This window comes from Janthinobacterium sp. 17J80-10, from assembly GCF_004114795.1.
Taxonomy (GTDB): domain Bacteria; phylum Pseudomonadota; class Gammaproteobacteria; order Burkholderiales; family Burkholderiaceae_D; genus Paucimonas.
Genome location: NZ_CP035311.1, coordinates 458,852 through 515,346 on the forward strand (window position 1 = coordinate 458,852; position 56,495 = coordinate 515,346).

Here is a 56,495-nt window from a genome sequence, read left to right on the forward strand (position 1 = left end):
AACTACCTGAAAGCAGTGACTGCAGCAGGGACCGATGATGCCGACAAGGTGATGGCGGAACTGAAGAAAATGAAACTGAACGATTTTTATGCCAAGGGCTATATCCGCGGCGATGGGCGCTACATCCATGACATGTACCTGATGCAGGTGAAAACCCCGGCCGAGTCGAAAAAGCCCTGGGATTACATGAAGGTTGTCACCACCATTCCGGGCGAAGAGGCATTTACCAAAATCGCGGATTCGAAGTGCTCGTTACTGAAGAAATAATCGCGAATCTGTTTCAACGGTTTTCTGAGTAAGTTCAGTCCTGCGCCAACTTCTTCACGAAATCAGACTTTGCCCGCTCCCCTGAGCGGGCATTTTCATATCAGGGCTTCAGCGAGCCGACATGGGAAAGCACGGCTTCTTCCCGGCCTTCATTCACCAGCTCCGCTGGCGTCTTGCCCTCAAACGCCGGCAAGGCTGCATTCATCCAGGCATTGGCAGCATCGTCGCTGCCGGCGATTGCCCGGACTTGATGCATGATCGTGTAATAGGCCTGGGCTTTGCGCGACTGTTCCTGAAAACGTGCGCGGAGTGCTTCAAGCCCTTCGGGTGAAAGATTGCCGTCTTTAGACATGGTGACCTCGAAATTTGTGCATCTATTTTATGCCTTCATCTTATCCGTTTCCTGATGTTTACGTGGGCCCATACGCCGCGCGCCGATCTCAGGGAAGCCGGATATTTTTCCGCATAAAGTCAAACAACATTTTTACCCGTTGCAAGTGACGTGCATCCGGATGTGCCAGCGCCCATAAATCCGTGTCGAGTTCCTCAAGTGGCCCCGCGACTATCTGAACTTGCGGATTATCTTTCAGTAAAACAAGCGGAACAACGCCGATGCCCAATCCATTGACGATGGCACCGGCGGTAGACAGCACACTATTGACGCGATAACGGGGTTTAAGCTTGGGATAATGCTGCCGGCGCCACTTTTGGGAGGGATGGTCGGGTAGGGATTCGTCAAGCGCTACCCATGCCATCTCCTCCGGTAACGTTGCTTCGCCAAGACTGCGCAAATAGTCTTTGCTCCCATAAACTGCGGCACGCAGTGTGCCGAGTTTGACCCCCACCAAATGCTCCGGCGGCTTGCGCGTTGCGCGCACAGCGATATCGGCATCGCGTTGACTCAAGTTTGCGAGTGCATTCGACGCAATCAATTCAAGATCGATTTTTGGGTAAGCCTTCGAAAAATCCGCCAGTACTGGTAACAGCACACTATGCAGAACCGTGTCGGTAGTCGTGATGCGCAGCACACCTGAGGGTTCCGTCCCCTTTTTATGGGCGACTTCCCGCGCTTCATGCAATTGCGATTCGATGCGTTCGGCGTAGGCGGCTAGCGCCTGAGCCAGTTCTGTCGGCATATAGCCTTGCCGTCCACGATCAAACAATACCTCGCCCAGGTCCTTTTCGAGCCGTTTGATCGACCTGAAAACCGTCGAAGAATCGACCCTCATCCTTTCTGCCGCACCAAGGAGCGTGCGCCCGCGAATCAGGGCAAGCAGCAGCTCCAGGTCAGCCAGGCTCAGTGAGCTTTGCATATTTGCATAGGATGTTTTCATGATTGCCTATTTTAATTGCTCCATTGCATAGATAGAGTATCACCACCTTCACTTCATTTCAAAGGACTCTCACCATGATTGAGCAACGTTATGCCCCCTATGTCGACCTCCTGAGGCCATCATGAAACTCACGCTCATTAGCCATGCCTTATGCCCGTACGTACAACGGGCAGCTATCGCATTGAAAGAAAAAAATATTCCTTTTGAACGCATCGATATCGACTTGCGCAAAAAGCCCACATGGTTTCTGGCAATGTCACCGCTTGGCAAGACGCCTGTGCTGAAAGTCGATGACCAGCCAATCTTCGAATCCGCCGTGATCTGCGAATATCTAGAGGATACCGCCGGTCCTGCGCTGCATCCGGAAGATCCGCTGACTCGCGCCAGACATCGCGCCTGGATCGAATTTGCATCGGCCACACTCAACAATATCTGGACTTTTTATGTGGCTAAAGATGCAGGTGCCTACAGTGATGCGGCGAATGCGCTGATACAGCGCTTCGTTCAGATCGAAGGAGTGCTGCAGGATGGGCCTTACTTCGGCGGAAAACATTTTTCGCTGGTTGATGCGGCGTTTGCTCCGGTGTTCCGGTATTTCGATGTCTTTGATGAAGCAAGCGGCATCACATTCTTTGCGAATACGCCAAAGGTGCGTGCATGGCGGCGTGCTTTGTCAGAACGCCCGTCCGTAAGAGGCGCTGTGAGCACTGACTATCCCGCTCTTCTGCGTCAGTTCGTGACGGATCAACACGGCGAGCTTGCCAGGCGATTTGCAGTAACAGCCTGAAATTCGCAAGCCGCTTCAGAAAAATGTTTCAACAAATTTCTGGATATGACGTCCGGGATTTCCACCATCGGCCAATGGCCGCACTGTGGAAAGTGTTTCACCTTCTGGGCGCCAAAACGCTCCGCGTAGCGGCTGTCAATATAAGTATCACGATCGCCCCACATGACCAGGGATGGCACATTAGCGGCAAGCGCGCGCAATTGGGCATCCCAGGTCTGAAAGATTTCCGGATCGAGTCCGCGGTACACACGGAGCACCATCTTGCGCACTGAACCGGAAAAGCCGCGGTAAGTGGCGCTGATATGTTCGCGGCTGGGCTTGATTGCTCCGGAATTGGCATGCATGGAGCGTGCGAGCCCGGACTGCGGCATGAAAAGATGGAGCAACTCGCCGAGAATCGGCATGCGGCAAATCCGTCCATAGCGGTGCCACCGGTACTCGGACTGAAAAACCGTATTCATGATGGTGACGCTGCTTACTTTTTCCGGATGGCGCACGGCCCACGCCAGACCGAATGGACCACCGATGTCATGCACAACCAGGTTTACGGGCTCGCTGATACCGACCGCTCCCAGGAAAGCGTCGATGAATTCAGCCATCCCCTCAAGGGTGACCTGAAAGCCTGCCGGCACTGCCGACTGCCCGAATCCTGGAAGATCGGGAACAATGCATCGGTATGAGGCGCTCACGACGCGCGTCACGTCTTCCCACACCGTACCGGAGTCAGGTATGCCATGCAAAAAGAGTGTTGGCACCCCGTGGCCTGCATCCGAATAATGGATTTTTGCTCCTTGAACATTCACAAACATGGTCGTCACTTTTAAGTAAGGCGCGCAACAGAACTGCACGCGTGAATGAATACCGAAGGAAGCCTGGCTTCCTTCGGGCTTGTGTGATTCTGCCCATCAGGCATATTGGGCTTCGCCATTGCCCAAAGACCAGTTTTCCTTTTTTACCTCGACCAGGTTGATGAACACATCTTCGCGGCGCATTCCCAGTCGCTCGTGCAAACCATCCGCCAAAGCCTTGTAGTACGCCTTCTTCAGCTCCAGCGTCGCGCGGCCCTCGTTCAGCGTGACCTGGATGATGATGGCGTCCTCGCTTCGGTGAATGCCGTAGTAGCCTGGGTCCATCAGCAAGTGCGTGCTCGCATGCTCGGTGATCACGTGGAACCGGTTGTCTTTGGGGACATTCAGCACGTTGATCGTTGTGTCGTAAATGACATCGCTGATGGTGCGACGATATTCAGCGGACTTGCCTTGTGGAACATCGATGCGAACGAGTGGCATGAGAAATCTCCTTGCGAGCGGCGAAAAATGCCTGGTTTAGGTTCGGAAGCGGCGTCAGGTGCAGGCCATGAATGAACGATGACCATGCAGGCATTGTGACCACACGGCTGGCACCGGACAACTGACTTTTTTCCAGACATGGAATAGAATAACTATCTTATGAAAGATCTCCCACCTCTTCGCTCCCTGGTCGCTTTCGAGGCGGCGGCAAGGCACATGAGCTTTGCAAAAGCGGCTGAAGAGCTGTATGTGACGCCCGGAGCGGTGGGGCAGTTGATCCATAAGCTGGAAGACTGGCTCGGCGTAAAACTATTTCATCGGGAAGTGCGAAAGGTAACCTTGACGGAAGCTGGCGCCGCTTATTTCGGGCGTATCAGTAACGCCCTGGGCCAGATTTCGCATGCCAGCGGTGCGCTCAAGCAGCGGCGGCGCAACCAGATACGAATTTCGATGCCGCCCAGCTTTGCGAGGAAGTGGTTTGTGCCACGCATGGCGCGGTTCATGGATCTTCATCCTGAAATCAGCGTGCAGATCGATGCAAGTGCGGCCCTGGCGGATTTTGACAACGATGCGATTGATGTCGCGGTCAGGCATTTCAAGGCGCAGGAGAGCAACAAGCTGGATGTCGAATTGCTTTTTCTTGACGAGCTGCGTGTCTATTGCAGTCCGAGCTATTGCGAAAAACTGGCATTGAAACAGCCAGAAAACCTGGCAAAAGCGACGCTTCTGGCAACCAGAATTCACCCCTACTGGGAGCGCTGGCTCCTGCAATTTACCAGGCTGTCACGGCAAGAAATTGCCGCGATCCCCACCATCCACTTCGATGCCTCCCATCTGGCGATTGATACTGCCAAGCGCGATCAGGGGGTTGTGCTGACCAGTACGTCGCTCGTGGAGGCTGAAATTGCAAGTGGCGAGTTGATCGAACCGGTTGACGCCCGGCTTGCCGTCGATGAAGGCTACTATCTCGTTGGCCCCAAAGGCTCTTTCGCGCAGGGGGGCGCGGTTGAGGCGTTGAGGCTTTGGTTAAGACAAGTGTGTCGCACAAGTTCGTAAACCTGATAGTTCGCCGAAATCGGTTGAAGCGAATCGCTATAACGAAGCAATGAGCGCAATGATTGAACTCGGGCTCAAGATCATGAAGCACAAGAGCGCGTTGGATGCAGCACGCCTTCTGACTGTCGCGGGCGTACCCGTGCGGGTTATCTCCCGGGACCTGAAGCGCCGGCATTATGCATAAAGGTCAATCAGTTATAAATAGTGCTCGAAAAGCTCGACAGTCTCCCATTTAGTCGGCCAGCGTCCTTTGCAAGAAATCGCTGAAATAGCGTGCTGAATTAATAAAGCCGTTCTGCAATATCCTCGCGATCGAGCACTGCCCGTATTGTATTGTTGCCTGCCTTGCCCGCGAATTTGCATTCCGTTTCGAGATTTTCCTCGGTGCCGCCGCTCAACAGGGGGCAATTTCCAAACAGTTCGGCGATCCAGTCGACAAACGCACGTACCTTGGGCGACAGATGCCGGTTGTGGAGATAGACAACCGAGATTGCCATAGGCGACGAACTCAGCTGGGGCATGATTTCAACCAGCTCCCCGGTCTGCAGGTGCGGCAATACCATGTAGCGCGCTGCCTGAATCAGGCCGAATCCCTGCAGAGCGCAGGCAATGTAGGCATCCGCATCGTTGACGGAGACGGCGTCCTCGAGTTTCACCTCGGTGGCGACGTCGTCGATAATGAAATCCCAGTCGATGTTGCGGCCGGTACGGCTGGAAAAATAATTGACTGCTTTGTGGTCCTTCAGGTCTTCGATCGATTGCGGGGTGCCATGGCGTTCCAGATAGCCTGGCGCCGCGCAGGTCACCGGATGAAACGTGCCGATGCGCCGCGCAACCATGGTGGAATCCTGCAGTTCTCCGATGCGGATGACGCAGTCGACCGCTTCCTGCACCATGTCGACCGTACGGTCGCCCATGCCGATCATCAGTTCGATGTCGGGATAACGCTCGTAGAACTCGCATAGCTGCGGAATCAATATCAGTCTGCCGATGGAAGACGGTACGTCGACGCGTAAGCGCCCCTTGGGGCCGCGCGCGACATTGCGGAACGAGGTCTCGGCTTCTTCCACATCGGCCAGTATGCGGATACAGCGCTCGTAGTACGACGCACCGTCCGGCGTCAGGCTGAGCCGGCGTGTGGTGCGGTTCAGCAATCTTACTTGCAGCGCGGCTTCCAAAGTCTGGATCGTGGTAGTCACGGTGGTCCGCGGCAATCCCAGGCTCTCCGCCGCGCGGGTAAAGCTGTTTGCGTCCACCACGCGGGTAAATACCTGCATCGCTTGAAAACGGTCCATTTTTCTCTTTCATCCGAACGGCCGTCCCTCACTGGCCTTTCGCCAAATAATATCCCATCTAAGCGTTCATTGTTCGGCTGGGCGGAATAGTGTTGCTGAGCCAGACATGTTTATCCGGCGGGCCGAAACCCTCAATATACGAACCGTTGCCTCGTCCCTTACCAGAAAAGACGTAAAAACCCCGTTATGAACGTATCGCTTTTAGCCGTTGCCAAATCGTATTCCGATATCTCGGCAGTGGTGGAAGGCCACGCATTGCCTGTGCTGAATTTCGCAATTCCCGGGGGGCGCGTTTAACGGTGTCACGCATGTCGCCCTTCCCACGTATCCCCCGGTACTCGACGAGATTGCCGGGTTTCTTCGCCACCGTCTGGCGGCAAATCCCGAATAAGCCAAAAAAACCTCTCAAGGATCCATCATGACTATCTCCCGCACACGCTACGCCCTTTTGGCGACTACCGTCGCAATCATTGCTGTCTTTGGCAGTTTCGCCGCTCTCGGCGTTTATGCCAGCGCCGGAGAGGGCAAGCCGGCAGCGCCACCCGCTGCAACGGTGGATGTGGCCGAAGTCGTCAGCCGTGCGGTGACCGATTGGCAAAGCTACTCCGGCCGGCTAGAGGCGGTCGACCGGGTTGAAATTCGTCCGCTGGTATCGGGCACACTGGCAGCAGTGCATTTCAAGGATGGCAATCTGGTCAGGAAAGGCGACGTGCTGTTTACCATCGATCCGCGCCCGTACGCAGCCGAGGTGGCGCGTGCCCAGGCCCATCTGGCGGGCGCGGAAGCACGCGCCGCGTACACGGCTTCGGATCTGGCACGGGGACAGCGGCTGCTGGCAGACAATGCTATTGCCCGCCGCGATTTTGAAGAAAAGCAGAATACATCCCGCGAAGCTGCCGCCAACCTGCAGATGGCGCGCGCGGCATTGCAATTGGCACGGTTGAACCTGGAACATGCGCGAATCGTCGCGCCGGTCGCGGGCCGTATTTCACGCGCCGAGGTGACGCCCGGAAATGTGGTCGCAGCCGGATCAGCGTCGGCACCGCTCACGACACTGGTGTCGGTATCGCGCGTGTATGCCTCGTTTGACGTCGATGAGCAAAACTTCCTGAAGTACGTCAATCCGGGCAGAGCGCCCGGTGGCGCCCAGGTTCCTGTCTTTCTCGGCCTGGCCAACGAAGACGGCTACCCGCGCCAGGGCAAGGTGAGTTCAGTTGACAACCGCGTCGATACGTCGTCCGGCACGGTGCGGGTGCGCGCTGTCTTCGAGAATGCCGACGGCGTCCTGTTGCCCGGCCTGTATGCGCGAATCCGTCTCGGCAGTGGCGGGCAGCGCACGGCGATGCTGATCGATGAGAAGGCAATCGGCACCGACCAGGACAAGCGCTTCGTACTGGTGGTCGACAAAGACAACCGCACGTCCTATCGGGAAGTACGCACCGGCGCGAACCAGGACGGCTTGCGCGTCGTGAGCAGCGGTCTGAATGCCGGCGAACGCATTGTCGTCAACGGCTTGCAACGCGTACGGCCTGGCGATCTGGTCAGCCCGCATCCCGTTGCCATGGCAACGGCGAACGGTGCCGTCTCCCTGAACGTCCCGGCCAAGCCTGCGGCTGCCGCGACCAAATCCGGCCCGGCCGATAAAACCTGAGCGGTGAATCAAGGAACATCATGAATATCTCCAAATTTTTCATCGACCGGCCCATTTTCGCGGGCGTACTGTCGATCATCATCTTGCTGGCGGGTATGCTTGCCATGTTCCAGTTGCCGATTTCCGAATATCCGGAAGTCGTGCCGCCCTCGGTGGTCGTGCGCGCCCAATATCCCGGCGCCAACCCGAAAGTGATTGCTGAAACGGTCTCCTCGCCGCTCGAGGAAGCGATCAACGGCGTGGAAAACATGCTTTACATGCAGTCGCAAGCCAATAGCGACGGCAACCTGACGGTCACCGTCAATTTCAAGCTGGGCGTGGACCCCGACAAGGCGCAGCAACTGGTGCAAAACCGCGTGGCGCAGGCGCTGCCGCGGTTACCGCCGGACGTGCAGCGGCTGGGCGTCACCACAATCAAAAGTTCGCCTACGCTGACCATGGTGGTGCACCTGATTTCGCCGGACGACCGTTACGACATGACCTATCTGCGCAACTACGCCGTGTTGAATGTGAAAGACCGGCTGGCGCGGATTCAGGGCGTGGGCGAAGTCGGATTGTTTGGCTCCGGAAATTATGCGATGCGGGTCTGGCTCAATCCGCAAAAAGTAGCCCAGCGCGGGCTCACCGCAGCCGATGTCGTGCATGCAATCCGCGAGCAGAACGTGCAGGTCGCCGCCGGCGTCATCGGCGCCTCGCCGAGCGCAGCCGACGTGCCGCTGCAATTGTCGGTGAACGCCCAGGGCCGCCTGCAAAGCGAAGCCGAGTTCGCCGACATCATTCTCAAAACATCGCCCGATGGCGCGGTAACACGCCTGGCTGACGTGGCGCGCATCGAGCTGGCGGCGTCCGAATACGGCTTGCGTTCATTGCTCGACAACAAACCGGCGGTCGCCATTCCCATTTTCCAGGCGCCCGGCGCGAATGCACTGAATGTTTCTTCGCAGGTGCGCGACGCGATGCAGGAATTGTCGCGGGATTTTCCGGCATCGGTTGAATATCGCATCGTCTACGATCCGACGCAATTCGTCAGAGCCAGCATCAAAGCGGTCGTCATCACGCTGCTCGAGGCGATTGCGCTGGTGGTCCTGGTCGTCATTGTGTTCCTGCAGAGCTGGCGCGCATCAATCATTCCGTTGCTGGCAGTGCCGGTGTCGATCGTCGGTACGTTTGCCCTGATGCTGGGTTTCGGGTACTCGATCAATGCGCTGTCGCTGTTCGGCATGGTGCTGGCAATCGGCATCGTGGTGGACGACGCGATCGTGGTCGTGGAAAACGTCGAACGTAATATCGCCGGTGGCCTGTCGCCGCGCGAAGCCACCTATCGCGCCATGCGCGAAGTCAGCGGGCCCATCATCGCCATTGCCTTGACTCTGGTGGCCGTGTTCGTTCCGCTCGCCTTCATGACGGGCTTGACTGGCCAGTTTTACAAGCAGTTTGCCATGACGATCGCGATCTCGACCGTGATCTCTGCATTCAATTCGCTGACGCTGTCGCCGGCGCTCGCTGCCCTGCTGCTCAAAGGACACGATGCCGCGCCGGACCGGCTGACCCGTATCATGAATCGCGCCTTCGGCGGATTTTTCGCGCGTTTCAATCGTTTCTTCGGACGTGCTTCGGAAAGTTATGGCAGAGGCGTCACCGGCGTCATTTCGCGCAAGGCGTCCGCCATGGGGGTCTACGCGGTTCTGCTGGCGTTGACGGTCGGCATTTCATACCTGGTGCCGGGCGGGTTCGTTCCGGCGCAGGACAAGCAATACCTGATCAGCTTCGCCCAGCTGCCCAGCGGTGCCTCGCTCGATCGCACCGAAGCCGTGATCCGCCGCATGGGTGACATCGCCTTGAAGCAGCCGGGAGTGGAAAGCGCGGTCGCCTTCCCGGGCCTGTCGATCAACGGCTTCACCAACAGCTCCAGCGCCGGCATCGTGTTCGTCACGCTCAAGCCGTTTGAAGAACGCCGCGGCAAGGCGCTTTCAGCGGCGGGAATTGCCGATTCGCTCAATCAGCAGTATGGCGCCATCCAGGACGCATTCATCGCCGTATTTCCGCCGCCGCCGGTGATGGGACTGGGCACCGTCGGCGGTTTCAAGATGCAGCTTGAAGACCGGGGCGCCCTCGGCTATGCCGAGCTGAACAACGCCGCAAATGCATTCATGGCAGCAGCAAAATCGGCGCCCGAACTCGGGCCGATGTTTTCCAGCTATCAGATCAATGTGCCGCAACTCGATGTGGATCTGGACCGGGTGAAAGCCAAACAGCAAGGCGTGCCGGTGACCGATGTGTTCGACACCATGCAGATTTATCTCGGATCGCTGTACGTGAATGATTTCAATCGCTTCGGACGCGTGTTCCAGGTGCGGGCGCAGGCGGATGCCCCGTTCCGTGCCCGCCCCGAAGATATTTTGCAACTGAAGACCCGTAACGCCGCAGGCGATATGGTGCCGTTGTCATCGCTGGTGAAAGTCAGTTCCACCTACGGCCCGGAGATGGTGGTGCGTTACAACGGCTATACGGCGGCCGATATCAATGGCGGGCCGGCGCCGGGCTATTCGTCAACGCAAGCCGAGGCGGCGGCAGAAAGGATCGCGGCAAAGACCCTGCCGCGCGGCGTCAAGTTCGAATGGACCGATTTGACTTACCAGAAAATCCTGGCGGGCAATGCCGGTATCTGGGTGTTCCCTATCAGTTTGCTGCTGGTATTCCTGGTGCTGGCTGCGCAGTACGAGAGTCTGACGCTGCCGCTGGCTGTCATCCTGATCGTGCCGATGAGTATCCTGGCTGCACTGACCGGTGTTTGGCTGACCGGCGGCGACAATAATATTTTCACCCAGATTGGTTTGATGGTGCTCGTCGGATTGGCGTGCAAGAACGCAATCCTGATCGTCGAATTTGCGCGAGAGCTGGAAATCCAGGGAAGCACGGCGCTGCAAGCAGCGATTGACGCCAGCCGCCTGCGCCTGCGCCCGATCTTGATGACCTCGATTGCTTTCATCATGGGCGTGGTGCCGCTGGTGATCTCCAGCGGCGCCGGCTCGGAAATGCGGCATGCGATGGGAATCGCCGTGTTTTTCGGCATGCTGGGCGTGACGCTGTTCGGCCTGTTTCTGACGCCTGTGTTTTATGTGTTGCTTCGCACGTTCGGCAAGCGCCATCCATTGCATTCGGCCGCCACGCACGAAGCACCGCTTCCATTGGCCGCGGCCGCCGTTGCCGGGTCCCAGGCAGGCAATCAAACATAATCAGGCAGGCAGGAGCATTCAAATGACGCATTTCAAAAACATTCCCATCGCAGCGTCGTCTGCACTATTGAGCGCATTGCTGATTCTCGCGGGTTGTTCGGTAGCGCCGGTGTACCAGCGTCCCGCCGCCGGGATTCCGGCGGCATTCAAGGAAGCTGCGGCGCCGGTTGCCGATACGGCGGCGCAATGGAAAGCCGCGCAACCTGCGGAGGAAGCCGCCCGCGGCCAGTGGTGGAAAGTTTTCGGCGACGATGCACTCAATGCGCTGGAAGACCAGGCATTGCTGGCCAATCAGGATTTGAAGGCCGGCGCGGCGCGGCTGGGCCAGGCGCGCGCGCTGGAGCAAAGTGCGCGGGCCGGCCTGTTTCCGCAGGTCGGCGTGGGCATCGGGCCGACCCGGCAGCGCCCCTCCGCGGCATCGCAGGGCCTGGCGCCCGGCACGGAGACGGCGGCAACCACCCTGTGGCGCGCGCAGGCCGGCTTCTCGTACGAGGCGGATTTGTTCGGACGGGTGAATTCGGTCGTGGACGCCGCCGGCGCCGATGCGCAAAGGAACACGGCATTGTTCCAGTCGCTGCTGCTGGCGATCCAGGCCGATGTGGCGCAAGCGTATTTCCTGGTGCGCGAACTCGACGCGGAGCAGTCGATCTACACAAGTACCGTTGCGCTGCGAGGGCAGACGCTCAAGCTGCTGCAGCGCCGCTTTGAGGAAGGCGACATCGGCGAGGTTGATGTTGCGCGCGCCCGGGCCGAACTGGCGGCGGCGCAGTCGGAGTCTTTCGGCGTTGTCCGGCGCCGCGCCATCGCCGAACATGCGCTGGCAATCCTGCTTGGCAAGACGCCTGCCGATTTCAGCTCGCCGCAACGTCCCTTGACCCGCATCGCGATCACTGTCCCGGCCGGACTGCCGTCCGCATTGCTGGAGCGGCGGCCGGACATTGCAGCCGCCGAACGTGCCATGGCGGCCGCCAATGCCCGCATCGGTTCCGCAAATGCCGCGTTCTTCCCGCGCCTGAGCATCACCGGCGCACTCGGCTTCGAGTCGCGTGAACTGGGAGATCTGTTCAATTGGTCGAGCCGCACATTTTTGCTCGGGCCATTGCTTGGCACCATATTGTCTTTGCCGGTCTTCGATGGCGGCGCACGCCAGGCCGAAGTGGACCGTGCAGGCGCGAGTTACGACGAGGATGTCGCCAAGTACCGACAGGCGATCTTGAAAGCATTCGGCGAAGTGGAAGACAATCTGGCAACTTTGCGCATCCTTGGCGATCAAACCCTGGCGCAGGACGAAGCCGTCAATGCGTCGGCGCGCGCTGCGAAGTTGTCGCATCTGCAGTACCGTGAAGGTTCGGTCAGTTATTTGAACGTGATCGATGCCGACCGCAGCGTGCTGCAACAGCAACGCGTCGCGGTGCAACTGGATGGAGAGCGTGCGCGTTCGACAGTTAACCTGATACGCGCAATCGGCGGAGGGTGGGGTGAGCCGGAACGACTTTCTCAGGCGCCAAACGAGCCGCGCCCTATGCCGAGTGCAACGGCAGCCTGGAAATTCTGACGCGCTATGGGGCTAAGGAGTTCGGTCCGCCAAAATCCAGAGTTTGAAGCCAAGTTTGCCGGCCAGACTGCTCTCGGAAAAATCGGTTAGGCTGACGACCTAGGTAGGGTGATCGCCAGTTTTTTGTCGGAAGACAATGGCTGGGTTAATGCGCAGACGATTGCAGTCGGCGGCGGCTACAACATTTAAAATAAGCGGAGAACAGCGATGCTGGACCACGTCTTCATCTCAGTAACTGACATCAATCGATCCATTGCTTTTTATAGCGCGGTATTCAAGCCGCTTGGGATCATGAATCGCGTCGACTACGACGGCAAAGATGGGCCGCCGGGGCATCCTGATCTCAAAGGATTCGGTGCCGACGGCCGGATATTTTTCTGGCTTCGGGAAGGAACGGTTGAAGGACGCGCCGCACATATCGGCTTTGTTGCAAGGAACGCCGCCGAGGTCGACGCCGCATACAACGCAGCTATCGCCGCTGGCGCCACTGACAATGGCGCGCCGGGTGCTCGCCTCTACTATGACCCTCGCTACTATGCTGCCAATTTCTTGGACCCCGACGGTTACAGCATCGAGATTGTCTATAAAAGCTGGCAGCATCCGCAGACTTAGGTCCGCGGCCGGTATTTTCATTCATTTGACCTGCGTTGCCGCCGGGTGTTTGGTGTCCAGTCGGGCCCATGACTGGGGTCGCCGAAAAAACGCAAGCTTGCCGGATGAATACAGTACGCCGGTGATCACCAGGCCTGCGCCGCATACCTGCGCAATCGAAATCGACTGCCCGAGCACAACGCCGATCAATGCCGTGAAGATCGGCACCAGGTTCAAAAACACCGCAACCGAGGTCGCGCCCATGTGTTGCACTGCCTGATTCCACCACAGGTAAGCGACTGCCGAACCGAACAGTCCCATGAAGGCAATTCCCGCCGCAATCGGCAACGGTGGTGGTGTCAGGAAGTCAGGCGCCGCCATCATCGCGAACGCAGCCATCAAGGCAGCCCCGCCGGCAATCGAGGCGCCAGTCGTTTGCAATGCCGACATGCCATGCACGAAGCGTTTCGGGATAATCGGGTAAATCGCAAAGCACAGGCTGCCAACCATGACCAGCAAATCGCCGGTTGACAGCGACATAGCCGCAAGGGCGTGCCATGAACCTTTGCTGACCACCACAACCACGCCGGCAATACCCAGCGCCATGCCGACCACCTGTTGTCGCGACAGGGATTCGCGGTTGACGAGGGTCGACAGTACGGCTGTCAGCGCAGGCGTGAATCCCATGATGAGCGCGCCATTGACCGCGGAGGTCATGCGTAATCCATAGAACAGCGAAACATTGAAGCCGAACACGCCGATGGCCGACATCACCAGCAATCCGAAGGCGCTGCGGCGTAGCGCGGAAAGCGACCATCCTTCGCGCATTGCAATGATTGGCACCAGGACTGCGGCGGCAATCATGAAGCGCCAGGAAGCGGCGAATAATGGCGATACCACTTCGACGGCATACTTCCCGATCTGGAAGACCGATGCCCAAAACAGGGCGACCAATACCAGCCTTACATAGATTCCCGATGCGCTCATGATGATTGCTCCCAGTTGGATACAGGGGTAGTATAGTTTTCTAAATATAAAAATCTTGCTATGAATTTAGAAATTCATTTTCCATAAATGAAAAACCTGAGCTTTGACTGGAATGATCTGAAATTCTTCCTGGCGACCGCCCGTCATGGCGGCTTGACGGGCGCGGCGGCGGCATTGCATACGAGCCCGTCCACCGTCTCCCGCCATGTGACGGCGCTCGAGGAGCGGATGCAGGCAACGCTATTCCTGCGCCAGCAGAGCGGTTATCAACTCACCGATGACGGCGACGCGTTATTCAGGCATGTCGAGCAGGTTGAAGAGTCCATGATGGCGGCGGAAAGGAGTGGCCATGCGTCAGTGCAGCGGGAAATCACCGGGCAGGTTCGCCTTGCCACGTCGGAGACATTGGCATTTCACCTTATCGTGCCAAACCTGCATTTGTTCCGCGCGCAGTACCCGAAGCTCAGCGTCGAAATGAACATTTCACTTGCGCGCGCCAATCTGTCCAAGCGCGAGGCAGACCTGGCCTTGCGGATATCGGACCCCGCCATCCGCGATGGCGGCGGCGACTATATCGCCAGCCGCGCGGGCACGCTGGACTTCGCCGCCTACTGCCGTGCCGGCTCGACGGCAGCAAAGCTGGCCAGGAAGGGGCCGGATGCATGGCAGCAGCTCGATTACGTTTCATGGGACGAAGCCTGGGCCGACTTGCCCATGGCAAAGTGGCTCAAGGCGACTTTTTCGGAAAAACCCCCCGCACTGGCATGCAATAGCATTCAAGCCCAGCACGTTGCCATCCGGGCCGGACTCGGCATCGGTGTGCTGCCGTGCTTTGTCGGCGATCGCGATGCGTCGCTTGAGCGGTTCGGCGCAAGCCAGCCAATCTTTTCGCGTGACCTATGGCTGGTCTATCACCGCGATCTCAAGGCCAGCCAGCGCATGATTGCGCTGCGCGACTTCATCCAGGGCCTGGTCAAAAGCCATCTCAATTGAAATGCGCAAGCCATCCTGCCTCAAGCAGGCTGGCGCTTGATACCGCTACGCCCGTAGATGGGTATTGAAAAAATCGATGGTGCGTCGCCACGCCAGCTTGGCAGCCGCTTCGTCGTAGCGGGGCGTGGTGTCATTGTTGAAGCCATGCTGCGTGCCGGGATAGATGTAGGCTTCATACTTGACGCCGGCAGCCTTGAGCGCGGCTTCATATGCCGGCCAGCCCGCATTGATGCGCTCATCTTTTTCGGCATATTGAATCAGCAGCGGCGCCTTGATTTTGGGAACCTCTTCCGTCGGCGCCTGACTGCCGTAGAAGGGCACCGCAGCGCCGAGGTCGGGAAGTCGCGTCGCCAGGAAATTGGCGATGCCGCCGCCATAACAGAAGCCGACCACGCCAACGCGGCCAGTACCTTGCGGCAGATGTTTCAGGTAGTCGGCCGCTTTCAGAAAATCCGCGCGCGTCTTGTTCTGGTCGAGCTTGGCGAACAGTTCGCGCGCCTTGTCTTCGTCGCCCGGGTAGCCCCCCAGGGGGAAAAGGGCATCGGGCGCGAATGCAATGAAATTGTCCAGCGCCACACGGCGCGCAATATCTTCAATATGCGGATTCAGGCCGCGGTTTTCGTGCACGACCAATACGGCGGGCAGCTTGCCCTTGGCCGACGCCGGCTGGACTAGATAGCCGCGAAGCGTGCCGCTGCCTTCCGGCGAAGGAATTTCAACATAGCCCGCCACAATGCGCGGGTCGCTGCCGGACACTTGCTGGGCCTGGGCGAAACGTGGTTGCAGGGCCTGCAGCAAACCTTCGGCGGTCACGGCACCGACGGCGAATCGGCTTGCAGACGAAAGGAAGTCACGGCGCGTGATAGCGCCATGGACGTATTGGTCGAAGAGTTTAAAGACTTCAGGATCGAAGTCTTGCGTGGTGTCGTTTGTACTCTGGGACATGTTCGCCTCACGGATAAATAAGTTGGCATTACGGATTGCAAAATTCAAGCCATGTATCAAGGAGCATTTGGCCTGCATTGTTGTTCGATGCAAGTTATTTTCAAGCGGAATGCAGCGTTGCCCTGCACGAAATGCAGCAAATTCCGCGGCACATGTTGAAATTCGAACAGTCTGCTTGCTTGAAGCGGTCCAGCATGTATTTTCCGAGTATGGATGTACGAATTTATTCGTTTTTCCGTATTGCCAAATTCGCTATAGTGAAACGGGGCACTTTCAGCTTCGAACAGGATCGCGATTTTTTGCTTCTTATTCATTGGACCGCATCAGTACGGATATGCCTTATCTACTCTGGGATTTCGACAATACCTTAGCATATCGTCCTGGCCTGTGGTCCCAGTGCCTGGCTGATCTGGCAAATGCTGAATTGCCAGGGCTCAATCTGAAGCGGGAGCATCTGGTTCCCCATCTATCGAGTGGTTTTCCATGGCATACGCCCGATCTCGAACATCACCATCTTTCCACCTCGGATGCCTGGTGGCGCAACCTGCATCCAGTACTGGCGGCGTCGCTGGTCGCCGGTGCAGGCATCGACGCTTCCCTCGCGTTTGAACTCGCTGAACGTGTCCGCGCTGAGTACGTCAATCCCGGGCAGTGGGTGGTATTTGCCGATACTGAGCCGACACTGACGGCGCTTTCGAGTAGCGGCTGGCAGCACATCGTGCTCTCCAACCATGTTCCGGAGTTACCGCAACTAATCGCCGCCTTGGGTCTAGAGCGCCACTTTGCCCGCATTCTTACGTCCGCCGCACTGGGCTACGAAAAGCCGCATCCGTTAGCATTCAAGGCAGCGGTGTCAGGCATTCCGCATCGGGAGCAGGTCATCATGGTTGGGGACAGTTTTGTTGCTGACTATCAGGGCGCCCGTGCCGCAGGCCTCGATGCAGTCCTTGTGCGCAACGCGCATCCAGACTGCAAGACTGCACTGCCAGACCTTCATGCACTCGTGCGCCACTTGCAATAAGGGGGCAACTTGTCAATCGGCGCGAGTACCTTAAGTCATAGACTGGGCCGTTCTGGACCGCCGCAAACTACGATACATCATCGAGTGACCATTGGAAGAAGCGAATTTTGTAAATGCCAATCGACGATATTTCGAGGAAGCGTTGCTTTGAAGGCTAGCCTCTCGTATGGCCAGATTGTTCCTCATCGCGGTTGCTTGCCCCTGAACGTGTTCGATTATTGTCGTTGCACAATAGGACTTGAAAGGGTATGTAAAAACGCGATGACGTCCCGCACTTCCTGCTCCGACAGATTGATCGGTTTGAGCTCGCTGTGACCTGCGGCAGATGCTGGCGCATTCGCGTAGTGCCGCACCACGTCCTCGAGTGAGGCCAATTGCCCCGCATGCATGTACGGTGGCCTTGAGGCGACGTTACGCAGGCCCGGTGTCTTGAACGCTGCCTTCGTCGTGTGATCGGCAGCCGCGATGAAGTTCAGCTCCTCGCAGAGTTCAGGCTTGGCATCGCTATAGCGCCCGAGGCAATTGAATTCATCGTTCATCACCTTGTCGATTGCGGCATAACGACCCATATCCGGCGTTTTTTCGTGGCGCTGGGGAACACCCGTGTTATGAAAATGCTGATCCGTCAGCAATGGGCCGTTATGGCAAGTGATGCAATTGCCCTTGCCGATAAAGATGCGCAGGCCGTGCTTTTCCTCTGGGCTGAGTATCTGCAGCGACGGTTGATCCCCGCTGACGACGCCCTCGACATAGCGGTCCAGGCGCGATTCTCCATGCTGCAAGGTCTTCTGATACGCGGCAAGGGCCTTGCCCATGTTGGCAAATATCCGCGATACGTCATGGCGCGCCGACTCCGGCATGGTGTTCCAGGTGGTCTTGTGCAATGGCGTGCCGGCTGGGCTGGCATGTTTCGGAAAATGCCGAAGATCCGGCATCGCGCCGAAAATCGCTTCGTAATCCTTGCGGTAATGCGCCTGCATCAGATGCGCATAGGCCAGGCGGTTGCCACCATGCTCTGCCGGGTCTTCCAGTGGCCCCAGCGCCTGCGACCAGAGGCTGTCCTTGCGTCCATCCCAGAACAGGAAGGGACTATGGTCGGCCGCAACCACCGGCATGGTCCTGCGGCTGCCGGTGCCGACGCCCAGTCCGAGCGGCGCGCCATCCTGAAAATGCTTGTCCGGCTGGTGACAGCTGGCACAGGACACGGCGCCATTGCTGCTGAATCTGCGGTCGGCAAAGATGCGCTCACCGAGATGCACGGCGGCCGGCAACGCTTCATAGGCGTTGGAGGGATCTTTCGGCGCCGGCGGCAACTGCTTCAGGCTTAACGAAGCCAAGATGGCCATCTCTTCCCGTGTCCAGCCGTCGATGTAGTCCGGCATGCCGGCCAGTGCAGCGCCGGCAATCAGCGCCGCACTGCCAGCTGCCAGCAAGGCCCCTGTAAGTTTATGCATGGTTTCGGTAAAGCTCAAAAATGACGTTCCGCGGACGTGCCACCTTCCGCCAGGATCGCAGGCTGGATAATGACCGTATTGAAGGTGACCTTGTCCGTGCCGTAGGTCGAATCAATCGTCAGCTTGATTTCCCACCAGCCCGGCATGCTGAATTTCATGCCTTCGAGCAGGTAACGTCCGCCGCCAAGCTCTTTTGTGACCCTGGGCTGCGTCGGGAAACCATGGCCATGCTGCGGCATGCCACCGTCGACGGTAATCCGGGCGTGCTGCACAGGTTCACCCGATTGCGACTGCAACCGGATTTCCCAGGCGTGCATCTTGTTGATGACAATCGGTTCCGCCAATGCATGCACTTTGGCGACATACTTGGATTGTGCTGTCGGCCGCTCCAGCGACAGGTTCAGGTCGGCCGGCATTGACATGCAGCCGGACGTGCCGGCCACGGCCAGGAATGCCAGGGTCGAATAAATTTTTTGAAGCTGCATCATTGCTCCTGCGAATAAAAGAGGGGAGGTTTGGCGTGACCGGTCCGGATCGCAAGGAGCGAACCGGTCACGTGCGCTGCAGGCTAGCTTTTTGCACAGGCGCATTGGTCGCCGCAACGGCATTGCGGTCCGCACGCGCAAGTCTTTTGCCCGGCAGGTTGCTGGCAGCCGCATTTGCAGCCGGCGCCAACGCAGGGGGTGCATTTGCAGGGGGTATTTGCAGGGGTGTTCATGTGAATCTCCTATCGGTTGACATTGAAATGCCAGTCTAGGAGAGCACGTTGAGGCCGGCTTGAACGAAACGGCTATTCTTGCTGGATGCTTGCCGCCGCGACACCAAACATACGCCGGAAGGTGCGCGAAAAATGCGCGGAATCGGCAAAGCCGCCGGCATAGGCGGCTTCGGTCAGGCTGTTGCCTGCTGCATAGTACGGCCGTACGTTGTAGATGGGTTTTGAAATGACGCTTTGAGTTCGACTTGACTAATATTAACGATGTCCTACACTGGAAGTGCCGACAAACTCCCATAGGATGGCATATAGAGCACCATAAATTGAATTCATCCATTTGCTGGAACTGTTCGTACGGGTGGTGCGCTTAGTAAGATGCGATTTCTTACTTCTGGTTTTAGTCGGTACATTGGAAATGGAGGCGCAACACCTCTGTTTTTAGGAGCTGGCCCCGTAGGGCCAGTTTTCATTTTCCCGGACCGTGAACGACCACGCCTAGCTGGAATCCGCCGCGTTTCGTTCAGGTTGGCCAGCTTGAACAAACAGCTATTCGCGCTGGATGCTTGCCGCAGGGACACCGAACATGCGCCTAAATGTTCGTGAGAAATGCGCGGAATCGGCAAAGCCGCCGGCATATGCGGCTTCGGTCAGGCTATTGCCGGCTGCATAGGATGCAATGGCAAGTTCCAGGCGTAACCAGAGGACATAGGGCCGGAAGCGGATACCGGTTTCCTGCAGAAAGAGATGACGAAACCGTTCGGGCGAAAGATGCACCGCATTGGCGATATCGGTAAGTGTAACCGTTGATTCAACACGATCACGCAGTACTTCAATGGCACGTGCAATGCGGTTGTCCAGGGAGCTTGCCGGTAAGGTAGGGCTTGAAGATAAAGTCGCAATCACCGCTCGTGCACGCGCAATGACTTCCTTGTCGGGGGCCTTTTCACGGTAGGCGGCTACAAGGGCGGCGATTTCGCAGTCGAGTAAGCCTTCCGGCAGGGGCGACAGTCCCGCACCGTAGCGTTCCTGGATCGTTATGCCCTCGCATGATTCGGGCTCGACAAAAATCAGGGCAACCAGCTCGCCGCGGGCCTCGAATGCGTGCGGCTGGTGTGCCGGAACGATTACTGCAGTAAAGGCCTGCCAGCCTTCGTCTGGTTGACGGAATCGCAGCGCGCCCTTGGCAAGCGCAAGCGTAATCTGGATCGCATGGTGGGAATGAAAATCCGTAGCTTCCTGGGCGCTGCCAATCCAGATACTGCCCCCGCGCCAAAGCAGGATGCGCCCGATCCCGGTTGCCTTGATACCCCCGCGTTGCCCGGAAATCATAGTATCGCCGTAAGTTGTGGATGATTTTTGGAGTGATGCGGCTTCGAACTTGTCCGAATAACTGTATCAGCAAGAATGAACCCATTCCACGAAAAAACTGGTGAGTTCCTGCCTTACTTTAACGTAGTGGCCGCCAACGGCTCAGATTTGAACAAAATAAGTAATAATCGAGGGTCGCCATATTTTTTCTGATATCCAAGGCATTCCCGATGACCACCTTCAAAAAAGCCATCCTCTATACCGATTCCGACGGCCGCGCCAAATTCCGTGAAGACGAGGTCGCCCTCACCGAAGGCACGCCGCAAGCCATGCTCTCGCCGCTGTTTCCCTCCGCCGGTTACCAGTTGCGCCAGAGCCCCGTGGGTTTTCGCAGCCAGTTCCATTGCACCACGGCCTCGCAATGGCTGTTCGTCCTGAGTGGCCAGATGGAAATCGGCCTGCAGGATGGCACGTCGCGCATCTTTGGTCCCGGCGAGCATTTTTACTCAGATGATACCTTGCCCGCAGGCGCAACTTTCGACCCTGCCGTGCACGGCCACTGGAGCCGGCAAGTCGGCGACACGCCGCTGGTCACCCTGTTCGTCCGCACCTAGCGGCTCGGTTTCTGCCGCCGGCGCAAGGCGGTGTTCTGCGCCTGCAGCATCGCATCCACCCGCTCCGATGCCTGGCGCGCCAGTTCATGCGCCAGCTCGCCATCCGGAAAATGCTCGGGAATGCGAAAACTCAGCCAGGCGTACGCTGAATACCTGCGGCAGGTATCCTCCACTTCCTGCAGGTTTTGTCGTGACATCTCGTACGGATCGCGCTGCAGCGTGCAGGATTTGCGCTTGGCCAGGCTGCGCGCCCATCCTTCCCAGACCTGGTGCAGCGACGGAATGCGCGATGAAATCGGCACCAGCGACAGCGTGAATTTTTCCGCCACCGACAGCGCCAGAGTATCGAGCCACATTGCCCGCTCCATTTGTTCGTCGGTGATGCGCGGATAGAAAAAGCCGTCGGGCACGTCGATATTGTGCACGAAGCGTTTGAACAGGCGCGCCAGCGCTTGCTCGCCCGTGACCGAAGAAATCCGGTGCAAATGCTCGATCGACGGCGCCACGGCGAAGCCGCTAGCGGGAATCGGCGGAATTTTTTCCTTCAGCAGGGAGCGCATGACCTGATGGGTGTCGTCGTCATAGCCGGCAACGAAGCCTTCCTCATGCACGCCGAATCGTCCGGCACGGCCGGCAATTTGCCGTGCCAGCGCCACCGGCACTTCTTCCTCTTCGACGCCGTTGAATTTCACGTACGTGGTCATGACGATGCGCTCGATCGGCAGGTTCAGGCCCATGGCAATCGCATCGGTGCCGATGACGATCTCGGCGCTGCCGTCGCGAAAGCGCGCCGCCTGCGCCTGGCGCACCTCCGGCGAGAGGTTTCCGTAAATGGTGGCGACAGAATGTCCCTGTTCCGCAATCATGTCGCGCCACATCAGCACGTCGCGCCGCGAAAAGGCAATCACGGCGTCGCCCGGCCGCAGGTTGCGCAATTTCTTGACCGGCCCGGCTTCCATGGTGAGCGGCGCCTTGCGCTTCAGGACATGCACTTCGAGCGGACATTCCAGGCGCTCGGCCAGCGCCTCGATGGCGCGCCGCGCTTCCAGCGCGCCGACCAGGTATACCACGCCGGCCGGTGCGCCGCAGACCGCCGCCGTCCAGGCCGCGCCGCGGTCGCGGTCGGCCAGCATCTGGATTTCATCGATGACCGCGACATCCACGCGCGTCCTCGGGTCGAGCATTTCCACGGTGCTGGCCACATGGGTGGCGCCTTCGGTGATCCGGCGCTCTTCGCCGGTGATGAGGTTGACCTTGAGTTCCTTGCCGTGCGGCCTGGCTTCGCGCAGGCGCTCGTAGTTTTCCAGTGCCAGCAGGCGCAAGGGTGCCAGGTACAGGCCGGTCTTTGCCTTGATCAAGGCTTCCATCGCCTGGTGTGTCTTGCCGGAATTGGTTGGTCCCAGGAGCGCAATGAAGCGGCGCGGCAGGCGGCGCGCCATTTCGAAGGACGCCGGATATTCCGCCAGGTTGATGCTTTCGCGGGTGAGCGCGGCATGCCGCTCTTCCTGCTGCCGCTCGACGGCGTGTTCCAGGCGCTGTTCGATGCGCTCGAAGACCTGGGGCGCCGGCATTGAAGCCGGCGCGTCGGCCAGCGTGTTTAACAAGGCCAGCGGATCGATGCCGGCATCCTCGGCCTCTGCCAGGATTTTTCCGGCAAAGGCGACGACGCTGCGGCGCAATTCTTCGAAGGCTTCGGGATGGACGCGCTCCCTGACCAGTTCGAGTTGGCCCTCGGGACCCAGCTTGCGCCATTTGGATGGCTTGGCCAATACGCCATGGCGCGGCACCAGCGCGTACGGCACCTGCAGGCCGCCCGCCTCGGCGATGCCCGAAAAGCGCACAATCACGCTGCCTTCCAGCTTGAGCAATTCGGCGCCGAAATTTTGCGCGTGCAACTCCGGCGTATCAGGTCCTGCCCCGTTTGGTGTCATTGGCAAGGAATCGGACGCAGTAGGAGTAGGCGGCATTTTCAATATCGATTGAGCGGATTTTGCGGCAGCGCGAACTTGGGTTGCAATCTCCCCAGACCTGCCGATAGTTAGCCTACACTACAGTGTGAAGATAAAAAAGCCTGCTGTTTTTTGGCATCAAGGTTTTAAACTTTTTTTAAAAAAAGAAGCCTTAAGATATTTTCGGCTGATCAGAGTCACGAGCGTTGAAGGCGGCGTGATATAGCCACACTGCAACATCGCAATCCGCATGGTTTGAATAAAACGATGACTGGCGAGACGGTTTCATTACTTCGGGCATTTTCATATGAATAAAAAAGATCCATCGAAAAATGGCATGGATCTCGGGGTATTGGTGAACGCTTCACCTTTTCCCTATTTGTTACTGACGACCCGCTTTATCATTCTCGGTGCCAATGATGCCTATCTTCGCCTGACCGGGCGATTACGCGAAGAAATTGCCGGGCGCAATCTGTTTGACGCTTTCCCGCTTGATCCCCGTGAGCCGGATACGACGCATGCCGATGTCTTGCAGGCCTCCTTGTTACGGGCAATAACAACACGCCAGCCCGACCATCTTGCTGTCGTGAAATATAACATTCCGGTGCATACCGCCGCAGGCCTGGCATTCGAAGAACGTTACTGGAGCCTGATCCATACGCCGGTTCTCGATCAGCAAGGGGACGTGGCGTTTGTGATTCAAAATCCGATCGATGTGACAGAGCTTGTCCGTTTGCAACAAGACGGGCAAGGACGCACTGTGCAAGGTGATGTGGATTATCAGATTGCCGGCAGCGTATTCAGTCGTGCCCAGGCGCTGGAAGCAACCAACCGGATGCTCGACAAGGAGCGTGAACATCTCCTGAACCTGTTCCGCCAGGCCCCCGGTTTTGTGGCCATTGTCCGTGGTCCGGAGCATGTGGTCGACATGGTCAATGAATCGTTTTATCAACTCGTGGGCCACCGCGACATTGTCGGCAAGCCGGTAAGAGACGCCTTGCCGGAGTTGTCCGGGCAAGGCTACGATGGCTTGCTGGACAAGGTCTTCAGGGAGGGCACGGCCTTTGTCGGGCGGCAAATGAAGATCATGTTGCAGTTGTACCGCGATGCCCCGCTGACCGAACGGTATGTCGACTTCGTTTGCCAGCCAATTAGCGGTGCCAAGAATGAAACTGCCGGCATTTTCATCCAAGGCCAGGATGTGACCGACCAGAAGCGCGCGCAGGATGCGCTCCAGGCAAGCCATGAGCGCTGGGAACGGGCAGTGGAAGGCACCGGCGATGGCCTCTGGGACTGGGACATGATGACGGGGGAATTGCTTTATTCAAAGCGTTTCAGGGAGATGTTCGGCTACAGCGAGGAAGACTTTCCCGACCGCATTGAATCCTGGTCGAGCCGCATCCATCCGCACGACCTGCCCGTGGCGATGGCTCTGCTCGATACCGCGATCCGCAGCAGAGACCCGGTAGCGCTGGAATATCGCTTCCTGTGCCGCGACGGCAGCTGGAAGTGGGTACGCTCCCGCGGTGTCGCGATCGGGCACGACAAGAATGGCAAGCCATCGCGCATGACGGGCACGATCAGCGATATTTCTGAAAAAAGGGAATCCGAGGAACGCATCTGGTACCAGGCCAATTTTGATGCGCTCACAGGACTGCCGAACCGGCGCCTGTTTCGCGACAGGCTGGACCAGGAAGTCAAAAAGGCGGCACGCGCCGAGCATTCGCTCTGCCTGATGTTCATCGACCTGGACCGCTTCAAGGAAGTCAATGACCTGATGGGGCACGACACCGGCGACCAGTTGCTGGTGGAAGCTGCACAGCGCCTTGCCGGATGTGTCAGGTCGTCCGATACGGTGGCCAGGCTGGGTGGCGACGAATTCACGGTCATCCTTACCGAGCTTTCCGACCTGTCCTATGTCGAGAATGTCGCGCAGAAAATACTCGAGCGTCTTGCTGCGCCTTTTCTCCTGAACCAGCAAACGGTCTATGTTTCGGCCAGCGTGGGCATCACCCTCTACCAGGCAGATGCCACGACGTCGGAACAACTCATCAGCAATGCCGACCAGGCCATGTATGCAGCCAAGAATGCGGGGCGCAACCAGTTTCGCTACTTCACGCCGTCGATGCAGGAAAGGGCGCAACATCGCCTGCGCCTGGCCAATGACTTGCGCAAGGCATTGGCCGCCGGCGAGCTGGAAGTGGTGTACCAGCCGGTAGTGAATCTGGCCACGGGGCGTATCGCCAAGGCAGAGGCCCTGTTGCGCTGGAATCATCCCACGCTGGGCCGGGTCGCGCCGGCGCATTTCATTCCGATTGCAGAAGAGACTGGCCTGATCAATGAAATCGGCGACTGGGTATTCAAGCAGGCTGCCAAATGCTCGCGGCAATGGCAGGAACATTTGGGCAAAGCCGTGCAGATCAGCGTCAATGCCTCGCCTGCGCAGATTCGCTCGACCGTGCCGGGAGTGAACTGGCTGAAGTACCTGGAAATGCTTGGATTATTGGGCAGCAGCATTGTGGTGGAAATCACCGAAGGCTTGCTGCTGAATGCATCGACAACGGTCGCCGACAAGCTGTTCGAGTACCGCGATGCCGGCATCCAGGTTGCCATCGACGATTTTGGCACAGGGTATTCGTCGATGCAGTACCTGAAAAAATTCGATATCGATTACCTGAAAATCGATCAGTCCTTCGTGCGCGACATGGTGACCGATGCCAGCGACCGCACCATCGTCAAATCGATCATCGTCATGGCCCACGAGCTTGGCTTGCAAGTCATCGCCGAAGGCATTGAAAACGACGAGCAAAAAGAATTGCTGCGCACGGCGGGGTGTGATTACGCCCAGGGGTTCCTGTTTTCAAAGGGGATCAATCCTGAGGCATTCGAACAATTAATGGTGCGGGAGGCGTCGCACTAGCCCGTCTTACTTGCGGAATGCCTTGGGATTGGACTTGTTGCGCTGTTCGTAAATCGTCTTCGCATCCAGTTCCGCACGCTCTTGCGTACGCATTTCAGGCTTGTCGTCGTGCAAGCTGAAAAAATCTCCAGCCTGTGCGCGCACCACGAATTTCACCGCATCGGCTTCGCTGACGTTGTACTTCTCATAAATCAGCGTGGTGACTTCATCCAGGTATTCTTCGTAAGTCATCGTCATCGCATTACTCCAATCCAGTCATTATTTCGCTGCTGCAGCGCTTCTTGCCGCCTTTCCCCGCCATTTTGAACCATAACGGCCTATCGCACCTGCAGTTTTGCACGCCCATGTTTGCATTTCCTGAAAATGCCGATTGTGCGAAACCCCAATGCGCGGTATTATTCGCCTGCGGGGTGGAGCAGTCTGGCAGCTCGTCGGGCTCATAACCCGAAGGTCACAGGTTCAAATCCTGTCCCCGCAACCAGATACCGCAAAAGCCCGACGCAGCCAGTCGGGCTTTTTGCTTTCTGCGGTCTGCCCAGAAATCCTGCCCTTGCCGGCCAGCCTGCTAGACTGTCTTACCCTCACACCGGGAAGCACCCTCATGAATGACACCGCATTTGCCAGCCTGCCGCTGGCGCCGGCCCTGCTGGCCAACCTCGAATCGCTCGGCTACCTTGAGATGACGCCGATCCAGGCCAAGACCCTGCCGGTGGCAATCGAAGGCCGCGACCTGATCGCCCAGGCCAAGACCGGCAGCGGCAAGACCGCCGCGTTCGGCATCAGCATCCTGCGCAAGCTCAATCCGACCTGGTTTGCCATCCAGGCGCTGGTGCTGTGTCCGACGCGCGAGCTGGCCGACCAGGTGGCCAATGAATTGCGCCGCCTGGCGCGCTTTGCCGACAATATCAAGGTGCTCACGCTCTGCGGCGGCGCGCCGATGCGCCCGCAAATGGCGTCGCTGGAACATGGCGCGCATATCGTGGTCGGCACGCCGGGGCGTATTCGCGACCACCTGGGCCGCGGCAGCATCAACCTGGGCACGGTGCAAACGCTGGTGCTGGATGAGGCCGACCGCATGGTCGACATGGGCTTTCAGGAAGAAATCGCCGGCATTGTCAGTGCTTGTCCCTCGCGCCGCCAGACCCTGCTGTTTTCCGCGACGTATCCGGACGATATCCGCAAGGTGAGCAGCCCATTCCTGATCGATCCCGTCGAAGTCTCCGCCGAGGTCCAGCACGAGGCCGGCAAGATCGAGCAGCGCTTTTACGAGATCGGTTATGAAGAGCGCAATGCGGCGGTAGCGCGCCTGCTGCGCCACTTCAAGCCGGTGTCGACGATTGCCTTTTGCAATACCAAGATCCATTGCCGCGAACTGGCCGATGAGCTGCAGGCGCAGGGCTTTTCCGCGCTGGCGCTGCACGGCGACCTGGAGCAGCGTGAACGCGATGAAATCCTGGTGCTGTTTGCCAACCGCAGCTGCTCGGTGCTGGTGGCCACCGACGTCGCCGCGCGCGGGCTGGATATCCAGTCTCTCAGCGCAGTGATCAATGTCGATGTGTCGAAAGATACCGAAGTGCACGTGCACCGCATCGGCCGCACCGGCCGCGGCCAGGAAAAGGGCCTGGCGCTGTCGCTGTGCGCGCCCAATGAAAAGAAGTGGGTCAAGCTGATCGAGGAATACCAGCACCAGCCGGCCGAGTGGCATGAACTGGCCACGCTGGAAGCCGGCCAGGGCAAGGCGCTGCAGGCGCCGATGGTGACGCTGTGCATCCAGGGCGGCAAGAAAGACAAGCTGCGCCCCGGCGACTTGCTGGGCGCGCTGACCGGCGACGCCGGTCTGACCAAGGAGCAGGTCGGCAAGATCAACGTGTTTGAATTCGTCACTTACGTCGCGCTGGACCGGCACATTGCCGACCAGGCGTACGAGCGCCTTTCCAGCGGCAATATCAAGGGCCGCAATTTCAGGATGCGCTTTATTACCCTCTGAGGCCGGAAGTTGCGATGGCAATAAGCACGACAGAAAATTCCCAACGCATGCTGCTGTGGCTGGTAGCGGTGGCTTTTTTCATGCAGACGCTCGACGCCACCATCGTCAATACCGCCTTGCCGGCGATGGCGGCCAGCCTCGGCGAAAGCCCCTTGCGCATGCAATCGGTCATCATTGCCTATACCCTGGCCATGGCAACACTGATCCCCGCCTCGGGCTGGATTGCCGACCGCTTCGGCACCCGCCGGGTTTTTCTGGGGGCGCTCATCCTCTTCAGCCTCGGCTCGCTCCTGTGCGCATACGCGCCTTCCCTGTCGTGGCTGACGGCGGCCCGCGCACTCCAGGGCGCCGGCGGCGCGATGCTGCTGCCGGTTGGCCGGCTGGCCGTGCTGCGCGCCTTTCCCCGCGAGAAATTCATGCCGGCGATGACCGTCGTGGCCATCCCGGGACTGATCGGCCCCCTGCTTGGCCCGACCCTTGGCGGCTGGCTGGTCGAGTACGCATCGTGGCACTGGATCTTTCTCATCAATATCCCCATCGGCGCGCTGGGCTGCATGGCGACGCTCTCCCTGATGCCGGACTTCCGCGCCGAGACGCGCGCGCGCTTCGACCTTGCCGGCTATGTGCTGCTGGCGGCAAGCATGGTCATGATTTCGCTGGCGCTCGATGGCCTGGCCGACCGCGGCATGCGCCAGGCTGTCGTGGTCGTGCTGATCGTCTTCGGGCTGGCGTGCCTGGCGGCGTACTGGCTGCGCGCTTCCCGTCATGCCGCGCCGCTATTTCCGCTGGCGCTCTTCAAGGTCAATTCCTTCAGCGTCGGTTCCCTGGGGAACCTGTTTGCGCGCATTGGCACCGGCAGCATGCCCTTTCTGATTCCCTTGCTGCTGCAGGTCAAGCTCGGCTATTCCGCCCTGCATGCCGGGGTGATGATGATCCCCGTGGCGATCGGCGGCATGCTGGTCAAGCGCTTTGCCACGGCGCTCGTGCGGCGCGCAGGCTACCGCAATGTCTTAATCGGCAATACCGTGCTGGTGGGCGCCTGCATTGCCAGCTTTGCGCTGTTTTCCGAAAGCCTGCCGCTGTGGTTGCGCATTGCCCAGCTGGGATTGTTTGGCGCAATTAATTCGCTGCAGTTTTCAGCGATGAATGCGGTGACCCTGAAGGACTTGCCGCCATCGCTTGCCAGCAGCGGCAATAGCCTGCATTCCATGGTGCAAATGCTTTCCATGAGCCTGGGGGTGGCGGTCGCCGGCGGCTTGCTGGCGACTTTTACCGGCCTGCTGGCACAGCCGCAGCCGGGTGCGCCTTCGGCATTTCAGGCGACCTTTTTGTGCATGGGCGTGATTACCGCGGCGTCCGCCTGGATCTTCTGGCAGCTGCCGGCGCGCCGCCTTAATGTTCGCGGCGAATAATCCGTTCCGGCGTTGCGCCCGGCGGTAGCGGCGCCAGCCGGCTTTCCAGTTCGCCCATATAGGCAGCCACGGTATTGTTGGCATCCTGCAGGGAGCCGCGCACCGATTCATCCAGCCGGTCCATGCGCGAAAGTAAGGTAACGTGCATTTCCGCCTCGTGCGTGCCGCGCGCCTGCAATTCCCCCTCGATAAATTTGCGCAATTCCGTAAAGCGCGACGCTTCGGCCTGGTCTGCCAGGGCGCGGTGCGCCTGCAGTTCGCGCGCATGGCGGCGGGTTTCCAGCAGCACGGAAGTTTGCAGGGTCACCAGATACGCCAGGAACAGCACGCTGACTGCCACTAACAGCCCCAGCATGATCAAGCCCAGCGGCGCCGTGACATTGGTAAAGCCCAGCGAGAGCGTGGTTGCCTGATTAAACGTCGGCCAGTTCAGGGCGGCAAATGCGGCGGCCACCGCCAGCGCAAGAACCAGAAATAACGTGCTGATTTTCATGGTGTTCTCCTTGAGGAAACCACAAGTGCATTCTTGCAAGTCGGTACGTCCTGTTGCAGGAGATGTACTTCTACAGACTCCCACGTTGCGCGAGCGTTCATCCATCGGATTCAGATATAGGCCAGGCTTATGTCTGATATCAATGTTTTTCCTATTTTCTTCCGTGCAGAAACTATTTCTAACGGGCAGGTATCACAGGGGCTTCCTGAAAACATTATTGCCCCTCGATAAAAATGCAACTCATCGCAACTGCTCCATCGCAACGATTGTCCTGGCAGCGGGTTCAACCCGCCGCACTGCCCGTCGTCTTTGTCTTGTTTGGCCTCATCATGGGTTCGTGGGCCGGCCGCATACCCGGCATACAGGCAGACCTGCATATCCCGCACTCGGCCCTGTCGATGGTATTGCTGTGCGGCGGCGTCGGGGCCGTCATTTCCTATCCGGTGTCCTCATGGATGATGGCGCGGCTTGGCGGGCGCAAGACGGTCTTGATCGCCGGACTGGCATTGCTGGCCGCCCTGGTCGGCATCGGCTGGGCAACCGAGATTTCATTGTTGATGACGGCAGTATTCTTGATGGGCATTCCTGCCGGGTGCCTGAATGTCGGCATGAATGCAGTTGCCACCAGCCTGGAAAAGAAAACCGGAAAATCGACCATGGCAAGGCTGCATGCCGGTTGCTGTGCCGGCGGCCTGGCAGGCGCCACGCTGGGTGGCTTTATGGCCAGCAAAAGCATCGCGCCGGCCAGCCACTTTCTTTTGCTGGCTGCCCCACTGGCCGTGCTGCTCTGGCTGGCATGCCATCTTCTCAAGGCCGAGAGCGGCGACGACGGCAGCCTCAAGGCTGACGCTCCTGCCGCTGGAAATGCAGCCAAAACAATATTTGCCATGCCGCGCGGACCGCTGACCATGCTGGGCGCGCTGGTTTTTCTGGGCGCCATGTCCGAGGGCAGCATTGCCGACTGGAGCGGCGTATTCCTGAAAGACCATTTTGGCGTGACGGACGGCGTGGCGCCGCTGGCTTATTCAGCATTCCTGGTGACGATGCTGCTGGCGCGCCTGGCGGGCGACCACCTCAAGCGCCGGCATGGCGCGCGCCCGCTGGTATCGGGCGGCGCGACGCTGGCGGCGGCCGGCCTGCTGTTTTCCGTGTTGGCCGATAGCCCCTATCTGGCCATGGCGGGCTTTGGCGCCGCCGGCTTCGGCCTGGCGCTGGTATTCCCATTCGTCTTCAGCGCGGCCGGCAAACAAGGGCCGGTTGCCCTGGCGGGCGTGGCCACCATGGCCTACAGCGGCAGCCTGATGGGGCCGCCGGTGATCGGCGCGCTGGCGCACGGCTTTGGCATGCAGGCAGCCATCGGCTTTATCGGCGTGCTGGCCGCGCTGATTGCCATCGTCGCCGCGCGTGCGGGCCTGCTCAGGTAAGCAGAGGCCCGCCAACGTCAGCTGCCGCCTCTCAACGCTCAGGGCAGTATCCGCACGGAAGGCTCGCGCGCCCACTGGCGCGTGGCGGCGGCGGCGATGAAGCCCTTGGCATCATCGGCGGCGATGACGCCGGCGTCCGGCACCACATTGGCCTTGTCCAGCAGCGCTTGCGCCCCCGGGTTGGCGGCGATCGCCTTCAGATGGGCAAAGGCGTCGCTGACGAAATCGAGCGCGGCGGCTTCACTGCACAGCATCTGCGCGCCTGCCGCCGACAGCACCACGGCGACCGCGTCGAACATGACCGAGGGCGTGCCGGCCAGCTGGCCATCGGCCGGCAGCAGCGTGCCATCGGCCAGCGTTGCGCCGCCGACCTTGGGGGCGATGATCTTCACGCCGGCGCCGACATCGGCAGCAGCCTTGCGCAGGGATTCGATGACCTTGCCGTCGCTGCCGTCAGCGACCAGGATGCCGACGGCGCGGCCGGCAAGCGTGTGGCGCATCTTGCCGATGATTTGCAATGCCGGCGAGGGCGCCATGTCCTGCACCGGCACAGCGGGCTTGGGCGCCTCCGGCAACGGCAACCCCAGGCCATCGGCGACGCGCTGCGCCAGGTCCGCATCGATGTGGCGCAAATGGCCGACCATCGCCTGGCGCACATGCAGGTGCGCGACCTTGGACAGTTCGAACACCAGCGCAAAGGCCAGGTGGGTTTGCTCGGTGGGCGTCTGGCTGCGATAGAACAGGCGCGCCTGGGTGTAATGGTCGGCAAAGCTTTCGGCACGGATGCGGCCCTTTGCGCCGCTCTCGGGGGTGGCGTGACTGGGAAAGCCGGCGGCCGGGGTCTCGCGCGGCGAATCCGGGTCCAGCGATTGCGGCTCGTACGCCACCCGCCCCTTGGGCTGCGCCATCTGCATGTGGCCGTCGCGCTGGTGGTTGGCGAACGGGCATTTCGGCGCGTTGACCGGGATCTGGTGGAAGTTGGGCGAGCCCAGCCGCGACAGCTGCGTATCCAGGTAGGAAAACAGGCGGCCCTGCAGCAGCGGGTCGTTGGAGAAATCAATGCCGGGCACGATATTGGCGGGGCAGTAAGCCACCTGCTCGGTCTCGGCGAAAAAATTGTCCGGCCAGCGGTCCAGCACCATGCGGCCGATCACTTGCAGCGGCAGCATTTCTTCGGGGATCAGCTTGGTCGCATCGAGGTGGTCGAACGGGAATTTTTCAGCCTCTTCCTCGGTGAAGAGCTGCACGGCCAGTTCCCATTCCGGAAAGTCGCCGCGGCCGATGGCTTCGAACATGTCGCGCCGGTGGAAGTCGGGATCGGCGCCGGCGATCTTGCAAGCTTCATCCCAGAGCGTCGACTGCAGTCCGAGCCTGGGGCGCCAGTGGAACTTGACGAAGGTGGATTTGCCGGCGGCATCGAGCAGGCGGAAACTATGTACGCCAAAGCCTTCGATCATGCGCAGCGAGCGCGGGATGGTGCGGTCGGACATGATCCACATCACCATGTGCATCGATTCCGGCGTCAGCGATATGAAATCCCAGAAGGTGTCATGCGCCGAAGCCGACTGCGGAAAGCCGCGGTCCGGCTCCATCTTGACCGAGTGCACCACGTCCGGAAACTTCATGGCATCCTGGATGAAGAAGACCGGGATATTATTGCCGACCAAATCCCAGTTGCCTTCCTTGGTGTAGAACTTGACCGCAAAGCCGCGCACGTCGCGCGGCGTATCGACCGAGCCGGCGCCGCCAGCCACGGTCGAAAATCGCGTGAATACCGGGGTTTTTTCCCCGACTTCCGTGAGAATTTTCGCAGTGGTGTACTGCGCCAGCGAATGGGTCAGTTCGAACGTGCCATGCACGCCGGTGCCGCGCGCATGCACGATGCGCTCCGGGATGCGCTCATGGTCGAAATGCGTGATTTTTTCGCGCAGGATAAAGTCTTCCAGCAGGGTCGGTCCGCGCGTATTGGCTTTCAGGGAATTCTGATTGTCAGGAATCGGAATGCCCTGATTGGTTGTCAGTTGCGGCTGACTGCCGTTGGCAACCTGGTGTAACTCGCCGCCCGTGCCCGCGAGGGTGCCTGGTTCGCCGGCGCCCTTGGAGGCTTGCTTGCGGGGCGTGCCACTGTCTCCGGATTTCTTGTCATTGGCCATTTTTACTCTCGTCAGTTAGCGTAGGGAAAGGGACAAGGCGATCCTGCCGCCGGCACGACCGCTTGCAATTTGGTTAACGAATACGGGTAGATGCAAGGCGCAAAGTGAAAGTTCCTGCTGTGCGATAGGCCGTCCGTGGCAGGGCAGGTGTACCTATTGCACCCCCTTCTTCTGCTTTGTCCGGGTTGCCTCGGCAGGCGGCGCAACGGGCTTTTCCTTTGCCATGGCCAGCAGCTGCGCGCACGGACTCTTTTGATCCGGGCCGGGATTGATCAAGGCAAGCAGGGCCGCCAGCGGAGTCGCCAGGGTGCCCAGCAAGGTTGCTGCGCCCGCCTTCATGGCCACAATGCCCTTGTCGACCCCCACATCCGGCTGCTTGAATGTCCCGCGCACATGCAGCGGCGAGCGCAGCGAAATCACGCGCAAGCCCTTGCTTTCGGGGAGGATCGTCAGCCCCAGCGTTTCGCGGGCAAGGTTGATTTGTCCCTCCACGCCAATGATCGCATCTTCGGTATCAACCACGAATGTGCGGGCCTGCATGAGGCCATCCTTGACGGAAAAGTCGCCGGCGAGGCAGTTCAGGCGCACCTGTCGGTCGCCAAAAATCTGCGTGACGACGAGGCTGCCCAAATTCAACCCCATGGCCTCCAGGATGAACTTGCTGATGGTGCCTTCGGTAATAAAGCCCTTGATTTCGCCGTTGGCTGACGCTGCCAGCGCCGCGAGGGAATTGCCGCTGGCCGATAGCGCTGCATTGACATGAATTTGCCCGAGGCTTGCACGCATCGATTCTGCCTTGGGAAACAGCCGGTTGAGCTGGATGCCGCGCGCGGTCACCTGCATGCGTGCCCGCGCCGGTTCGCGCTTGCCATCGATGTCCAGTTCGGCGTTGAACCTTCCGCCAGCCACGCCGAAATTCAGCGGTGCCAGTGACAGGGCACCGTTATCCAGGCGCACGGTGGTAACGAGGTCGTCGATCGGGATGCTTTCTTCGCGGATGATTTTTTTTCCGGTGAAGCGCACTTGCGCATCGATCTTGTCCCAACGCTCGCTGCGAAATTGCGCCACCGGCAAGACCTTGTCCGGTGGTTGCCGGGTCTTGTCGCCGCGTTTCTTTTTTTCTTCCGCACTGTCGGATCCCACCAATGCCCCCAGGTCTTTCAGGCTCAGGTGGTTCGACACCACTTCGCCACGCAGCAGCGGGCGTGGTTCTTTGCGCAGGTATTCCAGGGTGCCGCCAATATCGCTATTGCCCACCTTGCCGGTGAATTTTTCATAGCGCAAATGGAAATTGTCGCGCGCCAGCGAGCCGACCACCCGTCCCTCCGTTGAAAAGCGCGGCGTGTCCGGCAACACGATGCCGGAAAACGGGAAAAGATGCGCCATGCTGGCGCCCGTGATTTTCAGCTGCACATCGAGCGCACTGATGTGCCGCGGGTTGGTCAGGGTGCCGCGGGCGACCAGTGTGGAATTGCCGACCTTGAGTTGCGCTTCCACGGGATAGCGGGTATCGCGCTCCTGCAGCGACAGCAGCGCGCCTGCCTTGCCATCCCCGGAGACCGTATCCTTATCCAGCTTGCCGCTGATTTTCCAGACGATGCTGCCGTCGTCGAGGGTGTCGATGCGTGTCGTGACATCGGCTTTGCGGACCGGATCGACCAGGCGCACCGTGCCTTCGTTCAGCGACAGGTCGCGCAGGTCCAGCTGCCATGGCGATGGCGCCTGGCTTGCGTCTTTCTTTTTGAAGGTCCAGTTGTTCTGGCCCTCCTTGCCGAGTTCCAGCACCAGGTCAGGCTCGGTCAGGATCAGGCCCGATACGCTGACTTTCTTTTGCAGCAGCGCCAGCGGGTTAAGGACGAAATCGACTTGCGGCACCTTCGCCATGGTTGGGCCGGTGGTGGCCCATAACGGATTGCCCAGTTCCAGATCATGGGCGCGCAAGTGTGGCCAGGGCAGCAACCTGCGCCAGCCAACTTCGGTTTGTGCCGGCTTGCGCCAGCTCAGCACGAGGTCGCCATGGATGGCAAATGCCCTGCCGGTGGCTTCGCTGACGCGCTCGCTGATCCAGGGCTTGGCAAAATTCCAGTTAATAACGCTAAGCAATAACGGAATCAGCACCAGCAGGGCAACGACCCCGACAAGAATTCTTGTCAGGATTTTTCGATTGCGCAGCAATGGGGTCGCCACGATGGCCGCTTGAACAATTACTGGCCGGGCTTTCTTGGCTGCGCGGGGCCCGTTTGTTCGGGGTTGATGCCTTGCTTGCCAGGATTTTTTTGTTTGACGGGCGGCTTTTCGGGTTGCGGCGGTTCCTTGATTTCGGGCTTTTGCGGATTGTCTTCTGGAACGATGGTGGGCGCGTCATCCTTGCGCCGGGAAGTGTCGGCCATCTTAGTCTCCTGTGTCAAATAACTATGAACGTTTATTGATTCTATAGAGCACGAAAAACGGTGAAAGTTTGCCTAGGTCGCAACGGCCTCGTGAGCAAAGTCATTTACGCTTAAAAAACAATAATGATGAGAGACCCGGCGACGATCAAAAAACCGCCCAGTGCCACCAGGCAGCTCAGTTTTTCTCCCGCGAAGACAATGCCAGGAACGATCGGGAATGCCACGCTCAGCTTGTCAATCGGAACAACCTTGGTAACTGTACCAAGCTGCAAGGCGCGGTAGTCACTAGTCAAGACAGTGCGGTGGTTGCCGGAAATTGTGTTGAGGTTGCGTAATATTTTTTAAAAGATGCCGGCACGGATTCGCTGGTACTGAAACGCTTTATATCCCAGTCCAATATCAAGAGGAACTTCCAGGAGACAAAAGCATTCTCATAAAAATGCGTTTCTTACATTAAAAGGATCGTGATGAAAAATTTCATTATTGCCTGTTCCCTGCTACTTTCTTTCGCATCGGTTTCTGGAACGGCGAATGCGAAAGGTTGCTTGAAAGGCGCTGCCGTTGGCGCCGTTGCCGGACATGTAGCTGGAAAGCATGGTGGCGTGGGCGCCGCAGCAGGGTGTGCCGTCGGACACCATAAGGCCGCCAAAAAAGAGAAGGAAGAGAAGGAACAGCACGCCGCGCAAGCCAACAGCGGCACAACATCTGGTCAGCCCGGTTCTACCAAGACTGCGCCGGCCAAATAGCCGTCAAGGCTTTAATCTCAAGAAAATGCCAGGCCCGTTCCGCACGGCCCTGGCATTTTTGTGTGCAACCAGTCTTTTTGCCAGCCAAACTGCCGCGCCGATGCACCGATTTTATTGAAATCAACGGATAGCAATGAATGCCCACCCTGGCGTGGATCGACGAACATTACAAGGGATTGCCCTGTTTGAAGCGTTGAAGGGAATCGCTGTGCTTGCCGGCAGTTTCGGGCTCATCAGCCTACTGCACCATGATGTAAGGCATCTTGCCCATGAATTGATTGCCCATTTGGGCATGAATCCTGGAGGACGGTATCCCACGGCTCTTTTGCGCTACGTGGATATCCTTGAAAACACCGACGTGCGTCTACTGGTGTTACTGAGTATTGGCTACGCTGTTGTTCGCCTGATTGAAGCGTATGGACTTTGGCATGATCTGGCCTGGGGCGAGTGGGTAGCTGCAATGTCCGGTGCGCTGTACGTCCCCTTTGAAATCAGTCATTTTTTACACAAGCCGTCGGTTATCGGCGCCTTGGTATTTGTCGCCAATGTTTTTGTGGTTGGCTTTCTGGCGCTGCAGTTATATCGCAGGCGCAGTGCAGCTTCGCAATCGCCGGCTTGTGGGTGCAAGCGTAGATCTTGAGCGGCAGTTGTTCACCATAGCCTTGCAATCGGAATGACAATGCCGCCGAAGACGGACCAGACCGGAGAGGCGCGGTTAACTCCCTTGGCCACACCGACTATTGACTATCGGGCGGATGGAAATATTAACGGCGTTTTTTAGGGCAATGGATACCGCAGAACATGCCAGCTTACACCCAGCCGCACGTCCGTCTTGAGCGCTACCAGCTTGCGTGACAGTTCCAGCTGGCCGCGCTCCTTGCGCAGCCGTTCACCCAGCGGATTCATGAGGATGCCGGCGCCCGCCAGCACCTGCTCGAGGCTGCCGTAATTTTGCAGCAGTTTGGCTGCGGTCTTGGCACCAACCTTGGAGATGCCGGGGACATTGTCGGAAGGTTCGCCCGCCAGCGCCAGCAGTTCCGGCAAGAGCTGCGGCAGTACGCCAAACTTGTGTTCGACCCATTCGCGGTCGTGCCATTCCTGCTTGAAGTGGTCCCACAGCAGCGCGCCCTGGGCAATCAGGCAATGCAAGTCCTTGTCGGTCGAGGCGATCACGGCTTCGCCGCGGCTTTCCTGTAGCCAGCGCAGCACCGCGGTGCCGATCACATCTTTGGCCGCGACTTCGGGCACCGAGACGATAACCATGCCAATTGCGCGCAACTGCTCGAAAAAGGCCGGCAGGCGTTCGCGCAACTCCTCCGGCGGCGGCGCATGGTTGGCGCGGTAGCCGGAGTGGAGCGCGTGGCGCCAGGTGTGCGACGCATGGCCGCCGTGATCGAACGCGCCCAGCACATGCGTCGGCTGGTGGGTCGCCAGCAGGCGGCGGAAGGAAGGCAAGGCGTGGCGCAGCGCTGCCTGGGCCTTGTCTGCCGGTGCCACCTCGTCGTTGGCTTCATAGATGCGCCGGACAATGTGCATGCCATCGATAACGAGTAACTTTGCCATCATTTGTCTGAATGCTGGATAATTCCCCGATTATGAACTATCTACGCCTCGTTCTTCGCACCCATCGCCATCCCTCGGCAATCCTGCTGGTGGCGCAGCTGCTCGGCATGTTGCTGTACCCGTTCGTCGAAAATACCGATCTTGGGCGTATCGCCTTCAACCTGTTCGGTGTGGCCATATTGGGCATCACGACGGCCATGGTCAGGCGTACGCCGGGGCTGGCCTGGATCAGCGCCTGCATTGCCGCCCCGGCGATTGTCATGCTGGTGCTGCAGCTGGCATTCGGCATGGCGCAACTGGTTGCCTGGACCTCATTTCTGGAAGCGGTATTCTACTTTTACGCCGCCGGCAGCCTGACTGCCTACATGCTGGAAGATCATCGCGTCACCACCGATGAATTGTTTGCCGCCGGCGCTACCTTCACCCTGCTGGCCTGGGGATTTACCCACCTGTTCATCCTGGTGCAGGCGCTCGAGCCCGGCTCCTATGCTGCGGCAGTCAATACCGCTGACCCGCGCACCTGGACCGAGCTGATGTACCTGAGCTTTGCGTTGCTTTCCAGCACCGGCATTGGCGACGTGATTCCCCTGACGACGAAGGCGCGCGCCCTGGCCAGCCTGGAAATGTTCGTTGGCCTGATGTATCTGGCGCTGGTGGTGTCGCGCTTGGTCGGCATGACCCTTCAGGCGCGCAGGTAGCACCACTATTGTTGCTTAAAAGTAGCTATTTTCTTATTTATCGACCAGGTTGTATATTCTTGTACGCTATAATTTCCTTGGAAAATCTTATTTAAGACAAGCTGTTGTCGCAAGGGAAACATGTTGTCTTGAATAGCAATTTTGTATGGTTTTTGCATTATCCCGGTTTTACTAGAATATCCCCTACTGTCATCACTCTCCAACCAAGTTTCCAAAAAGCAAGTAGCGATTCTCTATGCGGGAGGGCCGGATTTGGCTCGATTATTGGCATTTGGCGTTGAGTTTTTGTATTGAAAAGATTGTATCCATCATGCCTGCTGTTAAATTCACGCTGACGCACCGTTTCAGCAAAAAGCTCGTAGCGATGCAGCGATGGACAAAGATCGCCATGATGCTGGCGGCGGACCTGATTGCGTTGCCAGCATGCTTCCTGATCGCCATGTTGTTGAGGCTGGGCGATTTTCAAGCTGCCGGAAGCTACGGCTTGGTCCCCTATGTTGTGATTGGCCTGCTTACCGTTGGCGTATTTATCCTGTCTGGCTTGTACCGTGCGGTTATCCGCTTTATCGACCAGACCTTGCTGCGTTCCAGCGGCATTGGATTGGCGCTGGCGGTAGTGGCCGCCTATGCAGCCTCGTTTTTCTTGCAATCCCCGGCGTTGCCGCGTAATGCGCTGGCCATTTACTGGTTCGTGGCTTTTTCCTACGTCGTGGGGTCGCGGCTGGCCGTTCGCACGTTTTTGCGGCAGCATCTTGCGCCGCGCCTGACGCACCAGAATGTCATTGCAATCTATGGTGCCGGCAAAACCGGCGCGAAGCTGGCGCAGGCAATCCGGGTTAGCGACAAATATTGCGCCGTGTGTTTTTTCGATGAAAAAGAATCACTGAACAATCATAATGTCGCCGGCTTAAAAGTATTTCACACCACCCGCATGCCGGCATTGGTGAAAGAACTGGGCATTGGCCTGATCGTGATGGCCATTCCGAATGCGCCGGCAGCGCACCGCCGACGGATCATGCATGATGCGAATGAAGCGGGTATCAAGGTCAGGACGCTACGTAACGTCATTGATCTTGCCGATGAAACCATCTCCCCTCAGTCGATCCGCGAAATCAAGCTTGAGGATCTGCTTGGCCGCGAACCGGTCCCGCCGCAAGTTGACCTGTTTGCCAGATGCGTACAAGGCAAGAATGTGCTGGTTACCGGCGCTGGCGGCTCTATCGGCAGCGAACTGTGCCGTCAGATCATGGCGCAGAAACCAGCAGCGCTATATCTGCTGGATCATTCGGAATATGCTCTGTACACCATTGAGCAGGAGTTGCGTGCCCATTTTCCTGATGTGGCAATTCACCCTTGCCTGGGGTCGGTTTGCGATGTGACGATTGTCGAGCGTGTTTTGCAAGATGGACGAATCGATACGGTCTATCATGCCGCAGCCTACAAGCATGTTCCGTTAGTCGAGGCGAACATGGCCGAAGGCATTCGCAACAACGTGACCGGCGCGCAGGTAATTGCAACAGCCGCCGACAAGTTCCACGTGCAGACATGCGTGCTGATTTCCACCGACAAGGCAGTGCGGCCGACCAATATCATGGGCGCCAGCAAACGCATTGCGGAATTGATATTCCAGGCCGCTGCACAGAAGCCCTGCACCGCAACCACGTTTTGCATGGTCCGGTTCGGAAATGTGCTTGGGTCATCCGGATCTGTAGTGCCACTTTTCAGGCGGCAGATCGAGGAAGGCGGTCCGATCACGATTACCCATCCCGAAATCGTGCGCTATTTCATGCTGATACCAGAGGCAGCGCAACTCGTGATTCAGGCGGGAGCGATGGCCAGGGGCGGCGAAGTGTTCGTGCTGGACATGGGCGAACCGATCAAGATTGTCGATTTGGCCCGCACCATGATTGACATGGCCGGGCTGGAGGAGAAAAACGAGGAAAATCCGGATGGCGAGATCGAAATTCGCTATGTCGGTTTACGCCCTGGCGAGAAGTTGTACGAAGAACTCTTGATCGGCAATGAGGCCGAGGGCAGCGCCCATCCGCGCATCATGCGCACGACCGAATATTCGATTGCGCCAGAGATGCTTGAGCAGTTGATAGGCGACTTGACGCTTGCATGTGGATCGGGGCACAGCGAGTCGATAAAAGAGGCAATGCGGGAAATCGTCAGGGAATATGGTCCGCAGTCTGCACCTCAGTCGGATAGGGAGTTGCATCAGGTTTCCGAAGCAAGCCTCGCAGTTCAAGTCGGTAATTTGAAATGAAAAAATAGATCGGCAGCCTGAAACGCCATTTGAGCTAATAAATATGTCCAATCAAAAAATGCTCCGCGCTGGCGTATCGATCGGCCTGGCTCTGGTACTTGGCCGATTGGTTGGATTCATTCGGGAACTGCTGCTGGCAAGGAGTTTTGGAACGAGTAGCACTGCCGACTGGGCCGTCCTGCTATTTTCGTTTCCTGACCTGGTGGTAAATTTGCTGCTTGGAGGGGCGCTGGCCGCCGTGCTGATTCCGGAATGGGCCAGGCAGGGCAGCACGGAGCGCCGGCATTTGTATAACGCTGCCCTGGCCATTGTCGGCATTTCATTTGCAGTGCTTGCCGCAGTATTGTGGATTGGGCAAACGGGCATATTTTCCTACCTTGCCCCGGGGTTGGACAAAACCCTGGCGCCGCAGGGTGCCCAGGCATTCATATTTATCTTGGCGGCAATTTTATTGACTGCGCTCGCAGGCGTAACGACGGCGTATTCCAATTTCCTGGGCGCGGTTTTTGTGCCGGCGATGGGAACATTCGTCCTCAATCTGTTTGTCATTGCCGGCATACTTCTGGCCGTCCGGGCCAAGTCGCCTTTAATCGTGTTCGGCGCAAGCATCTGTCTTGGTGCGGCAATCCGCTGGGCAATGCAATTGTGGAATTTGCGGTGCACGCCGCAGCCGATCGCCATTGCGCCAAAAGAAGTCTCCGCACCTGGAGGAATAGCACGGCTGATCCCGAGATATTTCCAGGTATTGACCTCGGCCAGCCTCCTGTTGCTCGTGCCGGTGATTGCGCGCGCCTATGCCAGCGGTCTCGGTAGCGGGAAAATGGCGCTGATGAACTATGCGCAAAAGATGGTAGAACTTCCTGCCGGAATCGTTGTTACGGTGATATCGACCTTGCTGCTCCCCCGTTTATCCAGGCTGATTGCTGAAGCTTCGGAGAGTCGCCAGGTTGTGGAGACCTTCGACGCTTCGGTAAAGTTTACTATGGAGATCTCATTAGCCGTATTGTTGCCAGTATTGTTCTATGCCGATGCCATTTGTAACGTGCTGTTCGGCGGCGGGGCATTGCAGGAAAGCGATCTGGCCATGATGGCCAAGCTTCTGGCGATTGGCTTGCTTGCGCTGCCGTTGCAGGGATTGATCGCCGTCCAGGTTTGCGTCTACAGCGCCATGCGTGATACGATCACGCCGCTCATTGCGAGCGCGATTGCAATCGTACTGTTCTTGTTTGGCATTCGCTATGCAACTGATGCCTACGGCCTCGTCGGCATCGGCGTCGCCATCGTTTTCTTCCAGTTGTTCGTATTGAGCGTTCTTACAACGCGGATACGCCGCCAAATCGACGTCAGTTACATCAAGATCGTTTCCGATACGGCATTTTTGCGAGGCGTAGGTCTTTCCATCGGGGTTTTTCTAATATTGTTTTCACTTAGTGGAATAATTGGAAAGACTGATTGGTTCCGGTTGGGTTGGGCAGTGCTTTCAGGCGGGGCAATGCTGCTATGTATCATGCTGTTCAATCCCAAAAATAGGTCGTTGATAAAAGCGCAATGGCGGCGAGTATGAAATTAATGATGATTTTGAACGATCCGGACGTGGCAAAACTGGCCGCTTCCTCGGGTGTGGATCGTATATTTGTTGATCTGGAAATAAACGGGAAATTTGCGCGTCAGGGTCACAAGGACACGCTGATCAGCAAGCATTCTTTTGACGATGTCGAACGGGTCCGCAAAGCGGTCCCCGGAGCATCGCTGCTTGTCCGCCTGAATCCGTGGTACGAAGGTTCGCGCGCCGAGATCGATCGGGCGATCAGCCTTGGCGTGGATATTCTCATGCTTCCCATGTTCAAGCGGATCGATGAGGTCGAGGCATTCTGCGATCACGTCGCCGGGCGCGCTCAGGTAATCCCGCTGCTCGAAACGGCAGAGGCCGCAGAGATTGTCGACGCCGTCGCCGCATTGCCGGGCGTCACCGAAGTCTATATTGGCCTCAATGACTTGCATCTCTCGATGCACAAATCCTTCATGTTCGAGTTGCTGGTTGATGGCACTGTTGAACATCTGGCCAAATCCATCCTGGCCCAGGGCAAGCCATTCGGCTTCGGTGGCATCGCCAGAATCGGCGAAGGCTTGCTTCCGGCCGAGAAAATATTGGCAGAACATATACGCCTGGGCTCGTCCAGTGTCATCTTGTCGCGTACCTTCCATCGCCCCTATGATGACAAGCTGGCAGGCGATTCGCCCATGAATCTCAAGCTGGAAATCGATAAAGTGCGCTCTGCCGCGCTACGATACGGCACCAGCGATGCAGCGGTCCTCGCGGAAAACCGGAACGAATTAAAACGGATTGTCGGTGAGATCACGAAAGCCGCAGAACACGCTGGCTGATCGACTATATTTGTGGAATAGAGAAAATAACTATGTGCGGCATATTCGGGTATTTTGACCGTCGCGGTATTGACCTTCCGCCAGATCGCCTGGAAAGCATGGGGCGAGTGATCAGGCATCGCGGCCCTGACGATCAGGGCATCTACCGCACCAGTGGCATGGCGATCGGCAACCAGCGACTCTCCATCATCGATATCGGTGGCGGGCATCAACCCTTTGTTTCGGACGACGGGCAAGTCGTGGTAGTGCAGAACGGCGAAATCTTCAATCACGTCGAACTGGCGCAAGAGCTCGAAGGAACGCCTTTTTCGTGCAGGACGCGCTCTGACACGGAAGTGCTCCTGCGTCTTTATGAAAAAGAGGGCATTGGTTTCGTCAGCAAGCTCAACGGCATGTTTGCCATTGCCATCATCGATCACCGCTCGCGCGCCATGTATCTCGTGCGCGACCGAATCGGCGTCAAGCCGCTTTACATTCATGATGACGGCAACCGGGTCGCGTTCGGTTCGGAGATCAAGTCGATTCTGGAAGCCGGGGTTCCGGCCGCGTTCAATCCGGTTGGTTACCATCACTATCTGACCTACAACTATGTCCCGGCCCCGCATACCATTTTCGAGAATATCTGGCATGTGAAGCCCGGCCATTTTTTGCGTATTGATGCGCATGGCTCCAAGGAAACCCGTTGGTGGAATCTCGCCGAAGTCCAGCCGGTAGAGGGACGCAGCGAGAGTGACTGGATCGAGGAATTCAATCATATCCTCGACGACGCCGTGCGTATCCGCTTGCGGGCCGACGTGCCGTTCGGCGCGTTTCTTTCGGGCGGCGTGGACTCCAGCACGGTCGTTGGCCTCATGACGCGCCATACCAGTCAACCGGTCAAGACTTTCTGCATCGGCTTTGACGATCCGCGTTTCGACGAGTCGATCTATGCCCAGCAGGCCGCCGACCGCTTTGGCACTGCACATACGATGCAGCGCGTTGCGCCGAACATGCTCGGACTATGGCCAATGGCAACCTGGCACTGCGACCAGCCGCATGGGGATGTCTCGTTCCTGCCGACCTACAAGGTTTCCGAACTCGCTGCGAAACACGTCAAGATGGTGTTGACAGGCGACGGCGCCGACGAAATGTTCGGTGGTTACGACAAGTATGTCGATTTCTTCAGTCGTCAGGATGTCTCGAAGATGAGCGACGCTGAATTCCAGCGCGCCTACTACCAGAATATCAGCCTGTTCGGCGATACGGCCAAGCAGCGCCTGTATGGCCAGCAACTTGCGCGCGAGCTTGCCGGCGTCGATTCCTTCGACGTCATCAAGCCCTTGTTCGCGGAAAGCCGCCACCAGGACCGGATCAACCAGGCGCTGTACATCGATATGCAACTGCTTCTGTCGGGGAATAACCTCGTCAAGCCTGACCGCATGGGGATGGCGGTGTCGCTCGAGGCGCGCACGCCCTTCCTCGACTATCGGATGATGGAGTTCGCCTTCCGCATGCCTGGTCACCTGAAGGTGCGCGATGGCGTTTCGAAATACCTGTACAAAAAAGCCGTCACGCCGTTGATCGGCGAGGAGCTGGCCTACCGCAAGAAACAGATGTTTACGGTGCCGGTTGGCGAATGGTTCAAGAACGAGCTCGCCGGCTATGTGCGGGAGACTTTGTTGGCCAAAGATAACGCTGTCATTAATGCGCTGGAGCAAGCACCACTGGCAAGCATGATCGACGAGCATACCCAGGGAACCAAAAACAATACACGCGAATTACGCGCATTGATCGCCAGCGCCCTGTGGTCGAGCAAATTCATGCCTTGCCAACCGTCTGCCGGCGCCTGAGGAATAAGAGCATGCCGAATAATGGCCAAGTGAAGCGTTTTGAGTTTTATCGGGGACGCGTTAAAGGCGCACTGGACCGGTTGGCGGGGGCGCTTTTTTTATTGGTGTTTTCGCCATTGATGATCTTGATTGCGTTGCTGATTTTGCTGTTCAACGGCCGCCCGATCTTTTTCATGCAAACGCGGGTTGGCCGTGGTGGCCATGCCTTCAGCATCTACAAATTCCGCACCATGACGGTTGAGAGCGGGCGTAACAGTTCCCGATCCGGTGAGGTGGCTGGCCAAAGCCTGGAGGAAGCCCGGAAACGCTTCAAGACGACCGATCCCAACGACAGGCGCATTACGGCAGTCGGCAAAATCCTGCGCAAGACGCATCTCGATGAATTGCCGCAGTTTATCAATGTGGTCAATGGCGATATGGCCCTGGTCGGACCGCGGCCCGATGTGCCTGTGCAGGAAGCGGACTATCGCCCGCGATACTGGCGCGTGCGGTGCATGGTCAAGCCGGGAATCACCGGACTGGCGCAAGTCATTTCGGCACGTTCTACGCGTCACCGGCTGGCCATGGATATCTGGTATGTCAGGAACCTGACGTTTGCGCTGGATTTGAAAATCCTGTTGCGGACGGTGATGTCGGTGATTCGGGCCAAGAGTTTTTGAGGCTATTCATGCTTGCAACCTACCGCTGGCAACTCGGTGTATTTGCTCTCGCAACGCTCGCATTTGCCGTATTGCTGGCGAGCGGACTGCTGCAGTATGAAATATGGGGGCAAATCGATTATCTGCATCGCGCTGAAATCGATTTGACATCGACGGGCATGTACGCGCACTTGCCACGCTATATCGTCGTCTCGCCCAGTTACATCCTCGCAGACCTGCTCGACCTGGATGCCAATGCGGTATTCGGCTGGTATGTGTACTTGCTTGTCTGTGCGACTTCGTGGCTGTGGCTGCAACTCCGGATTGCCGTGGCGAGACGTCCGCCCATCCGCTACTACACCTTCCTTGTCCCGTTTCTACTCGCCATGGTGATCAACGGGCGGTTTGCTTTCGGCTTGTTTGGCCTCAGCCTGATTTTATTCATTCTTGTACGTGCTCGCCTGCATGGTTTCAGTTTATGGCAAGTGGCGGGCGCCATTGCCGGCTTGCTTTTCACAAGCGTGAGCTCTGGAATTTTCACCGTCGGGCTGGCCTTCTTGCTATTAACCGTCATGCAATTCATGCGTTTCGGAAAATTTGCCGGCAGTCTCGGTATTCGAAAACTTTTCATTGGATTGGTTTGTGTTGCCGTCAGTATCCCATTGGCTGCCATGCTCTGGATTTTTCTGATGAAAAACATATCGTATTATGGTGAAGGCTTGGGAGGTATTGTTGACATGGTCAGCCATGGATTCGGATTGATCCTGAATCCCTATCCCGTGGTGGAACAATGCCTGGCCGATGACAACACCGGACTCGTCTGTCTTGCGGCGACAATGTTTGCCGGTTCCGGATATGTCACAACCATGATGGCCATATCACTGGTCAGCCTGGTGGTGGTCCTTGCATTCTGGCTGCGTCGTTCCAGCCTTATGCTTCTTGCGCGTCGAGGCGTTGGCCTGGCCTGCCTCGGCGGCGTATTCGGCCTGACGACATTGCTGTCCGTATTGTTCATTTTGCCGGTCTGGATAAAGCAAAGCGAAACCAATCCGCAGCTCGCGGACGCGTAGTCAACTGGGCTGGATCCATGGAAAAGAAAAAGATATTTTTTGTCGCATACGGTGCAGGTCATATTGGCATGCTCATTCCGGTAATTCATCAACTCCGGAAAGACGCTTCGCTCGATATCGTTGTCCTTGGACTGACGACCGCGCGCGACAAGCTGGAGGCCGCCGGCATACCTTATCTTGGTTATAGCGACCTGATAAAAGCGATGGATAACTACGCCCAGGTCAAAGCCTATGGCGAACGCCTGGTTGCCGCGCTGCCGGCGGGTACCGTTCCTGTTGAAGAATCTGTCGCCTACCTCGGAGCCAATTACGCGGAACTGGTGCAAGCCTTCGGTGAAGCCGCCGCCGCTGCGCGTTATCACTCCGAGGGGCGCCAGGCCTACTTGCCGGTTAATTTCATGAAGCGGGTCCTGGAAAAATATCAGCCCGATCTCGTGGTGGCAACGAACTCGCCGCGGACTGAAAGGGCTGCCATCGTGGCCGCCGGCGCACTGGCCATACCGGCACTTTGCCTGGTCGACCTGTTCGCCCTGCAGGAAGTCGCCTGGATCGGCGAACCCGGATACGCCGACAGGATATGTGTGCTGTCCCAGGCGGTGAAGGACATGTTTGTGGCGCATGGCCGGCAGGATTCCGAAGTTGTCGTAACCGGCAATCCGGCGTTTGATCCGCTTTCCGCCCCCGGCCTGGTAGGCGCGCGCGAATCAGTCAGGCAGGCCCATGGCTGGTCGGAGGATGACAAGGTGATCTTGTTCGCATCCCAGGTGGAGCCCTTGAAGCACCCCTTTAACGACCTAAAAGGCAATTCTGAATTGCCTCGGGACATAGAAAGGGCGTTATGCCGCATCGTTGAAAAGCACAGCAACTATCGCTTGATCGTTCGCCATCACCCCAGCGAGACAGTCGAGCCTGCGGCGATGCCAGCGCGTGTGGAAATCGGCGACAAGTCGGAGAATCTTGCAGCGCTCTTGCACAGTGTCGACGTTGTCGTGGTCATGTCATCAACAGTAGGACTGGAAGCGGCACTCATAGGCAAGCCGGTCGTTTCTGTCGACATGTCGGTTTTTACGCCAGACGCACCGTATGCGGAGATGGGTATTTCGCTGGGGGTCGGCAAGCTTGATGCACTGGAGGCTGCGGTGGACAAGGCGATAGCCGGTGGTGCACCGAACGGAGCCGTATGCGGGGATGGAAAAGCTACCGCGCGTATTGTCGCCGAGATCAAGGCGACGATCGCCTGAGTAGCATGATCGTCGCCCGTCGCTTGATACTGATCAGCCCAGAATTGTCCTGATCGATTCGATGATGCGGTCCTGCTGCGCATCGGCCATGTTGGACCCGGACGGCAGACATATGCCATTTGCGAACAAATCGGCCGATACCGAGCGGTCGCCATGATCGAATGACAGGCACTGGCTAAAGACCGGCTGCATGTGCATTGGCTTCCAGACCGGCCTGGCCTCGATGTGGTCCCCCGCCAGCTTGCCGATGACCTCGCTGCTGGTGAGCGCGGACCTGGCCGGATCCACCGTGCAGGCGGTCAGCCAGTGGGTGGAATAGCTCCACTGCGGTTCCGGCATCCATTGCAATTGCGGGCAATCTGCCAAGCCCTGGCGATAGCGGTCGTAGACGCGGCGGCGTGACGCCACACGTTCGTCGAGAACGCGGATCTGTCCACGCCCGACGCCAGCGAGGATATTGCTCATGCGGTAGTTGTAGCCGATGCGGGTATGTTCATAGTGCGGCGCCGGATCGCGCGCCTGGGTCGACAGGAAGCGCGCCTGGCGGATATAGTCTTCATTGTCCGACACCAGCATGCCGCCGCCGGAAGTGGTAATGATCTTGTTGCCGTTGAACGAATAGATGCCCATCACGCCGAAGCTGCCGCTGGCACGGCCCTTGTAGCGCGCGCCCAGCGATTCGGCGGCATCTTCCACCATGGGCACGCCATAGCGGTTGCAGAGCTCCATGATCGGGTCCATGTCGGCGCTTTGCCCATACAGGTTGACCACGATCACGGCCTTAGGCATCTTGCCAGCCTTAGCTGCATGCGCGAAAGCTTTTTCCAGCGCCACCGGCGACATGTTCCAGCTGTCCGGCTCCGAATCGATGAAGACTGGCTCGGCGCCCTGGTAGGCGATCGGGTTGGCGCTGGCGGAAAAGGTCAGGGATGCGCAAAACACCGTATCGCCGCGCTGCACGCCGAGGATGACCAGCGCCAGGTGAATCGCCGCGGTGCCTGATGCAAGTGCTGCGGCATGCCTGACACCCACATGGTCGGCGACTTCGCGCTCGAAAGCATCGACGTTCGGGCCGAGCGGGGCAATCCAGTTGGTCTTGAATGCCTCGTCGACGAATTCCCGCTCCCAGGAACCCATGTGCGGGGTGGAAAGCAGTATTTGCTCATCGAGCTCCTTGCGCTCGAGTACTTTGATGACCAGCCCTTCTCCATCCAGCACAGGCAAATGGTTGATGGCTTTTTCATTCATCAACGCCAATGCTTCCTTTTGCGTATATCCGTCGCGTAAAACAATAGACTCGATCTTGGCCAGTGAGGCAAGGCTGTCTTGCATGTTGCACCCTTGCAGCAGCAAGCGGCGGATATCGCCGTCAGTGACGGTACGTTCAAAGGTGCCCTCGGCATTGAGCACCAGGAGCATGCCAAAGCCAGCCTTGTCGAGCTTTAACAAGGCATCATGGATGGTCGCCGTGCGGCGCACTGAAATTGCTGAAATATCGATCACTTGTATTGCTCGCTTATCTAAATTTACGTGCGGGAACGCCGACATGAACGCTGCCTGGCGCCAGATCATGCAACACGACTGCCCCGGCGCCGACGACGCAGTCGTCGCCTATCGTTACGCCAGGAAGAATGTTGGCCCCGGCCCCGATCAGAACGCGCGACCCGATGCGGACGCCGCCAGCAAGTGTTGCGCCGGGGGCGATATGGGAAAAGGCGGCAACCTGGCAGTCATGGTCGACGACGGCGCCGTGGTTCACAATGCATCCCGCGCCAAGATTGGCGTCCGGCCCCAGCACTGCGTTGGCGGCGACAAAAGCGCCATCACCGATGCTGGCGCTTGCGGCGATGCAGGCGCGGGGGTGCACTACCGAAACAAGCCGCAGGCCCAGCCCGGCCAGGTATTCCGTGACCCGCGCGCGGACGGCATTGTCGCCAATGGCGACATGGAATGCGCCGACGCCTTCCAGCGCGCTGTTGAGCGGCGTGATGACACGGTGGCCCAATAGCACCTGACCCAGTTTGCGGCCATCGTCATCGGCAACCACCAATTCGCCGGGGAGCGCCGCGCTGCGCATGGCATCGATGACGACCTTGGCATGTCCTCCGGCGCCGGCGACCAATACTTTGTCAGACATCATGGCGTATCAATAAGTATTGCATTTGAGCAGAATCGCATCGGTCAGCGGCAGCGTGGCCAGATAATCCGTGATCCTCTCGCCGGCATGCCCGTCGCCATAGCAATTCATCGGCGCGTAGCGGCCTTTCTGGAGGGCGTCAGCCAGCGCCGCATGCACGCTTGGCTGTTCAGGCATCGTATCCGTCACATTCAGGTTGCGCTGACGAAGATTTTGCCGGATCCCGATGTTAATCACCGGCGTTCCGAACGTCGCTGCTTCGATAATGCCGCTGCTGGAATTTCCGACCATGATATCGCAATTGGCCATCCAGGAAACAAAGCGGGCGCGTGGCAGGTGCGTCAACAGCCGCACGCGGGCATGGTCGCGAAATTGTTCCAGCGCGCCGCGGACGGCCTCGCTGCCGGCGTCCGAATTCGGCATTAGGGCGACGACCTGCATGCCTTCGTCAAGCATGGCCTGCAGGAGTATGCGTGCGTGAGACCCGGCCTGCGCAGCTTCCTGCAATACCGGATGGAACATGAACAGGCCGATGCGCTGTTGCGGGTCAAAGCCAAGCTCGCTACAAAGCGTTGCCTTCGATAACCCCGCCAGTTCATGCAAGCCATCAAGGCCCGGGGCGCCAGTCACGAAAACATTCTCGGCCCGCTCTCCCATGCGCACCAGGCGCTCGCGTGCCTCGTCGGTTGCGACGAAGTGCAGATGGGACAGCTTGGAAATCGCATGACGGACAGGCTCATCGACGGTGCCGGAGCGCTCGCCGCCATGGATATGCGCCACATGAATGTTCAGATGGATGGCCGCCAGGGCTGCAGCCAGCATTTCGCCGCGGTCGCCCAGCAACAGGACGACTTCCGGTTTCAGTCGCTCGAACTCGTCAACGAAGCCGGCAAGCATTTTGCCGATATTGCGTGCCATGGCCGCGCCGGTAGAGTCGGAAACATCCACCGGGACTTTTGCAGAAACCGGCAGGCCGGCGGCGACGATGTCGTCGGCAGTATTTCCATGCAAGGTGGATAGGTGCATGCCGGTGACGACGATACTCAGTTCCAGCGCGGCGTGTGCCTGAATGCGGGCCAAGGTTGCCTGCATCAGGCCGAAATCCGCCCGCGTCCCGCTGACGTAGCAGATGCGCCGTTTGCCGGCACTCATCCGAGATCGCTCCATGTCAGTGTGGTGCCGGCCGGCAGGTCGCGCGCTGCCGTCTTGCCGATCGCCAGCGGCACTTCTTTCGGCGCGATGCCGGTGCCCGGCCGCAGCAGTGCGACGTCGTCGCGCGTCAGGGTTTGCCCCCGGCTGACCTGGCGCACGGTGGTCAGGCTGCGCCGGACCAGCGTGCGTACCGGCAATTCGCTTGCCATCGGCTCTTTTTTGTCTGAACCGAGCGCGCGTTCAACGTCACGGATTTGCCGGATCATCGCGGCCAGCTCGCCTGGCTCCAGCGATGCCTTGTGGTCAGGGCCGGGCAGGTTGCGGTCGACGGTAAAGTGTTTTTCGATAGTGGTCGCCCCCATCGCCACAGCGGCTACGGACACCAGCGTGCCTGCAGTATGGTCCGAGTACCCCACCGGCAAACCGGTTTCACGGTGAATGGTCTGCATTGCCCGCAGGTTGACGTCATCCACTGCGGCCGGGTAATTTGACGTGCAATGCAAGATGGTCAGGAACGCATCGAGCGCGCCCTGGTAACCGAGGCGCTGGCGCTCTGCCCGCACGACTTCCACGGCTTCCTGCACTTCCTGCAGATTTGCCATGCCGGTGGAGATGATCATCGGCACATTCTTGGCCGCGAGGTAGGCAAGGAAAGGGTGGTTGGTGATTTCGCCGGATGGCACCTTGATGCGTTTCATTCCCAGAGCCACAAGGAAATCCGCCGCTTCTTCGTCGAAGGGCGTCGACATGAATTCTATCCCTGTTTCATCGCAACGCTGGATCAAACGGCGATGCAATGCTTCCGACATTTCCAGTTGCTTCAGCATGTCGAACTGGTCGCCCGCGCCAGTTTCGCGCTTTTGATACTCCGCCTTTTCTGCGCCAGGACGCACCAGCTTTTCTGCAGTAAAAGTCTGGAATTTGATGGCATCGGCACCGCATTCGGCGGCGATATCCACCAATTGCAGGGCCAGATCGTCGTTGCCGTTGTGGTTGACGCCAGCCTCGGCGATGATAAAAGTCTTCATGGTTTTTCCTGGAAATATTGAATCGCCTGCTCCGCGACCAGCCAGTCGAATTCGGTATCGATATCCAGATTGTCGAGCGGCGCGTCCATCACTACGCCGGCGGTTGCGGCCGGCATGAATGTATTCATCTTTTGCAGCACGTCCGCTTTGATCAGGTAAAGCGCGCCGTTGACGACCAGTGCCGGCTCCAGATCCTGGGCCCTGAGTGAAGCAGGCCGTTCGGCGATCCATGGCGTCAGCGCGTGCGAGGGTGCCATCCTGAAAGTCAGATGCGGGTGCGCCGGCGCCGGGCCGACACCAATCGCGGCATCGTGTCCTTCATCAAGAAGCAGGCGCCGTGCTTCATCCCAGTGCTTGCGGGCGCGTACAGGGGTCGTGGGTTGCAGCAGCGCGATCAGATCGAAGTGCTCCCCCTGGGACGCCTTCCATTCCAGCAAGTCGAGCACGACGCTGATGGAGCTTGCCTCATCGGTTGCCAGATGCGACGGCCGCAGCCGCTGTACAGTTTGGCCGGCAGCAGCGCAGCATTGCGCGATCTCGGCGCTGTCGGTACTGACTTCGATGGCCGAGAACCATGTCATGCCGGCGGCGAAATCAATCGACCAGTGGATCAACGGCTTGCCATGCAAGGGGCGTATGTTCTTGCCTGGCAGTCGCTTCGATCCTCCGCGCGCAGGGATAATCGCCAGCGTGCGCATTAAAGTTCGATGAATCTGCGGGTGATGGCCAGCCCGATCTCGCCGCTGCGCTCTGGGTGAAACTGGGTTGCCATCAGGTTGTTGCGCTGTACTGCAGCACAGAGTCGGTGTCCGCCGTAGACGGTATCCGCCAGCCTGTCCTGGTCATTTGCGGGCGTTGCCGCATACGAGTGCACGAAGTAGACGGCGGGTGTCTGACCTGCAAAATCTCGCAGGAGGGTGCTGTCCCAGCTGCGGCCATTTTCCGGCTGGACCAGATGATTCCAGCCGATGTGCGGCACGCGTTGCGTTTCGCCGGTTGTGGTCTTGCCAGGCACTGCGCGCACGCGACCCGGCAGAATGCCCAGCCCGTCATGCTCGCCGAATTCCTCGCTGGTCTCGAACAGCATTTGCATGCCAACGCAGATCCCCAGCATGGGACGCTGGGTATCGACATAACGGCGGATTGCATCCGCAAAGCCACGATTTTCCAATTCATGCATGCATGCGCTGAATGCGCCAACGCCCGGCACCACCAGCTTTTCGGCATTCAGCACCGCAGCCGGATCTTCCGTGATCGTGACTTCTGCGCCACAATGTTCAAAGGCGCGTGCGACGTTCAGGAGGTTGCACATCCCGTAGTCAATCAAGGTAATTTTCGTCGACATTTTCAGATTTTTCGAACTGCCAGATTTGCATCCAGAGCCGCCTGGCGCAACTGTTGCAAGGTGGTGCGTCCATAGTGCAGCACGTCGGCCATGGCGATGGCGTCGGCACAGCCGACCTTCGCGGCTGCCACCATGTCGTCAGCACTGCCCATGCCGCCGCTGGCGATGACTGGAACGGAAACCGCTGCGCTGACCGCCTTGACCAGGTCGATGTCGAAACCCTTGCGGGTTCCCTCGCGGTCCACGGAAGTCACCAGTACTTCGCCGGCGCCAAGTTCTACCCCGCGTTGCACCCATTCGATCACGTCGCGTCCGGTTTTCTCCCGGCCGTTGTCGGTATAGGCTTCCCATTTACCAGGGGCAATCTGTTTGGCCTCGATCGACAGCACCATGGCTTGCGAACCGAAGCGGTGCGCAACGTCGGAGATCAACTCCGGCCGTGCGATTGCCGCGGTATTGATGGCGACCTTGTCCGCGCCGGAGCGCAGCAGATGGCGCGCATCGTCGACCGATCGGATGCCGCCGCCGACCGTGATGGGAATGTAGACGTTGTCGGCAGCGCGGCGAATGATATCGCTCAGGTTGTTACGGCCGTACAGGCTGGCGACGATATCCATGTAGATCAGTTCGTCGGCGCCGGCCTGGTAATAACGGATGGCGAACTCCTGCGGGTCGCCCACCACACGCAGGCCTTCCAGATGGATGCCCTTGATGAGGTTGGGACCCTTGATGTCCAGCCGCGGAATTAAACGTACATTGCTCATTGTTTATTTTTGCAAGAATTGCTCGTGCCAGACTGCATGGCGCAATTTCCATTGATTGTCTTCCCATTTCCACAGGTGCGGCGAGCGGAAATTGTCGGTCAGACTGGTGTAGTAATCGCGCGTCAGGATCGGCTGCTCGAACATCTTGCTGGCTTCCGGGAATTCATTTTCAGGAATGCTCAGATACTTGAAGATTTCATCCGCAAAACGCTCCGGGAATTCATGGTCGAAACGCTTGACCAGCGCCACGCCCTCTTCGCGCGTGATGTCGCCGGAACGGATTTCCTGTGCCGCGTCATAGCTGGCGCGGCCGATGCCGAACTTGATGCCGGTGGTGTGGTAATGGAAATCGTCGATGCGGTCATCGATACTGTTGTACTTGCTGTAGGTGCCCGGCGTGCGCTCGGGCGAGGCCTGGAAGCCGCCGTGTTCCACCGCGTAGTAGTAGCACGACTGCGGATGCCACTTCAGGTAATAACCGAGGTAGTGGACTTCCACGTTCTTTTCTTCGATTTCGTTCGGGTTGGCCGGCAGGTAAGGTGCCAGGTCATGGGTCTGTACGCCGAAGTGTTTCTTCAGGTCGGTGACCGACACGCCGCCCAGGTTCACTTTCGACTGGTCTTCAGCCGTGAAATAGGACCAGTCACGCTTGGCGGAGTCGGTATCGCCGATCGGATTGCCATACTCGGCTTCGTTTTCGCCGTAGATCACCAGCGGAATATTGAACAGCAGGGCCATTTTTGGCGCCAGGGCTTTTTGGCCGAACATGAATGCCTGGAACGGATGGAACAGGTTATCTACAGCCAGGCGCGTCAGCAGGCGATGGATGCGGCCGTTCGGCGTCATCAGATAGTTGTCGTGGCCGGCATGGATCCACGACTGGAAATTCTTCCAGCCCCAATCGGTGTAGACATGCGGCGCCCAGGTGACGGTCAGCGGGTGCATGCCGTACTTGGTGCGCAGGATGTGCGATGCGTAGAAGCTGTCCTTGCCGCCGGAACCCGGCACCAGAACATCATAGCTGCCGTCTTTGCTGCGGTGACGATCGAACAGTTCGCGCAACTGGCGTTCACGATCCTCCCAGTTAATGGTCTGGTTTTTCTTTTCGGCGAAACGGCAAGCATCACAAATGCCTTCTTCGTCGAAATGGATCGTTTTCTTTTTCGAGGCTTTGGTGTGGTTATACTCCACCGCGGAATTTGGCCGCTGGTTGGAAATAACGCAGCGTTTGCAATAAACCACCTCGTCAGGCAGACCATATTTTGCTTCCGGGTTCTTGGCATCCGGGGCAAATTTTGACTTATCTACCTCTTGGGGGGCAGGAATACGATCCATTACAACTCCTTACGAATATTAAAAATTCAATAATTCTTCCGCACTTGGGCGAGCATGCGCATAACGAATACTTGACACGATGCACAGCATTAAATCCTACCAAACCTATTATTATCCTATTTTTACAGTGCCACTGTTGGGTGATTGGCCCGCATTGCCAAAATAATTCCTCAAGGATGTTTCATCATCCAGTTTAGTTGTTATTAAGGCATGTTTTATGTTGTTGCCACGTTTTCTTCCGCTATCTGGCTCGATAAGTCACCTGTAATAACCTGTCGGCGCTGGAGGTAAAGCAGCCGGATTGCATATCAGGGCGATCGTAAAGCCGCGGATCCCGGGCCGGTGGAGGTCATTAACGGCGTCATTAGTCATCGCGCCATAATCCCTCGGTCGCAGCAATAGGGCTCGCATCCGGCACCGGTGGGATGCCGTGGTCAGGGGGCTCTCAAGGGCACGCCGTCAGCGCCAC

Annotated in this window: 52 protein-coding genes and 1 tRNA gene (1 of these 53 cut by a window edge); 26 read left to right on the forward strand and 27 right to left on the reverse strand. The window is 58.3% G+C overall.

Annotation, left to right across the window (positions count from 1 at the left end; genetic code table 11):
- On the forward strand, positions 1-267 hold the 3' portion of the coding sequence (locus EKL02_RS01950; RefSeq protein WP_128900462.1) for an ABC transporter substrate-binding protein. Its footprint begins 942 nt before the window's first position; the window shows 267 of its 1,209 coding nt (coding positions 943-1,209); its start codon lies off the left edge, out of view; its stop codon occupies positions 265-267.
- A gap of 100 nt (positions 268-367) precedes the next feature.
- Here the strand turns inward: EKL02_RS01950 and EKL02_RS01955 are convergent, their stop codons facing one another.
- Together EKL02_RS01955 and EKL02_RS01960 are read right to left on the reverse strand one after the other, a co-directional pair.
- The gene (locus tag EKL02_RS01955) at positions 368-619 is read right to left on the reverse strand and encodes an MbcA/ParS/Xre antitoxin family protein (RefSeq protein ID WP_128900463.1); all 252 of its coding nucleotides are present in this window, start codon (positions 617-619) and stop codon (positions 368-370) included.
- An 88-nt stretch (positions 620-707) separates the two neighbouring features.
- On the reverse strand, positions 708-1,601 hold the full coding sequence (locus EKL02_RS01960; RefSeq protein ID WP_128900464.1) for a LysR family transcriptional regulator: 894 nt from the start codon (positions 1,599-1,601) through the stop codon (positions 708-710).
- Positions 1,602-1,722: 121 nt separating this feature from the next.
- Here EKL02_RS01960 and EKL02_RS01965 point away from each other — a divergent pair, with 121 nt between their 5' ends.
- Complete coding sequence (locus tag EKL02_RS01965) at positions 1,723-2,388, forward strand: glutathione S-transferase family protein (protein WP_128900465.1); 666 nt, start codon at positions 1,723-1,725, stop codon at positions 2,386-2,388.
- Here EKL02_RS01965 and EKL02_RS01970 read toward each other — a convergent pair.
- Positions 2,346-3,197 (reverse strand): alpha/beta hydrolase, encoded by an 852-nt coding sequence (locus EKL02_RS01970; protein ID WP_128900466.1) that lies wholly within the window; start codon positions 3,195-3,197, stop codon positions 2,346-2,348. The two genes, EKL02_RS01965 and EKL02_RS01970, sit on opposite strands and share 43 nt — an antisense overlap.
- Positions 3,198-3,293: 96 nt before the next feature.
- Positions 3,294-3,677, reverse strand: coding sequence for a tautomerase family protein (locus EKL02_RS01975; RefSeq protein WP_128900467.1), 384 nt, complete (start codon positions 3,675-3,677; stop codon positions 3,294-3,296).
- Positions 3,678-3,893: 216 nt separating this feature from the next.
- On the opposite strand from EKL02_RS01975, the gene EKL02_RS01980 reads away from it, so the two are divergent.
- Together EKL02_RS01980 and EKL02_RS18635 are read left to right on the forward strand one after the other, a co-directional pair.
- Entirely contained in the window at positions 3,894-4,733 is an 840-nt protein-coding gene (locus EKL02_RS01980; protein ID WP_164931925.1) for a LysR substrate-binding domain-containing protein, read from the forward strand.
- A 49-nt stretch (positions 4,734-4,782) separates the two neighbouring features.
- Positions 4,783-4,917, forward strand: a complete 135-nt coding sequence (locus tag EKL02_RS18635) for a hypothetical protein (RefSeq protein WP_277750572.1) — start codon at positions 4,783-4,785, stop codon at positions 4,915-4,917.
- A gap of 97 nt (positions 4,918-5,014) precedes the next feature.
- Here the strand turns inward: EKL02_RS18635 and EKL02_RS01985 are convergent, their stop codons facing one another.
- The gene (locus EKL02_RS01985) at positions 5,015-6,028 is read right to left on the reverse strand and encodes a LysR family transcriptional regulator (protein WP_128900469.1); all 1,014 of its coding nucleotides are present in this window, start codon (positions 6,026-6,028) and stop codon (positions 5,015-5,017) included.
- Positions 6,029-6,446: 418 nt separating this feature from the next.
- On the opposite strand from EKL02_RS01985, the gene EKL02_RS01990 reads away from it, so the two are divergent.
- The 4 genes from EKL02_RS01990 to EKL02_RS02005 all read left to right on the forward strand — a co-directional run bounded on the left by EKL02_RS01990 (position 6,447) and on the right by EKL02_RS02005 (position 13,082).
- Positions 6,447-7,679, forward strand: a complete 1,233-nt coding sequence (locus EKL02_RS01990; protein WP_128900470.1) for an efflux RND transporter periplasmic adaptor subunit — start codon at positions 6,447-6,449, stop codon at positions 7,677-7,679.
- Positions 7,680-7,699: 20 nt separating this feature from the next.
- Positions 7,700-10,915 carry a multidrug efflux RND transporter permease subunit gene (locus EKL02_RS01995; protein ID WP_128900471.1) on the forward strand — a complete coding sequence of 1,072 codons (3,216 nt, stop codon included), beginning with the start codon at positions 7,700-7,702 and terminating at the stop codon, positions 10,913-10,915.
- 22 nt (positions 10,916-10,937) lie between these two features.
- Entirely contained in the window at positions 10,938-12,470 is a 1,533-nt protein-coding gene (locus EKL02_RS02000; protein WP_128900472.1) for an efflux transporter outer membrane subunit, read from the forward strand.
- A 207-nt stretch (positions 12,471-12,677) separates the two neighbouring features.
- A complete protein-coding gene (locus EKL02_RS02005) occupies positions 12,678-13,082 on the forward strand; it encodes a VOC family protein (RefSeq protein WP_128900473.1) in 405 nt (134 codons plus the stop codon).
- 21 nt (positions 13,083-13,103) lie between these two features.
- On the opposite strand, the gene EKL02_RS02010 is transcribed toward EKL02_RS02005, so the two are convergent.
- Positions 13,104-14,048, reverse strand: coding sequence for a DMT family transporter (locus EKL02_RS02010; RefSeq protein WP_128900474.1), 945 nt, complete (start codon positions 14,046-14,048; stop codon positions 13,104-13,106).
- A gap of 87 nt (positions 14,049-14,135) precedes the next feature.
- Here EKL02_RS02010 and EKL02_RS02015 point away from each other — a divergent pair, with 87 nt between their 5' ends.
- On the forward strand, positions 14,136-15,041 hold the full coding sequence (locus tag EKL02_RS02015) for a LysR family transcriptional regulator (RefSeq protein ID WP_128900475.1): 906 nt from the start codon (positions 14,136-14,138) through the stop codon (positions 15,039-15,041).
- A gap of 45 nt (positions 15,042-15,086) precedes the next feature.
- On the opposite strand, the gene EKL02_RS02020 is transcribed toward EKL02_RS02015, so the two are convergent.
- On the reverse strand, positions 15,087-15,986 hold the full coding sequence (locus EKL02_RS02020) for a dienelactone hydrolase family protein (protein ID WP_128900476.1): 900 nt from the start codon (positions 15,984-15,986) through the stop codon (positions 15,087-15,089).
- A gap of 22 nt (positions 15,987-16,008) precedes the next feature.
- On the opposite strand from EKL02_RS02020, the gene EKL02_RS02025 reads away from it, so the two are divergent.
- On the forward strand, positions 16,009-17,007 hold the full coding sequence (locus EKL02_RS02025) for an HAD-IA family hydrolase (RefSeq protein ID WP_164931926.1): 999 nt from the start codon (positions 16,009-16,011) through the stop codon (positions 17,005-17,007).
- Positions 17,008-17,222: 215 nt separating this feature from the next.
- On the opposite strand, the gene EKL02_RS02030 is transcribed toward EKL02_RS02025, so the two are convergent.
- From EKL02_RS02030 to EKL02_RS02045, 3 genes are all read right to left on the reverse strand, one after another.
- The gene (locus EKL02_RS02030; protein WP_128900478.1) at positions 17,223-18,461 is read right to left on the reverse strand and encodes a cytochrome c peroxidase; all 1,239 of its coding nucleotides are present in this window, start codon (positions 18,459-18,461) and stop codon (positions 17,223-17,225) included.
- A gap of 14 nt (positions 18,462-18,475) precedes the next feature.
- A complete protein-coding gene (locus EKL02_RS02035) occupies positions 18,476-18,946 on the reverse strand; it encodes a FixH family protein (RefSeq protein WP_128900479.1) in 471 nt (156 codons plus the stop codon).
- A 776-nt stretch (positions 18,947-19,722) separates the two neighbouring features.
- Positions 19,723-20,505 (reverse strand): AraC family transcriptional regulator, encoded by a 783-nt coding sequence (locus EKL02_RS02045; protein ID WP_128900480.1) that lies wholly within the window; start codon positions 20,503-20,505, stop codon positions 19,723-19,725.
- Between the two features lie 209 nt (positions 20,506-20,714).
- On the opposite strand from EKL02_RS02045, the gene EKL02_RS02050 reads away from it, so the two are divergent.
- The gene (locus tag EKL02_RS02050) at positions 20,715-21,098 is read left to right on the forward strand and encodes a hypothetical protein (protein WP_128900481.1); all 384 of its coding nucleotides are present in this window, start codon (positions 20,715-20,717) and stop codon (positions 21,096-21,098) included.
- Here the strand turns inward: EKL02_RS02050 and EKL02_RS02055 are convergent.
- The gene (locus tag EKL02_RS02055) at positions 21,095-23,029 is read right to left on the reverse strand and encodes a helicase-related protein (RefSeq protein ID WP_128900482.1); all 1,935 of its coding nucleotides are present in this window, start codon (positions 23,027-23,029) and stop codon (positions 21,095-21,097) included. The two genes, EKL02_RS02050 and EKL02_RS02055, sit on opposite strands and share 4 nt — an antisense overlap.
- Before the next feature lie 325 nt (positions 23,030-23,354).
- Here EKL02_RS02055 and EKL02_RS02060 point away from each other — a divergent pair, with 325 nt between their 5' ends.
- Entirely contained in the window at positions 23,355-25,967 is a 2,613-nt protein-coding gene (locus EKL02_RS02060; protein ID WP_128900483.1) for an EAL domain-containing protein, read from the forward strand.
- A gap of 6 nt (positions 25,968-25,973) precedes the next feature.
- Here EKL02_RS02060 and EKL02_RS02065 read toward each other — a convergent pair whose 3' ends face one another.
- Positions 25,974-26,198: a hypothetical protein gene (locus tag EKL02_RS02065; protein WP_128903343.1), complete on the reverse strand. Its 225-nt coding sequence runs from the start codon at positions 26,196-26,198 to the stop codon at positions 25,974-25,976.
- Between the two features lie 173 nt (positions 26,199-26,371).
- Here EKL02_RS02065 and EKL02_RS02070 point away from each other — a divergent pair.
- From EKL02_RS02070 to mdtD, 3 genes are all read left to right on the forward strand, one after another.
- Positions 26,372-26,448: transfer RNA gene (locus tag EKL02_RS02070), tRNA-Met, on the forward strand.
- 120 nt (positions 26,449-26,568) lie between these two features.
- Entirely contained in the window at positions 26,569-27,954 is a 1,386-nt protein-coding gene (dbpA, locus tag EKL02_RS02075) for an ATP-dependent RNA helicase DbpA (RefSeq protein ID WP_128900484.1), read from the forward strand.
- 14 nt (positions 27,955-27,968) lie between these two features.
- Complete coding sequence (mdtD, locus tag EKL02_RS02080) at positions 27,969-29,366, forward strand: multidrug transporter subunit MdtD (protein WP_128900485.1); 1,398 nt, start codon at positions 27,969-27,971, stop codon at positions 29,364-29,366.
- On the opposite strand, the gene EKL02_RS02085 is transcribed toward mdtD, so the two are convergent.
- A complete protein-coding gene (locus tag EKL02_RS02085; protein ID WP_128900486.1) occupies positions 29,347-29,859 on the reverse strand; it encodes a LapA family protein in 513 nt (170 codons plus the stop codon). The genes mdtD and EKL02_RS02085 overlap by 20 nt on opposite strands.
- Positions 29,860-30,092: 233 nt before the next feature.
- Between EKL02_RS02085 and EKL02_RS02090 the strand changes: the two genes are divergently transcribed.
- The gene (locus EKL02_RS02090; protein ID WP_128900487.1) at positions 30,093-31,283 is read left to right on the forward strand and encodes an MFS transporter; all 1,191 of its coding nucleotides are present in this window, start codon (positions 30,093-30,095) and stop codon (positions 31,281-31,283) included.
- A gap of 38 nt (positions 31,284-31,321) precedes the next feature.
- On the opposite strand, the gene EKL02_RS02095 is transcribed toward EKL02_RS02090, so the two are convergent.
- From EKL02_RS02095 to EKL02_RS02110, 4 genes are all read right to left on the reverse strand, one after another.
- Entirely contained in the window at positions 31,322-33,436 is a 2,115-nt protein-coding gene (locus EKL02_RS02095) for a catalase (protein WP_128900488.1), read from the reverse strand.
- 153 nt (positions 33,437-33,589) lie between these two features.
- Positions 33,590-35,623: an AsmA family protein gene (locus EKL02_RS02100; RefSeq protein ID WP_241687766.1), complete on the reverse strand. Its 2,034-nt coding sequence runs from the start codon at positions 35,621-35,623 to the stop codon at positions 33,590-33,592.
- A 17-nt stretch (positions 35,624-35,640) separates the two neighbouring features.
- Positions 35,641-35,826: a hypothetical protein gene (locus EKL02_RS02105; RefSeq protein WP_128900489.1), complete on the reverse strand. Its 186-nt coding sequence runs from the start codon at positions 35,824-35,826 to the stop codon at positions 35,641-35,643.
- A 110-nt stretch (positions 35,827-35,936) separates the two neighbouring features.
- Positions 35,937-36,119 (reverse strand): hypothetical protein, encoded by a 183-nt coding sequence (locus EKL02_RS02110; RefSeq protein WP_128900490.1) that lies wholly within the window; start codon positions 36,117-36,119, stop codon positions 35,937-35,939.
- A 174-nt stretch (positions 36,120-36,293) separates the two neighbouring features.
- Between EKL02_RS02110 and EKL02_RS02115 the strand changes: the two genes are divergently transcribed.
- Both EKL02_RS02115 and EKL02_RS02120 read left to right on the forward strand, forming a co-directional pair.
- A complete protein-coding gene (locus EKL02_RS02115) occupies positions 36,294-36,572 on the forward strand; it encodes a hypothetical protein (RefSeq protein WP_128900491.1) in 279 nt (92 codons plus the stop codon).
- Between the two features lie 133 nt (positions 36,573-36,705).
- Positions 36,706-37,212: a DUF2127 domain-containing protein gene (locus EKL02_RS02120; protein ID WP_128900492.1), complete on the forward strand. Its 507-nt coding sequence runs from the start codon at positions 36,706-36,708 to the stop codon at positions 37,210-37,212.
- A gap of 137 nt (positions 37,213-37,349) precedes the next feature.
- On the opposite strand, the gene EKL02_RS02125 is transcribed toward EKL02_RS02120, so the two are convergent.
- The gene (locus EKL02_RS02125) at positions 37,350-38,135 is read right to left on the reverse strand and encodes a 5'-3' exonuclease H3TH domain-containing protein (RefSeq protein ID WP_128900493.1); all 786 of its coding nucleotides are present in this window, start codon (positions 38,133-38,135) and stop codon (positions 37,350-37,352) included.
- A 32-nt stretch (positions 38,136-38,167) separates the two neighbouring features.
- On the opposite strand from EKL02_RS02125, the gene EKL02_RS02130 reads away from it, so the two are divergent.
- Complete coding sequence (locus EKL02_RS02130) at positions 38,168-38,833, forward strand: ion channel (protein WP_128900494.1); 666 nt, start codon at positions 38,168-38,170, stop codon at positions 38,831-38,833.
- A 157-nt stretch (positions 38,834-38,990) separates the two neighbouring features.
- On the opposite strand, the gene EKL02_RS18435 is transcribed toward EKL02_RS02130, so the two are convergent.
- Positions 38,991-39,584: a hypothetical protein gene (locus EKL02_RS18435; RefSeq protein ID WP_241687908.1), complete on the reverse strand. Its 594-nt coding sequence runs from the start codon at positions 39,582-39,584 to the stop codon at positions 38,991-38,993.
- Between EKL02_RS18435 and EKL02_RS02135 the strand changes: the two genes are divergently transcribed.
- Genes EKL02_RS02135 through EKL02_RS02165 form a run of 7 tightly spaced genes read left to right on the forward strand, consistent with a single transcriptional unit; the run spans position 39,492 to position 48,265 of the window.
- Positions 39,492-41,102, forward strand: a complete 1,611-nt coding sequence (locus tag EKL02_RS02135) for a nucleoside-diphosphate sugar epimerase/dehydratase (RefSeq protein WP_241687893.1) — start codon at positions 39,492-39,494, stop codon at positions 41,100-41,102. The genes EKL02_RS18435 and EKL02_RS02135 overlap by 93 nt on opposite strands.
- 43 nt (positions 41,103-41,145) lie before the next feature.
- Positions 41,146-42,666: a lipid II flippase MurJ gene (locus tag EKL02_RS02140; RefSeq protein WP_128900495.1), complete on the forward strand. Its 1,521-nt coding sequence runs from the start codon at positions 41,146-41,148 to the stop codon at positions 42,664-42,666.
- A 5-nt stretch (positions 42,667-42,671) separates the two neighbouring features.
- On the forward strand, positions 42,672-43,487 hold the full coding sequence (locus tag EKL02_RS02145) for an aldolase/citrate lyase family protein (protein ID WP_164931927.1): 816 nt from the start codon (positions 42,672-42,674) through the stop codon (positions 43,485-43,487).
- Between the two features lie 32 nt (positions 43,488-43,519).
- Entirely contained in the window at positions 43,520-45,316 is a 1,797-nt protein-coding gene (asnB, locus tag EKL02_RS02150) for an asparagine synthase (glutamine-hydrolyzing) (RefSeq protein WP_128900497.1), read from the forward strand.
- 11 nt (positions 45,317-45,327) lie between these two features.
- Positions 45,328-45,975, forward strand: coding sequence for a sugar transferase (locus EKL02_RS02155; protein ID WP_128900498.1), 648 nt, complete (start codon positions 45,328-45,330; stop codon positions 45,973-45,975).
- Positions 45,976-45,983: 8 nt separating this feature from the next.
- On the forward strand, positions 45,984-47,024 hold the full coding sequence (locus tag EKL02_RS02160) for a hypothetical protein (protein ID WP_128900499.1): 1,041 nt from the start codon (positions 45,984-45,986) through the stop codon (positions 47,022-47,024).
- A 17-nt stretch (positions 47,025-47,041) separates the two neighbouring features.
- Positions 47,042-48,265, forward strand: a complete 1,224-nt coding sequence (locus EKL02_RS02165) for a hypothetical protein (RefSeq protein ID WP_128900500.1) — start codon at positions 47,042-47,044, stop codon at positions 48,263-48,265.
- Between the two features lie 33 nt (positions 48,266-48,298).
- Here the strand turns inward: EKL02_RS02165 and EKL02_RS02170 are convergent, their stop codons facing one another.
- Genes EKL02_RS02170 through EKL02_RS02205 form a run of 8 tightly spaced genes read right to left on the reverse strand, consistent with a single transcriptional unit; the run spans position 48,299 to position 56,026 of the window.
- Positions 48,299-49,768, reverse strand: coding sequence for an aminotransferase class I/II-fold pyridoxal phosphate-dependent enzyme (locus tag EKL02_RS02170; protein ID WP_277750573.1), 1,470 nt, complete (start codon positions 49,766-49,768; stop codon positions 48,299-48,301).
- Positions 49,769-49,781: 13 nt separating this feature from the next.
- The gene (locus EKL02_RS02175) at positions 49,782-50,405 is read right to left on the reverse strand and encodes an acetyltransferase (protein ID WP_128900501.1); all 624 of its coding nucleotides are present in this window, start codon (positions 50,403-50,405) and stop codon (positions 49,782-49,784) included.
- Between the two features lie 6 nt (positions 50,406-50,411).
- Entirely contained in the window at positions 50,412-51,554 is a 1,143-nt protein-coding gene (gene neuC / locus EKL02_RS02180) for a UDP-N-acetylglucosamine 2-epimerase (protein WP_128900502.1), read from the reverse strand.
- Positions 51,551-52,582 (reverse strand): N-acetylneuraminate synthase, encoded by a 1,032-nt coding sequence (neuB, locus tag EKL02_RS02185; RefSeq protein ID WP_128900503.1) that lies wholly within the window; start codon positions 52,580-52,582, stop codon positions 51,551-51,553. The genes neuC and neuB overlap by 4 nt, the downstream gene beginning before the upstream one ends.
- Positions 52,579-53,280 carry an acylneuraminate cytidylyltransferase family protein gene (locus EKL02_RS02190; RefSeq protein ID WP_128900504.1) on the reverse strand — a complete coding sequence of 234 codons (702 nt, stop codon included), beginning with the start codon at positions 53,278-53,280 and terminating at the stop codon, positions 52,579-52,581. Before EKL02_RS02190 ends, neuB begins: the two co-directional genes overlap by 4 nt.
- Positions 53,280-53,927: an imidazole glycerol phosphate synthase subunit HisH gene (gene hisH, locus EKL02_RS02195; protein WP_128900505.1), complete on the reverse strand. Its 648-nt coding sequence runs from the start codon at positions 53,925-53,927 to the stop codon at positions 53,280-53,282. The genes EKL02_RS02190 and hisH overlap by 1 nt, the downstream gene beginning before the upstream one ends.
- A gap of 2 nt (positions 53,928-53,929) precedes the next feature.
- On the reverse strand, positions 53,930-54,691 hold the full coding sequence (locus EKL02_RS02200; RefSeq protein WP_128900506.1) for an imidazole glycerol phosphate synthase cyclase subunit: 762 nt from the start codon (positions 54,689-54,691) through the stop codon (positions 53,930-53,932).
- A gap of 3 nt (positions 54,692-54,694) precedes the next feature.
- Entirely contained in the window at positions 54,695-56,026 is a 1,332-nt protein-coding gene (locus EKL02_RS02205; RefSeq protein WP_128900507.1) for an N-acetyl sugar amidotransferase, read from the reverse strand.
- Positions 56,027-56,495 lie beyond the last annotated feature (469 nt).

Excerpts from the sequence above, each read along its gene's own strand:
- EKL02_RS01985 (WP_128900469.1), bottom strand. The coding sequence starts at position 6,028 with ATGGACCGTTTTCAAGCGATGCAGGTATTTACCCGCGTGGTGGACGCA.
- EKL02_RS01960 (WP_128900464.1), bottom strand. The coding sequence starts at position 1,601 with ATGAAAACATCCTATGCAAATATGCAAAGCTCACTGAGCCTGGCTGAC.
- EKL02_RS02200 (WP_128900506.1), bottom strand. The coding sequence starts at position 54,691 with ATGAGCAATGTACGTTTAATTCCGCGGCTGGACATCAAGGGTCCCAAC.
- EKL02_RS02140 (WP_128900495.1), top strand. The coding sequence starts at position 41,146 with ATGTCCAATCAAAAAATGCTCCGCGCTGGCGTATCGATCGGCCTGGCT.
- hisH (WP_128900505.1), bottom strand. The coding sequence starts at position 53,927 with ATGTCGACGAAAATTACCTTGATTGACTACGGGATGTGCAACCTCCTG.
- neuC (WP_128900502.1), bottom strand. The coding sequence starts at position 51,554 with ATGAGTGCCGGCAAACGGCGCATCTGCTACGTCAGCGGGACGCGGGCG.
- EKL02_RS18435 (WP_241687908.1), bottom strand. The coding sequence starts at position 39,584 with ATGCTGCCGCAAAAACGTGCGAACGGCCAGCCGCGACCCCACGACGTA.
- EKL02_RS01975 (WP_128900467.1), bottom strand. The coding sequence starts at position 3,677 with ATGCCACTCGTTCGCATCGATGTTCCACAAGGCAAGTCCGCTGAATAT.
- EKL02_RS02130 (WP_128900494.1), top strand. The coding sequence starts at position 38,168 with ATGAACTATCTACGCCTCGTTCTTCGCACCCATCGCCATCCCTCGGCA.
- EKL02_RS02120 (WP_128900492.1), top strand. The coding sequence starts at position 36,706 with ATGAATGCCCACCCTGGCGTGGATCGACGAACATTACAAGGGATTGCC.
- asnB (WP_128900497.1), top strand. The coding sequence starts at position 43,520 with ATGTGCGGCATATTCGGGTATTTTGACCGTCGCGGTATTGACCTTCCG.
- EKL02_RS02125 (WP_128900493.1), bottom strand. The coding sequence starts at position 38,135 with ATGGCAAAGTTACTCGTTATCGATGGCATGCACATTGTCCGGCGCATC.
- EKL02_RS02020 (WP_128900476.1), bottom strand. The coding sequence starts at position 15,986 with ATGTCCCAGAGTACAAACGACACCACGCAAGACTTCGATCCTGAAGTC.
- EKL02_RS01970 (WP_128900466.1), bottom strand. The coding sequence starts at position 3,197 with ATGTTTGTGAATGTTCAAGGAGCAAAAATCCATTATTCGGATGCAGGC.
- EKL02_RS02105 (WP_128900489.1), bottom strand. The coding sequence starts at position 35,826 with ATGGCCGACACTTCCCGGCGCAAGGATGACGCGCCCACCATCGTTCCA.
- EKL02_RS02160 (WP_128900499.1), top strand. The coding sequence starts at position 45,984 with ATGCTTGCAACCTACCGCTGGCAACTCGGTGTATTTGCTCTCGCAACG.
- EKL02_RS01955 (WP_128900463.1), bottom strand. The coding sequence starts at position 619 with ATGTCTAAAGACGGCAATCTTTCACCCGAAGGGCTTGAAGCACTCCGC.
- EKL02_RS02085 (WP_128900486.1), bottom strand. The coding sequence starts at position 29,859 with ATGAAAATCAGCACGTTATTTCTGGTTCTTGCGCTGGCGGTGGCCGCC.
- EKL02_RS02010 (WP_128900474.1), bottom strand. The coding sequence starts at position 14,048 with ATGAGCGCATCGGGAATCTATGTAAGGCTGGTATTGGTCGCCCTGTTT.
- EKL02_RS02000 (WP_128900472.1), top strand. The coding sequence starts at position 10,938 with ATGACGCATTTCAAAAACATTCCCATCGCAGCGTCGTCTGCACTATTG.
- EKL02_RS18635 (WP_277750572.1), top strand. The coding sequence starts at position 4,783 with ATGAGCGCAATGATTGAACTCGGGCTCAAGATCATGAAGCACAAGAGC.
- EKL02_RS02115 (WP_128900491.1), top strand. The coding sequence starts at position 36,294 with ATGAAAAATTTCATTATTGCCTGTTCCCTGCTACTTTCTTTCGCATCG.
- mdtD (WP_128900485.1), top strand. The coding sequence starts at position 27,969 with ATGGCAATAAGCACGACAGAAAATTCCCAACGCATGCTGCTGTGGCTG.
- EKL02_RS01980 (WP_164931925.1), top strand. The coding sequence starts at position 3,894 with ATGAGCTTTGCAAAAGCGGCTGAAGAGCTGTATGTGACGCCCGGAGCG.
- EKL02_RS02045 (WP_128900480.1), bottom strand. The coding sequence starts at position 20,505 with ATGATTTCCGGGCAACGCGGGGGTATCAAGGCAACCGGGATCGGGCGC.
- EKL02_RS02165 (WP_128900500.1), top strand. The coding sequence starts at position 47,042 with ATGGAAAAGAAAAAGATATTTTTTGTCGCATACGGTGCAGGTCATATT.
- EKL02_RS02060 (WP_128900483.1), top strand. The coding sequence starts at position 23,355 with ATGAATAAAAAAGATCCATCGAAAAATGGCATGGATCTCGGGGTATTG.
- EKL02_RS02055 (WP_128900482.1), bottom strand. The coding sequence starts at position 23,029 with ATGACACCAAACGGGGCAGGACCTGATACGCCGGAGTTGCACGCGCAA.
- EKL02_RS01995 (WP_128900471.1), top strand. The coding sequence starts at position 7,700 with ATGAATATCTCCAAATTTTTCATCGACCGGCCCATTTTCGCGGGCGTA.
- EKL02_RS01990 (WP_128900470.1), top strand. The coding sequence starts at position 6,447 with ATGACTATCTCCCGCACACGCTACGCCCTTTTGGCGACTACCGTCGCA.
- EKL02_RS02205 (WP_128900507.1), bottom strand. The coding sequence starts at position 56,026 with ATGGATCGTATTCCTGCCCCCCAAGAGGTAGATAAGTCAAAATTTGCC.
- EKL02_RS02175 (WP_128900501.1), bottom strand. The coding sequence starts at position 50,405 with ATGATGTCTGACAAAGTATTGGTCGCCGGCGCCGGAGGACATGCCAAG.
- EKL02_RS02065 (WP_128903343.1), bottom strand. The coding sequence starts at position 26,198 with ATGACTTACGAAGAATACCTGGATGAAGTCACCACGCTGATTTATGAG.
- EKL02_RS02155 (WP_128900498.1), top strand. The coding sequence starts at position 45,328 with ATGCCGAATAATGGCCAAGTGAAGCGTTTTGAGTTTTATCGGGGACGC.
- neuB (WP_128900503.1), bottom strand. The coding sequence starts at position 52,582 with ATGAAGACTTTTATCATCGCCGAGGCTGGCGTCAACCACAACGGCAAC.
- dbpA (WP_128900484.1), top strand. The coding sequence starts at position 26,569 with ATGAATGACACCGCATTTGCCAGCCTGCCGCTGGCGCCGGCCCTGCTG.
- EKL02_RS02035 (WP_128900479.1), bottom strand. The coding sequence starts at position 18,946 with ATGCAGCTTCAAAAAATTTATTCGACCCTGGCATTCCTGGCCGTGGCC.
- EKL02_RS02005 (WP_128900473.1), top strand. The coding sequence starts at position 12,678 with ATGCTGGACCACGTCTTCATCTCAGTAACTGACATCAATCGATCCATT.
- EKL02_RS02095 (WP_128900488.1), bottom strand. The coding sequence starts at position 33,436 with ATGGCCAATGACAAGAAATCCGGAGACAGTGGCACGCCCCGCAAGCAA.
- EKL02_RS01965 (WP_128900465.1), top strand. The coding sequence starts at position 1,723 with ATGAAACTCACGCTCATTAGCCATGCCTTATGCCCGTACGTACAACGG.
- EKL02_RS02145 (WP_164931927.1), top strand. The coding sequence starts at position 42,672 with ATGATGATTTTGAACGATCCGGACGTGGCAAAACTGGCCGCTTCCTCG.
- EKL02_RS02190 (WP_128900504.1), bottom strand. The coding sequence starts at position 53,280 with ATGCGCACGCTGGCGATTATCCCTGCGCGCGGAGGATCGAAGCGACTG.
- EKL02_RS02015 (WP_128900475.1), top strand. The coding sequence starts at position 14,136 with ATGAAAAACCTGAGCTTTGACTGGAATGATCTGAAATTCTTCCTGGCG.
- EKL02_RS02050 (WP_128900481.1), top strand. The coding sequence starts at position 20,715 with ATGACCACCTTCAAAAAAGCCATCCTCTATACCGATTCCGACGGCCGC.
- EKL02_RS02030 (WP_128900478.1), bottom strand. The coding sequence starts at position 18,461 with ATGCATAAACTTACAGGGGCCTTGCTGGCAGCTGGCAGTGCGGCGCTG.
- EKL02_RS02090 (WP_128900487.1), top strand. The coding sequence starts at position 30,093 with ATGCAACTCATCGCAACTGCTCCATCGCAACGATTGTCCTGGCAGCGG.